Origin of the sequence: Streptomyces stoeckheimensis, from assembly GCF_045822005.1 — a bacterium.
Classification (GTDB): domain Bacteria; phylum Actinomycetota; class Actinomycetes; order Streptomycetales; family Streptomycetaceae; genus Streptomyces; species Streptomyces stoeckheimensis.
On sequence record NZ_CP169550.1, the window covers coordinates 1,415,116 to 1,471,179 of the forward strand.

At 70.3% G+C, this 56,064-nt stretch carries 62 protein-coding genes and 1 pseudogene (1 of these 63 only partly in view); 36 read left to right on the forward strand and 27 right to left on the reverse strand.

Going from position 1 to position 56,064, the window contains the following annotated elements; translation table 11 throughout:
* Positions 1-7 precede the first annotated feature (7 nt).
* The 8 genes from ACE1OC_RS06630 to ACE1OC_RS06665 all read left to right on the forward strand — a co-directional run bounded on the left by ACE1OC_RS06630 (position 8) and on the right by ACE1OC_RS06665 (position 8,327).
* On the forward strand, positions 8-1,465 hold the full coding sequence (locus ACE1OC_RS06630; protein WP_327416358.1) for an SCO6880 family protein: 1,458 nt from the start codon (positions 8-10) through the stop codon (positions 1,463-1,465).
* Positions 1,466-1,511: 46 nt separating this feature from the next.
* Positions 1,512-1,934 carry a DUF6238 family protein gene (locus tag ACE1OC_RS06635; protein ID WP_407836186.1) on the forward strand — a complete coding sequence of 141 codons (423 nt, stop codon included), beginning with the start codon at positions 1,512-1,514 and terminating at the stop codon, positions 1,932-1,934.
* Between the two features lie 25 nt (positions 1,935-1,959).
* Entirely contained in the window at positions 1,960-3,453 is a 1,494-nt protein-coding gene (locus ACE1OC_RS06640) for an ATP-binding protein (RefSeq protein WP_407836187.1), read from the forward strand.
* 602 nt (positions 3,454-4,055) lie between these two features.
* The gene (locus tag ACE1OC_RS06645; protein WP_407836188.1) at positions 4,056-4,268 is read left to right on the forward strand and encodes a hypothetical protein; all 213 of its coding nucleotides are present in this window, start codon (positions 4,056-4,058) and stop codon (positions 4,266-4,268) included.
* A 211-nt stretch (positions 4,269-4,479) separates the two neighbouring features.
* On the forward strand, positions 4,480-4,869 hold the full coding sequence (locus tag ACE1OC_RS06650; RefSeq protein WP_407836189.1) for a hypothetical protein: 390 nt from the start codon (positions 4,480-4,482) through the stop codon (positions 4,867-4,869).
* Between the two features lie 11 nt (positions 4,870-4,880).
* A complete protein-coding gene (locus ACE1OC_RS06655) occupies positions 4,881-5,645 on the forward strand; it encodes a glycosyltransferase family 2 protein (RefSeq protein ID WP_407836190.1) in 765 nt (254 codons plus the stop codon).
* A gap of 2 nt (positions 5,646-5,647) precedes the next feature.
* Positions 5,648-6,784, forward strand: a complete 1,137-nt coding sequence (locus ACE1OC_RS06660) for a hypothetical protein (RefSeq protein WP_407836191.1) — start codon at positions 5,648-5,650, stop codon at positions 6,782-6,784.
* A 391-nt stretch (positions 6,785-7,175) separates the two neighbouring features.
* The gene (locus ACE1OC_RS06665) at positions 7,176-8,327 is read left to right on the forward strand and encodes a hypothetical protein (protein WP_407836192.1); all 1,152 of its coding nucleotides are present in this window, start codon (positions 7,176-7,178) and stop codon (positions 8,325-8,327) included.
* A gap of 637 nt (positions 8,328-8,964) precedes the next feature.
* Here ACE1OC_RS06665 and ACE1OC_RS06670 read toward each other — a convergent pair.
* Both ACE1OC_RS06670 and ACE1OC_RS06675 read right to left on the reverse strand, forming a co-directional pair.
* Positions 8,965-9,186 (reverse strand): hypothetical protein, encoded by a 222-nt coding sequence (locus ACE1OC_RS06670; RefSeq protein ID WP_327280632.1) that lies wholly within the window; start codon positions 9,184-9,186, stop codon positions 8,965-8,967.
* A gap of 411 nt (positions 9,187-9,597) precedes the next feature.
* Positions 9,598-9,879, reverse strand: a complete 282-nt coding sequence (locus ACE1OC_RS06675) for a hypothetical protein (RefSeq protein ID WP_407836193.1) — start codon at positions 9,877-9,879, stop codon at positions 9,598-9,600.
* A 302-nt stretch (positions 9,880-10,181) separates the two neighbouring features.
* On the opposite strand from ACE1OC_RS06675, the gene ACE1OC_RS06680 reads away from it, so the two are divergent.
* From ACE1OC_RS06680 to ACE1OC_RS06765, 18 genes are all read left to right on the forward strand, one after another.
* Complete coding sequence (locus ACE1OC_RS06680) at positions 10,182-10,679, forward strand: hypothetical protein (RefSeq protein WP_407836194.1); 498 nt, start codon at positions 10,182-10,184, stop codon at positions 10,677-10,679.
* A gap of 106 nt (positions 10,680-10,785) precedes the next feature.
* Entirely contained in the window at positions 10,786-11,202 is a 417-nt protein-coding gene (locus tag ACE1OC_RS06685; RefSeq protein ID WP_266578716.1) for a hypothetical protein, read from the forward strand.
* A 74-nt stretch (positions 11,203-11,276) separates the two neighbouring features.
* Entirely contained in the window at positions 11,277-12,170 is an 894-nt protein-coding gene (locus ACE1OC_RS06690; protein WP_407836195.1) for a hypothetical protein, read from the forward strand.
* Entirely contained in the window at positions 12,167-12,820 is a 654-nt protein-coding gene (locus ACE1OC_RS06695) for a hypothetical protein (protein ID WP_407836196.1), read from the forward strand. The genes ACE1OC_RS06690 and ACE1OC_RS06695 overlap by 4 nt, the downstream gene beginning before the upstream one ends.
* 25 nt (positions 12,821-12,845) lie before the next feature.
* Entirely contained in the window at positions 12,846-13,613 is a 768-nt protein-coding gene (locus ACE1OC_RS06700; RefSeq protein WP_407836197.1) for a hypothetical protein, read from the forward strand.
* Between the two features lie 2 nt (positions 13,614-13,615).
* The gene (locus ACE1OC_RS06705; protein WP_407836198.1) at positions 13,616-13,852 is read left to right on the forward strand and encodes a hypothetical protein; all 237 of its coding nucleotides are present in this window, start codon (positions 13,616-13,618) and stop codon (positions 13,850-13,852) included.
* Positions 13,853-13,890: 38 nt separating this feature from the next.
* Positions 13,891-14,280: a hypothetical protein gene (locus tag ACE1OC_RS06710; RefSeq protein ID WP_407836199.1), complete on the forward strand. Its 390-nt coding sequence runs from the start codon at positions 13,891-13,893 to the stop codon at positions 14,278-14,280.
* Complete coding sequence (locus ACE1OC_RS06715; protein ID WP_328967573.1) at positions 14,277-15,062, forward strand: DUF317 domain-containing protein; 786 nt, start codon at positions 14,277-14,279, stop codon at positions 15,060-15,062. The genes ACE1OC_RS06710 and ACE1OC_RS06715 overlap by 4 nt, the downstream gene beginning before the upstream one ends.
* Before the next feature lie 272 nt (positions 15,063-15,334).
* On the forward strand, positions 15,335-15,583 hold the full coding sequence (locus tag ACE1OC_RS06720; protein ID WP_407836200.1) for a hypothetical protein: 249 nt from the start codon (positions 15,335-15,337) through the stop codon (positions 15,581-15,583).
* Positions 15,574-16,401: a hypothetical protein gene (locus tag ACE1OC_RS06725; RefSeq protein ID WP_407836201.1), complete on the forward strand. Its 828-nt coding sequence runs from the start codon at positions 15,574-15,576 to the stop codon at positions 16,399-16,401. Before ACE1OC_RS06720 ends, ACE1OC_RS06725 begins: the two co-directional genes overlap by 10 nt.
* Positions 16,402-16,471: 70 nt before the next feature.
* On the forward strand, positions 16,472-17,014 hold the full coding sequence (locus ACE1OC_RS06730) for a hypothetical protein (RefSeq protein ID WP_407836202.1): 543 nt from the start codon (positions 16,472-16,474) through the stop codon (positions 17,012-17,014).
* A 34-nt stretch (positions 17,015-17,048) separates the two neighbouring features.
* Positions 17,049-18,290: an ATP-grasp domain-containing protein gene (locus tag ACE1OC_RS06735; protein WP_407836203.1), complete on the forward strand. Its 1,242-nt coding sequence runs from the start codon at positions 17,049-17,051 to the stop codon at positions 18,288-18,290.
* Positions 18,287-19,063: a DUF317 domain-containing protein gene (locus tag ACE1OC_RS06740; RefSeq protein ID WP_407836204.1), complete on the forward strand. Its 777-nt coding sequence runs from the start codon at positions 18,287-18,289 to the stop codon at positions 19,061-19,063. Before ACE1OC_RS06735 ends, ACE1OC_RS06740 begins: the two co-directional genes overlap by 4 nt.
* Before the next feature lie 39 nt (positions 19,064-19,102).
* Entirely contained in the window at positions 19,103-20,884 is a 1,782-nt protein-coding gene (locus ACE1OC_RS06745; protein ID WP_407836205.1) for a type IV secretory system conjugative DNA transfer family protein, read from the forward strand.
* A 203-nt stretch (positions 20,885-21,087) separates the two neighbouring features.
* A complete protein-coding gene (locus tag ACE1OC_RS06750; protein ID WP_407836206.1) occupies positions 21,088-21,318 on the forward strand; it encodes a hypothetical protein in 231 nt (76 codons plus the stop codon).
* Between the two features lie 482 nt (positions 21,319-21,800).
* Entirely contained in the window at positions 21,801-22,670 is an 870-nt protein-coding gene (locus tag ACE1OC_RS06755; protein ID WP_407841492.1) for a hypothetical protein, read from the forward strand.
* Positions 22,667-23,905, forward strand: a complete 1,239-nt coding sequence (locus ACE1OC_RS06760; RefSeq protein WP_407836207.1) for a DNA cytosine methyltransferase — start codon at positions 22,667-22,669, stop codon at positions 23,903-23,905. Before ACE1OC_RS06755 ends, ACE1OC_RS06760 begins: the two co-directional genes overlap by 4 nt.
* Positions 23,905-25,020 carry a DnaB-like helicase N-terminal domain-containing protein gene (locus ACE1OC_RS06765; protein WP_407836208.1) on the forward strand — a complete coding sequence of 372 codons (1,116 nt, stop codon included), beginning with the start codon at positions 23,905-23,907 and terminating at the stop codon, positions 25,018-25,020. Before ACE1OC_RS06760 ends, ACE1OC_RS06765 begins: the two co-directional genes overlap by 1 nt.
* 226 nt (positions 25,021-25,246) lie before the next feature.
* Here the strand turns inward: ACE1OC_RS06765 and ACE1OC_RS06770 are convergent, their stop codons facing one another.
* A complete protein-coding gene (locus ACE1OC_RS06770; protein ID WP_407836209.1) occupies positions 25,247-25,741 on the reverse strand; it encodes a hypothetical protein in 495 nt (164 codons plus the stop codon).
* Positions 25,742-25,821: 80 nt separating this feature from the next.
* On the opposite strand from ACE1OC_RS06770, the pseudogene ACE1OC_RS06775 reads away from it, so the two are divergent.
* A pseudogene (locus ACE1OC_RS06775) lies at positions 25,822-25,980 on the forward strand (DUF317 domain-containing protein); the annotation flags it as partial.
* A gap of 736 nt (positions 25,981-26,716) precedes the next feature.
* Here the strand turns inward: ACE1OC_RS06775 and ACE1OC_RS06780 are convergent.
* Positions 26,717-27,604 (reverse strand): transporter, encoded by an 888-nt coding sequence (locus ACE1OC_RS06780; protein ID WP_407836210.1) that lies wholly within the window; start codon positions 27,602-27,604, stop codon positions 26,717-26,719.
* 1,105 nt (positions 27,605-28,709) lie between these two features.
* Here ACE1OC_RS06780 and ACE1OC_RS06785 point away from each other — a divergent pair.
* Together ACE1OC_RS06785 and ACE1OC_RS06790 are read left to right on the forward strand one after the other, a co-directional pair.
* Positions 28,710-29,435: a DUF1775 domain-containing protein gene (locus ACE1OC_RS06785; protein WP_407836211.1), complete on the forward strand. Its 726-nt coding sequence runs from the start codon at positions 28,710-28,712 to the stop codon at positions 29,433-29,435.
* 288 nt (positions 29,436-29,723) lie between these two features.
* On the forward strand, positions 29,724-30,725 hold the full coding sequence (locus ACE1OC_RS06790) for a cation diffusion facilitator family transporter (protein WP_407836212.1): 1,002 nt from the start codon (positions 29,724-29,726) through the stop codon (positions 30,723-30,725).
* A gap of 39 nt (positions 30,726-30,764) precedes the next feature.
* Here the strand turns inward: ACE1OC_RS06790 and ACE1OC_RS06795 are convergent, their stop codons facing one another.
* The 4 genes from ACE1OC_RS06795 to ACE1OC_RS06810 all read right to left on the reverse strand — a co-directional run bounded on the left by ACE1OC_RS06795 (position 30,765) and on the right by ACE1OC_RS06810 (position 35,294).
* Complete coding sequence (locus tag ACE1OC_RS06795; protein ID WP_407836213.1) at positions 30,765-32,225, reverse strand: PepSY-associated TM helix domain-containing protein; 1,461 nt, start codon at positions 32,223-32,225, stop codon at positions 30,765-30,767.
* 154 nt (positions 32,226-32,379) lie between these two features.
* Positions 32,380-33,657: an MDR family MFS transporter gene (locus ACE1OC_RS06800; protein WP_407836214.1), complete on the reverse strand. Its 1,278-nt coding sequence runs from the start codon at positions 33,655-33,657 to the stop codon at positions 32,380-32,382.
* Positions 33,654-34,748 (reverse strand): PLP-dependent cysteine synthase family protein, encoded by a 1,095-nt coding sequence (locus tag ACE1OC_RS06805; RefSeq protein ID WP_407836215.1) that lies wholly within the window; start codon positions 34,746-34,748, stop codon positions 33,654-33,656. Before ACE1OC_RS06805 ends, ACE1OC_RS06800 begins: the two co-directional genes overlap by 4 nt.
* A 150-nt stretch (positions 34,749-34,898) precedes the next feature.
* Positions 34,899-35,294, reverse strand: coding sequence for a hypothetical protein (locus tag ACE1OC_RS06810; protein WP_407836216.1), 396 nt, complete (start codon positions 35,292-35,294; stop codon positions 34,899-34,901).
* 1,127 nt (positions 35,295-36,421) lie between these two features.
* Here ACE1OC_RS06810 and ACE1OC_RS06815 point away from each other — a divergent pair.
* The 6 genes from ACE1OC_RS06815 (at position 36,422) to ACE1OC_RS06840 (ending at position 40,895) form a co-directional block, all read left to right on the forward strand.
* Complete coding sequence (locus ACE1OC_RS06815; protein WP_407836217.1) at positions 36,422-36,808, forward strand: hypothetical protein; 387 nt, start codon at positions 36,422-36,424, stop codon at positions 36,806-36,808.
* A 132-nt stretch (positions 36,809-36,940) separates the two neighbouring features.
* On the forward strand, positions 36,941-37,549 hold the full coding sequence (locus tag ACE1OC_RS06820; RefSeq protein WP_266440413.1) for a carbonic anhydrase: 609 nt from the start codon (positions 36,941-36,943) through the stop codon (positions 37,547-37,549).
* A complete protein-coding gene (locus ACE1OC_RS06825; RefSeq protein ID WP_407836218.1) occupies positions 37,549-39,099 on the forward strand; it encodes a SulP family inorganic anion transporter in 1,551 nt (516 codons plus the stop codon). Before ACE1OC_RS06820 ends, ACE1OC_RS06825 begins: the two co-directional genes overlap by 1 nt.
* 85 nt (positions 39,100-39,184) lie before the next feature.
* Positions 39,185-39,520, forward strand: coding sequence for an ArsR/SmtB family transcription factor (locus ACE1OC_RS06830; protein ID WP_407836219.1), 336 nt, complete (start codon positions 39,185-39,187; stop codon positions 39,518-39,520).
* Entirely contained in the window at positions 39,520-40,269 is a 750-nt protein-coding gene (locus ACE1OC_RS06835; RefSeq protein WP_407836220.1) for a cation transporter, read from the forward strand. Before ACE1OC_RS06830 ends, ACE1OC_RS06835 begins: the two co-directional genes overlap by 1 nt.
* Entirely contained in the window at positions 40,266-40,895 is a 630-nt protein-coding gene (locus ACE1OC_RS06840; protein ID WP_407836221.1) for a methyltransferase family protein, read from the forward strand. The genes ACE1OC_RS06835 and ACE1OC_RS06840 overlap by 4 nt, the downstream gene beginning before the upstream one ends.
* Before the next feature lie 11 nt (positions 40,896-40,906).
* On the opposite strand, the gene ACE1OC_RS06845 is transcribed toward ACE1OC_RS06840, so the two are convergent.
* Positions 40,907-41,725 (reverse strand): alpha/beta fold hydrolase, encoded by an 819-nt coding sequence (locus ACE1OC_RS06845; RefSeq protein ID WP_407836222.1) that lies wholly within the window; start codon positions 41,723-41,725, stop codon positions 40,907-40,909.
* 178 nt (positions 41,726-41,903) lie between these two features.
* On the opposite strand from ACE1OC_RS06845, the gene ACE1OC_RS06850 reads away from it, so the two are divergent.
* A complete protein-coding gene (locus ACE1OC_RS06850; RefSeq protein ID WP_407836223.1) occupies positions 41,904-42,851 on the forward strand; it encodes a cation diffusion facilitator family transporter in 948 nt (315 codons plus the stop codon).
* A gap of 23 nt (positions 42,852-42,874) precedes the next feature.
* On the opposite strand, the gene ACE1OC_RS06855 is transcribed toward ACE1OC_RS06850, so the two are convergent.
* The 18 genes from ACE1OC_RS06855 to ACE1OC_RS06940 all read right to left on the reverse strand — a co-directional run.
* Positions 42,875-43,540 (reverse strand): SCO family protein, encoded by a 666-nt coding sequence (locus tag ACE1OC_RS06855; protein ID WP_407836224.1) that lies wholly within the window; start codon positions 43,538-43,540, stop codon positions 42,875-42,877.
* An 80-nt stretch (positions 43,541-43,620) separates the two neighbouring features.
* Positions 43,621-44,373: a cytochrome c biogenesis CcdA family protein gene (locus ACE1OC_RS06860; protein WP_407836225.1), complete on the reverse strand. Its 753-nt coding sequence runs from the start codon at positions 44,371-44,373 to the stop codon at positions 43,621-43,623.
* Positions 44,374-44,463: 90 nt separating this feature from the next.
* Positions 44,464-45,141 carry a DUF305 domain-containing protein gene (locus ACE1OC_RS06865; RefSeq protein ID WP_407836226.1) on the reverse strand — a complete coding sequence of 226 codons (678 nt, stop codon included), beginning with the start codon at positions 45,139-45,141 and terminating at the stop codon, positions 44,464-44,466.
* On the reverse strand, positions 45,138-45,782 hold the full coding sequence (locus ACE1OC_RS06870; RefSeq protein WP_407836227.1) for a DUF3105 domain-containing protein: 645 nt from the start codon (positions 45,780-45,782) through the stop codon (positions 45,138-45,140). Before ACE1OC_RS06870 ends, ACE1OC_RS06865 begins: the two co-directional genes overlap by 4 nt.
* 85 nt (positions 45,783-45,867) lie before the next feature.
* The gene (locus tag ACE1OC_RS06875; RefSeq protein WP_407836228.1) at positions 45,868-46,281 is read right to left on the reverse strand and encodes a hypothetical protein; all 414 of its coding nucleotides are present in this window, start codon (positions 46,279-46,281) and stop codon (positions 45,868-45,870) included.
* 53 nt (positions 46,282-46,334) lie between these two features.
* On the reverse strand, positions 46,335-46,796 hold the full coding sequence (locus ACE1OC_RS06880) for a DUF3093 domain-containing protein (protein ID WP_407836229.1): 462 nt from the start codon (positions 46,794-46,796) through the stop codon (positions 46,335-46,337).
* 49 nt (positions 46,797-46,845) lie between these two features.
* Complete coding sequence (locus ACE1OC_RS06885; RefSeq protein ID WP_407836230.1) at positions 46,846-47,424, reverse strand: carbonic anhydrase; 579 nt, start codon at positions 47,422-47,424, stop codon at positions 46,846-46,848.
* Positions 47,421-48,089, reverse strand: a complete 669-nt coding sequence (locus tag ACE1OC_RS06890; protein WP_407836231.1) for a DsbA family protein — start codon at positions 48,087-48,089, stop codon at positions 47,421-47,423. Before ACE1OC_RS06890 ends, ACE1OC_RS06885 begins: the two co-directional genes overlap by 4 nt.
* Before the next feature lie 7 nt (positions 48,090-48,096).
* On the reverse strand, positions 48,097-50,151 hold the full coding sequence (locus tag ACE1OC_RS06895) for a cytochrome c oxidase assembly protein (RefSeq protein WP_407836232.1): 2,055 nt from the start codon (positions 50,149-50,151) through the stop codon (positions 48,097-48,099).
* Complete coding sequence (locus ACE1OC_RS06900) at positions 50,141-50,746, reverse strand: copper resistance CopC family protein (RefSeq protein ID WP_407836233.1); 606 nt, start codon at positions 50,744-50,746, stop codon at positions 50,141-50,143. The genes ACE1OC_RS06895 and ACE1OC_RS06900 overlap by 11 nt, the downstream gene beginning before the upstream one ends.
* Before the next feature lie 84 nt (positions 50,747-50,830).
* On the reverse strand, positions 50,831-51,505 hold the full coding sequence (locus ACE1OC_RS06905) for a hypothetical protein (protein ID WP_407836234.1): 675 nt from the start codon (positions 51,503-51,505) through the stop codon (positions 50,831-50,833).
* Positions 51,506-51,708: 203 nt separating this feature from the next.
* The gene (locus ACE1OC_RS06910; protein WP_407836235.1) at positions 51,709-52,536 is read right to left on the reverse strand and encodes a CbtA family protein; all 828 of its coding nucleotides are present in this window, start codon (positions 52,534-52,536) and stop codon (positions 51,709-51,711) included.
* A 20-nt stretch (positions 52,537-52,556) separates the two neighbouring features.
* Positions 52,557-52,781 carry a CbtB domain-containing protein gene (locus ACE1OC_RS06915; protein ID WP_266440462.1) on the reverse strand — a complete coding sequence of 75 codons (225 nt, stop codon included), beginning with the start codon at positions 52,779-52,781 and terminating at the stop codon, positions 52,557-52,559.
* A gap of 338 nt (positions 52,782-53,119) precedes the next feature.
* Positions 53,120-53,335, reverse strand: coding sequence for a heavy-metal-associated domain-containing protein (locus tag ACE1OC_RS06920; RefSeq protein WP_407836236.1), 216 nt, complete (start codon positions 53,333-53,335; stop codon positions 53,120-53,122).
* On the reverse strand, positions 53,332-54,405 hold the full coding sequence (locus tag ACE1OC_RS06925) for a sulfite exporter TauE/SafE family protein (protein ID WP_407836237.1): 1,074 nt from the start codon (positions 54,403-54,405) through the stop codon (positions 53,332-53,334). Before ACE1OC_RS06925 ends, ACE1OC_RS06920 begins: the two co-directional genes overlap by 4 nt.
* Before the next feature lie 94 nt (positions 54,406-54,499).
* Positions 54,500-54,907, reverse strand: coding sequence for a hypothetical protein (locus ACE1OC_RS06930; RefSeq protein ID WP_407836238.1), 408 nt, complete (start codon positions 54,905-54,907; stop codon positions 54,500-54,502).
* Between the two features lie 71 nt (positions 54,908-54,978).
* Positions 54,979-55,440, reverse strand: coding sequence for a hypothetical protein (locus ACE1OC_RS06935; RefSeq protein WP_407836239.1), 462 nt, complete (start codon positions 55,438-55,440; stop codon positions 54,979-54,981).
* Positions 55,441-55,544: 104 nt separating this feature from the next.
* Positions 55,545-56,064, reverse strand: partial view of a copper resistance CopC/CopD family protein gene (locus ACE1OC_RS06940; protein WP_407836240.1) — the final stretch only. 1,361 nt of this gene lie beyond the right edge of the window; 520 of the gene's 1,881 nt are visible here — the last part of the coding sequence; its start codon lies beyond the right edge, outside the window; its stop codon occupies positions 55,545-55,547.

The following is a 56,064-nucleotide window of genomic DNA, read 5'->3' on the forward strand; positions in this document are numbered from 1 at the left end:
ACCGTCCTTGTCCGAAGTCCTCCCCCTCACCGTCAAATTCCCCACCCGGTCACGGCGCGGGATCCTGCTGGGCCTCTCCCTCCCGCAGCTCGTCCTCGTCTCCTCGACCCTGGCATTGCTGCTGGTGGCCGTACTGACCGTCGGCCTGATGGGCGCCGTCGCACTGGCCCCCGTCTGGATCACCACCGCCGTCCTGGTCGGGGTGCGCCGGGAAGGCCGGTCCCTGATCGACTGGGCGCCGCTGGTGGCCCGCTACGCCCACCGCCGCCGTACCGGCCAGACCATGTGGCGGGCCCGGCCCGTCTCCCGCCCCCAGGTCGAGGGACTGCTGCACCTGCCCGGCACCACCGCTTCCCTGCGCGTGGCCACCGCCGCCTCCGGCGCCTCCGCGATCCATGACCCCCACCGCCAGACCCTCACGGCCGTCGCCCGGGTCAGCTCCCGCGCCTTCGCACTTCTCGATCCGGCCACCCAGAACGCCAACGTGAGCGCCTGGGGCAGGGCGCTCGCCGGCATCGCCCGCACCGGGCACGTCGCCACCGTCCAGGTCCTGGAACGCACCGTGCCCGACTCCGGCGACAGCCTGGCCCGGCACTGGACCGAGCACGGCAACCCTCAGGCCCCCGTGGCCGGACACATCTACTCCGCGCTCGTCGACTCCGCCGGCCCCGCCGCCGCACCCCACGAGGCATACCTGGCCATCGCCCTGGACCTCAAGGCCGCCAAGCGCCTGATCGGCCAGGCAGGCGGAGGACTCCACGGCGCGTTCACCGTCATGGGGCAGACCACCGCGTCCGTCGCCCAGGCCGCCCGCGGCGCCGGACTCACCGTCACCGGCTGGCTCGGCTCCCGCGAGATCGCCGCCGTGCTGCGCACCGCGTACGACCCCGCCGCCACAGCCCGGCTGCAGCAGTGGTCCTCCACCGGCCGCGCCGAAGCAGACCCGGCCGCCGCCGGCCCTGTCGCCCAGGTCGAGGAGAACGACCGGGTCATCACCGACAGCGCCCGGCACGCGACGTACTGGATCGAGAACTGGCCGCGAACCGAGACGAGTTCGGGCTTCCTGCACAGCATCATGTTCAGCACCGGCGTCCGCCGCAGCTTCTCCCTGATATACGCGCCGCAGGGCATCGAGTCCGCCCTGCGGGACGTCCAGCGGCGCAAGTCCGCGATCATCTCGGACGCCTCCGAGCGCCGGCGCCGCGGCCAGGTCGAGTCCGAAGCCGACAACGTCGAGTACGCCGACGTCAAGACCCGCGAGAAGCAACTGATCTCCGGACACGCCGACGTCGCCCTGACCGGACTGCTCACCGTCTCCGCGGACACCGACCAGGCCCTGGACGCCGCCTGCGCCCAGCTGGAGACCGCCGCTGCCAGTGCCCAGGTCGACCTGCGGCGCCTGCTCTTCCAGCAGACCGACGCCTTCACCACCTGCGCCCTCCCCCTCGCCCGCAACACCCTCTAGCCCCATCCGCCCGCCGCCCCCGGCGTCCCCCTCCACGAGGAGCCCCTTGTCCCCTGACGAACACCCCGTCGGCGACGCCCACCCGTACCTCCGGGCGGCCACCGCCGGCCTTCGCCACCACACCCGCCTCCTCGCCACCCGTGCCAGTCAGCCAAGCGACCGACACCACCTCGACACCCTCCACGCCCACCTCACCGACCTGCACCGCCTCCTGGACCAGCTCGCCGAGCACACCCGGCCCGAACGACCCGCCTCGGGACGTCACCTGGCCACGGCCCACACCCGCCTGTGGCAGGCAGCCGACGCCGTCCACGCCGCCTTCCACCTGCTCCCCGCCGCGTCTGACGGCACCGGCTGCCACCCAGAGCGGCTCCCGGAAGGCCCGCCCGTGCTGACCATCTGCCAGCGGCACCTCGCCGCCTCCCACGTAGTGCGGCGCAAGACCACCCCCGCCGACCTCGCGTCCTGACCGCCACCACCCCGGAAGCGTCCTCTTGTCCCACCGCCGCGAAGCCAGCGCGACCCACCTGTTCACGCCACAAGGCATCGGCAGGGCCCAGCGCCGCGCCCTGCGCAAGCAGACCGCCCGCGCCGAGGCCCGTGCCCGCGCCGCCGCCGGCCCCAGCTCCGAGCAGCAGCCCGCCGAGGCCGACTACCCCGAGGCGGCCTACCCACCCGCCGGGCGGCCGGGCCCCTTCTCCGCCCGCGGCAGCCGCCTCAAGCTCCCCGCCCACCGCATGACCACCGCCGTCGCGAGCGCCGCCTACCCCTTCCTCGCCGAAGGCGGACTCGGCGCCGACGGCATCTACATCGGCAAAGACCTCCACGCGGAGGGCAGTTTCACGTTCGACCCCTTCGAGCTGTACGGAAAGGTCGAGGGCTTCACCAATCCCAACGTGCTGCTGGCCGGTGTGATCGGGCAGGGGAAGTCCGCGCTCGCCAAGAGCCTGGCCCTGCGCTCCGTCGCCTTCGGGTACCGGGTGTACGTCCCGTGCGACCCGAAGGGGGAATGGACGGCCGTCGCCCACGCCCTGGGCGGTGCGTCCATCGCCCTCGGGCCCGGGCTCCCCGGCAGGCTGAACCCGCTGGACGCGCCGCCCCGGCCCCCCTCGGTACCGGAGGCGGAGTGGCAGGGGGAGGTACGCAAGCGCCGCCTGCTGCTGCTCGGCTCCCTGGCACGTACGGTCCTCGGCCGCGACCTGCTGCCGATGGAGCACACCGTCCTGGACGTCGCGCTCGGCACCGCCGTCGCCCGGGCTGCCGCATCCGGCAGACCCCCTCTGCTCGGCGACGTCGCCCACGCCCTCGCCGACGGGCCGGGTCTCGACCTGGCCGGCGGTCTGCTCGCCGGGCGCCTCGGAGACGCAGCCCGCGACCTCGCCCACGCCATGCGCCGACTGGTCTTCGGTGACCTAGCCGGGATGTTCGACGCTCCCTCCACCACGGCGTTCGACCCGTACCGACCCATGCTGTCCATCGACCTCTCACGCCTGGGCGGCACCGACGACTCCGCCCTCGTGCTCGCCATGACCTGCGCCTCCGCCTGGATGGAGGCAGCCCTCACCGACCCGTACGGCGGCCGGAGATGGGTGGTTTACGACGAGGCGTGGCGATTGATGAGGCATCCGGCACTCCTGATGCGCATGCAGGCCCAGTGGAAGTTGAGCCGCGGCCTGGGCATCGCGAACTTGATGGTGATCCACCGGCTGTCCGACCTGCTCACCGCAGGCGACGCCGGCAGCCAGAGCCGGGCCCTGGCCGAGGGCCTGCTGGCCGACTGCTCCACCCGCGTGATCTACCGCCAGGAGACCGACCAGCTCGCAGCCGCCGCCGGACTCCTCGGTCTGACCAGCGTCGAATCCGGAGCGCTCTCCCACCTCACCCGTGGCCGTGGCCTGTGGAAGGTCGCGGGTCGAAGTTTCGTGGTTCAACACCAGTTGCACCCCGCTGAACTGCAGCTTTTCGACACAGACGCCCGCATGCATTGACCGCAGAAACGTTCAACCAACCCGGGAACCAATGCCCTCAGCACGCGCCGACCTGTCCCTGTTCGCCTCCGCGCTCGCCGCCCGTCTCCCCGGGCAGTGGACGAGCGAGTACCAGCAGCATCCCACCTACCCGGACCAGTTCGGCACCGTCGAACGGCTCTGGGACCGCGGTCACGTCGAGTACATCGTCAGCCAGTACGTCCTGGGCCACGAGGCCGTACTCCACGGTCCGGACGGCCAGCACCTCTACGTCAACGACAGGCCGCTGCGGCCCGGCCAGTTCGTCGTCGCCCCCCCTTTGCCCCGACGTCAAAGAACACCACTTCGTTGGGGTCGAGGAACCCAACGGGATCGCGGTCCCCAACGATCCCGTCCGGGCCGCCGCCCACATCGCCCGACGGCTGCTGCCCCGCTACGAGATCGCTCGTCACGCGGTACGCCGCAGCCTCATCGACCGGCCCGAACCCCCGCACCGCAAGGCCCCGCCGCAGGTCGACCAGACCCTCACCCTGACCTGGTACGAGGACGGGGCGCTCGGGACGCCGTACAAGGACGTCCCGGAGGAAGCCAGGGAAGCGCTGTACGTCCACGGATTCCAGTACGTGCCCCACCAGGCCGCGTTCCTCCTCCCCGCCTCCTACGGCGAGGCCGGCCGCGCCGTACGGATCCAGGCCGTCGCACTCCGGCTCGCCGCGCACGGGATCGGCGTGAACCTGCGCCACGCCACGCCTACCGCCACGCTCCCGCCTCGCCCACCGGCCGTGGCCCTGCCTGTACCCGCTCTGCCCGCAGCCCCGGCCGCCCGCACCCGCTGACCACCTGCACGAAGGAACCGCTATCAGCACCCGCAGCTTCATCGCCCGCCCCACCGGTACCGGCTACGAGGGCATCTACTGCCATTACGACGGCTACCCCGACAACCAGCTACCGCTCCTGCTCGGCGCCGCCCGCTACCGCTTCGGCGGTGACCTCGACGCTCTGCGCCGGCACCTCATCGATGGCCCCAACGACTGGAAGGACCTCGGCATGGACCTCCTGGACAGGGCCCCCGACAACGTCCGGGAGCGCCTCGACCCCCACGGCGACCGCGGCCCGAGCGCACCCTTCGACAACGTGTTCAACGTTGACGGCACCCCCGCGAAGCCGATCCCGGTCACCGACGCCAACGCCGATGCCATGGGCCTGGAATGGGGCTACGTCCTGCACGACCACGGCATCGAGGTCATCGCCCTGACCTGGTACGACAGCGGCCCCATCGTGTCCTGGGACACCGACCCCCTCTCCCGGATCTCCGGCACCCCCTCCCTGTGGGACTCGAACCGGCCCGCGCCCATCCAGGCCCCCGCCACCCCACTGAAGATCACCAAGCCGGTCGCCCCGGCACCCGCACCCGCCCGACCGCGGATCACCCGCTGAACGCCCCGCCCATGGACCGCACCCCGGAGATGTCCCTGTCCGCCCCGCAGGTCACCGTCGTCATCGCCACCCAGCTCCGCCCCGAACGCCTGCCCTACCTGCAGGAGATGCACGCCAGCCTCACCCGGCAGACAGTGCCCTGGGAGGCAGTCCTCGTCCTCGACGGCGCCGACCCCGCCCTCGTGCCTGCCCCGATCACCGCCGACCCCCGGATCCGGACCCTCGCCCTGCCCCGCCCGGTCGGCGCCGCCTGCGCCCGCAACCTCGGCCTGAACGAGGTGCGCACCGAGTTCGTGAACTGGGCCGACGACGATGACGTCTTCCCCGACTGGAGCCTGGGCATACGTCTGGAGACCTTCACCGACGAGCTCGGGTGGGTCGCCGGATACAGCGAGGACTGGCTGCCGGACGGCTCCCAGCGCCTGTGGGAATGCCCGGCCCCGCCCGGCTATCACGCCGCCGGCGACGTGGTGACGTACTGGCCCCGGCCGCAGGACACCATCCCCGTCGGGCCGACGACTATCCTGGCCCGCACCCGCCTCGTGCGCGCGGCGGGCGGCATGGGCGGACTCGTCCAGGGCGAGGACTACATGGCAGCCGTCGGCGTCACCGCGCTGGGCCCCGGCGTGCTGCTCCCGCTGCCCGTCTACCGGTACCGCAAGCACGACGGTCAGATGACCCGCGGTGAGCAGTACGAGGAGCTGGAGCTGGCCGCCCGCCGCCATGCCCACGCGTTCGGGCACGGCCTGCGCAACGCCCTCGCCAGCCGGGCGTGAGCATGGACGACCGCACGACGCCCCGCCCCAGGGGCCTGGCACAGATCATCCTCGCCCTCAGCCCGGCCGACGGCTTGGTCGCCGTCCCCGTGGGCGAGCAGTACCGGTGGGCCAACACCGCTCTTCAGCTCACGCCCGGATTCGAGCGGCGCCCCGACGGCACGTACGCCCTGCGCGACGTGGACAGCGCAAAGCCCAACCTGCTTGCTCTCGCGGAGAACGCGCGCCGACACCGCGTGCTCCTCTTCGGCGGCGCCCGCCCGTACCTGGGCGACTACGCCACCGCGCTGGCCGACGGCCTGCCCGGGACGTGGACGGTGAAGGTCGAGGTCTACGCCCACCCGGTGTGGCAGGAAGACCTCGTCCCGCTCCTGTGGGACGCGGGCGAACTCATCGATTCGGTGGAACACGGCCGCATCCCGTACGCCGCCCAACTTGCAAACGGCGCAGGCATCGAACTCCTCCTGGTCGAACGGCTCGGCAGCGCCCACGAGTACCTGCTCGGCGCCTTCGCGAGCGCCTCCTTCGACGACAACTACGCCGACCCGCACGCCCCCCGCTCAGTCGTGCTGCCCTCCGAAGCGGCCCACGCCGCCGGCCTGGTCACCGGCACATTCCTGCCCGAGTACGAGCAGGCCGTCCACGAACGGCTGCTGGTTGCCGTCGAAGCGGCGCACGGCAGGCTCGAGGAACTCCATGTGGAGTGGACTTCAATCCAGCAGTCCAGCCTCTACAGCGACGGCACCCGCCTGGACCCGGCCGCGCTCGGACACACCGAGCAGCAGTACCTCGAAGAGAGCTCCGTGGAGTGGCGCCGCGTGCGCCCCCACGCCGCTGAACTCCTCTCCCGTGTGCGCCCCGTGTCGGGCTCCGAGGACTCCGCCTCCCTGGACCGCCTCCACCAGCTCCTTCAACCGGACGCGGCGGAACCCTCGTGGCCGGCGGCACCGTCCTCGCCTGCCGCCCTGCCGCCAGGCACAGCCGAGACCCTCCGCCGGTGGCGCACCGACGCGCCGGCCCTGCTGCGGCAGGCCCGCGCCACCCGACCCGGCGGCCCTGCGACCACGGTCCGGCCTGCACTTCCCGCTGCAGCCAAGGCCGCGCCCTCCGTCCCTGGACGAGCGCCCCGCAGCCGATGACCTCCCCCGACCATCAGGACGCCCCCCATGCAACCGCACTTCCATTTCGGGCTGCACGCCGAGCACGGTGTGGTCGCCCGTCCCACCACAGCCATCAATTCCCACCTCGCGGCCTGGTACCTGGAGCGCGAGCAGTTCGAACCAGTACCGGGCCGAGCGGATCTGTTCCGGCTGACCCAGCCCGATCACGACCTGCGGCGCCGCGCCCGGCAGACCGTCCATGACCTCCGCCGACATGGGTTCACCGTGCATGCGGACCTCTCCCTCGATCCAGCCGAAACGGCCCCAGCGAACGCCCCGGTCCGAGCGAACTCCGCGGCCGAACGGCTGGCTCGCATCGCCCGGGCCGCCGCCGCCCGACCTCCGCAGCACCGCGTAAGCACCCCCCAGGTTGCCTCCGTGCCCGTACCCACCCTCGGCGCCCACTCCTCGACTGCCAGACGAACCCGGTGACCACGACGGGCCCCTCCCCGGCCTGACAGCCACACCGCACCGACACAACCCCTACCCCGACCCAAGGACACCTGCCCTGCCGCCGACCGCCACCATCACCCTCCACCGCACCACTGCCGGCACCCTGACCGGCCACGCATCCGGAGCGCGTCACCAGTGGGCCGAGACCTGCCTGACCCTCGCCGGATTCACCGCGGACCAGTACGGAATCCACCAACTGCCCCTGGACGATCACAGCCAGGCCCGCGAGGCACTGCACCAGCTGCGTCAGAGCGCGCAAGACCTCGACGTCGCCGTCATCCTCAGCGAGCGGCCCTTCCTCGGCGATGTCGCTGACCGCATCGCCCACGCCCTGCCCGGGCGGTGGACGGTGATGGTGACCGCGCATCCGGAACGCCACGCACAGCAGGGCCTGCTGGAGTCGGTATGGGCCTCTGGCCCTTCGGGGGGAGCGCTTCACAAGGCCCTGGAGACCAGCCATCCGTCGGTCTCCGCCCATCTGCGGCACGACCGCGACGGCGACTGGCTCGTCCTCGTCCACGACGCGTGGCACGCCCACTACGTGGTCGGCGCCATGCTCCCCGGCCCGGACGAACTCGACACGGTCGCCTCCGAGGGGCCCGCCTGCGTCACCGCGCCCACCATCGAAGCGATTGCCGCTGCCGTACGGGACCGGTTGCTGCCGGACTACTCCGCCGCACTCCTGCGCGGTCAGCTCGCCGAGGCCGAAGAAGACCTGCGCTGGGCCCAGGAATCCTATGAACCCGGCGAGATCCTTGAACCATTCGATCCCGCTCTGGCCGGGGCGCTCGCCAGGTTCCTCAACCAGGTCCCTCGTCTCATCGCTCACGTGCGCCGGCCCCAGGCTCTGCAGCTGTCTCCACACGAGACGGCGTTCCTCGACTCCTTCGAGGCAACTCTGGAGTCTGACGGGCAGGACGGGACGGTCGCGATGTCGCTCTGGCTCACCGAGGGGGACCAGCTAATCGATCTCGCCCGGAACCCCGACCGGCCCCGGCTCGCACCGCCACCGGCCACCCGCCGCGTGCCGGGACCGGCGCCCGTACTGAGCGCAGCACGCTCCCGCTGACCAGGCTGCCCGCCCTCCGGGCGTGAGTCCGACCCGCTGGCCGTCGCGGGCGCCGAGTGCCCCCCGGCTTCCCGGGCGCCTCGCCATACCGCTGTGCGACCGGCTCACGCGACCGGTCCAGCCCTCCACCCCTTCTGTTGCAAGGAGTTCTCCGTGGCCATTGCTGGTAATCCCGGCTATCAGAACTTGCGGAATGCCAGCCCGAGCGACCGCCGAGGGGAGCTCTGCGAGACAGACACAGACGGAAACGTTCAACCGCTCTTCCGCCCGTGCCATCGGCTCAAGACACGCGAGGACTTCGGGGCCGCTGGTCCGCCGTTCTAGCGGCTAGGCAGAGGGGGAATGAGAGTGGATCGCTGCCCCCTCCTCGTCCACGACCGGGGCGCCCCACGCGGCGTGCCCATCGCCAACGAGGAGTTCGGTCGTTCGCTGGTCGAGCCCGGGGGCCCAACGGCTCCCGTCGTCTGCCACCTGGGCAGCGCCAGTCATGGACAGGGCCGCCCCCGCGAGGGTGGCCGCTACAAGTACACGCTTCATGTTGTTCATGGCCTACCAACGATCTTCGGGTGGCCCGGTCACAACGAAGGCCCTCCGCGACCAGGGCGCGAAGGGGCGAGAGCGCGCTCCGCCTGTGGGGCTACCTGGTCAGGCTGATGGGCTTGCAGTCGGGGGTGGCGCACGCAAGGTCGTTCTGGTCGTCGGGGAGCAGGCGGCTGGTGATTCGCTTGACCGCGGGGCGGGCTTCGTACTCGGCGATAGTGTTTCCGTCACCGTCGACGACCGTGATGACGGAGGGGACGACGGTTCCGCCGGTGAGTACGAGGGTGGGTCGTGCCCCCTTGTACCGCACGCTGAACATGCCCCTGTCTTCTGCCTTGACGTCAGCCACCGCGACCTCAGTCAGGCCGCTCTCGCTCTCCGGCCGGATCTCAGTCACCGGGATCGAGCCCAGCTCCGGCAGCGCAGGGCCGTCTCCGCTTCCCTGAATCGCACCCAAGTCAGTTACTTCGGGGGTTGCTTGCTCGTCAGACATGTCTCAGTGCCCTTCCCTGGCCGACCCCTTGCCGCCCTGGTCAGAGCGTCGCAGGACAGAGCGTCACCGATCAACGACTCTCGGCGGAACGGCTGGATCTCGATAAGGCGGCCTGAAGGCGCTGCCCCGTATGGGCCTTGCGAAAGCCCCCACCACGAGGTGAGGGCGCCAGCCGTCGGACGCAGCTTCGCCCCGGCACAGCGTCGGCGCACGTACCGGGGCGGCGGCTGCTAAGTGCTAGCGCTGGGTGATGTCGACCGTTTCGCGCTGCCCAATCTCGTCTTGATCCACCGGACGAAGCCCTCGGGTCTGGACGACCAGGCCCTCTTGCGCCGGGGCAGGACCCGCGGCGGCCGTCGTGCCGCCGGACACCAGCGCAAAGGCACGGGCGAGGGCTTCGAGCCCCTGGGACGCTTGTCCGGCCCGCTGGTCGGCAAGGAACGCAGCTTCCCTACCGATGGCCTCCACGAGCCGTTCACGCGCTACGGCGACGGTGGGTGACTCCTGTGCGTCTGCCATGTCTCTAGTTCCTTCCTGGCCGACACCTTGCCGCCCTGGTCAGAGCGTCGCAGGACGGAACGTCACCGGAAATCGAGTCTCAGCGGAACGACCGGTAATCGACCCGGTGGCGCGAAAGTCACCGTCAGTGCCGATGTAGTAGCCGTTCGCCAACCGATAGTCCGTGAAGCTCGTGGATCCAGACGCTACAGAGCTGACGCGCCGAGCTCCCTTACGTCCATGCAAATCCTTACCCCCCACGAAGCCCCACGGCTTCGCCGTACACCTCATCCCGCAACACCCCTAATAGAAGGAGCACCCCTTTGGGAGTCCCCACGTCCTTTGAGATCGTCCACAGCTGTGGACACACCAACACCCATGACCTGTCGAGCCGTTCGGCGGACCAGCGCGCTGGATACGCCCGCTGGCTCGCCGCCCGGCAGTGCACCGACTGCTGGCGGGCCGATCACCAGGCAGATGCCGCCAGCACGGCCGAGTGGCTGGCCGCCAAGCGCGCCGAAGAACAGACCGCCGCTGCGGACTGGGCAACCCAGTTCGACATGCCGCCCCTGGAGGGACCCGAAAAGATCCTGGGCTGGGGCGAGCGCACCCGCCACCAGCTGGTGACCCGCGCCTACACCGCGCTGGTCACCGAAGGGACCTGGGACGAAGCCGACTGGGCCCAGTTGGAGGAGCAGGTCCGGCTGCTGACGAGAGCCGGGTGGTGGGTCGACCAGCGCGAGGCCGAGGGGACCGATCTGCCTGAGCTGCTGGAGGCCGCCGACGACCGCGACCGGCCCACGGAGAACCCGTTCCGGTAGGCCGGGCGGCGCGCAATATAGCCGCCGATCCCCGGTTTCGGAAACCGGGGATTCTCCGGACCCTTTGTCTTCCACCGCCGCCCAGCGTCTTCGTGGAAGGACCTCCGTGCCCGAGACCCGCCCCGTGTACCTCCCGCCCGACCCGCTCACCCCCGACCGGGACATCACCCACCAGCACTTCCGCCCCGGCGAGCACGTCGTGGTCCTCAAGGGCGCCGCCGGCGGAGAGCTGTGGGGCGACGCGATGAAGGTCGTGGCCCCCTCCTGGCATACCCCGACCGACGAGAACGGATGGCGGCTGCTCGACCCCAATGGCGGCGACCGGTCCTACGTCACCGCCCACCCGCGCTACCTGGTGCACCTGTCCAAGCGATGCCCGGAGTGCCTGATGCACCAGAAGGCGCTGCGGGAGTACCTCGTCAAGCGCCTCGGGAATGCCGAGGAGGCCGTGGACTGCAACTGGTACTCCCTGACCGCCGTCAATCAGCTCGTCCACGTCGCCGACGCCCGCCCCGGCCGGTAAACACCGCCGTCCTGCCACTGCGCGAAGCCGCCGGCCCGCAGCCACCCCTCGAAAGCCCGACCGTGAGCGAGACCATGATCATTGCAGTCCACTCCCGTGACGTAACCGCCGACGAAGCCCTTGCCGAGGCGCTCGGCCGCGAGATCAGCATGGCCGAGGGCCTGACCACCGAGCCCGGCGGCACGGTGGTGGCCCACTGGAACCGGCTGGACCACTACACCGACGACGACCGGATATGGGAGTCGGCGACGTGGGCCGACCATCTCGCCGACCCGTCGCTGGAGCACCCACTCGCCTCCGGGCCCGACGGCGACCGGCGCGCGATGCTCCACATCACCGCACACCTGCATCCGCTGGACCGGGAGTTGAACCACGCCGAGTGGTCCGAGATCGGCTATCGGATCGCTCGTGTCGCCGGAATCGCGCCACCCGGCGACGACGCGGCATGCCGGTGGATCGCCGTCCAGGGCCAGCCCTGCCGCCTGGACGTGATCGCCAACCTGATCCGTGCCGACGGCACTTGGAGTGCCCCTCCCCACCGGCTCCTGCAGGCCCTGGTCGCCGAGGCGCGGAACATCGCGGCCGACCTCCTTCTGCACTCCATCCCCCAGCAGCGTTCCGGCCCCCAGGACCCGTCGGCCGGTCCGGCGGTCACCGTCTCCCCGCGGGTGCCAACCGCGACCGGCCCGCTCGCGGGAATCCTGCGACAGCTCGCCGCCGAGCAGTCCGGCCCGATCGCCGCCGTGCGCCAGCTCGTGGAGGAGGTCGGTCGGCAGGCCGCCGCGCTGCCCGACAACCAAACGGACGCCGCCGCACGGGACTTGTTCTGGGCAGCCCGCCGCCTGTACGGGCTGCAGGAGCAGCTGGGCGAGATCACCTCGCGCCTCCAGCCTCCCGCGCCTCCGGCCCCCGTTGCGCCGACACTGCCCGTGCAGGCAGCCACCTCGGCCCGTGCGATGGCCCGGTGAACGAGCCTGCCGCCCCGCGCAAGGCGCCGCCCATCACAGTCACCAGGGACGCGGACACCGGACGGATCACCGCCCACGGCGGTGACGGGCTGGCCCACGGCATCCTGGAACGCACGTTCTTCCTGCGTGAGGTCCGCAGGGTCACCTGGCACCGGATGTCGCCGACCGTCGAGCCGGCGGATCAGGCGGCCGTGGCCAAGCTCGCCGTCGCCCGGCTCCAGGCCGCCGGATACCGGGTACAGGCCGACCCGCAGTTCGCGACCTCGACGACCGACCCCCGCTACGTGACGACGGGCCGGTCGATCGCGAACCTCGCAGAGTCCATCCGCGAGGCGGCCGGCCCGGCCGAGGTGTCCGACCGGCTGGAGGAGGTGACCGCCGCGCACGACGGCATCCTCGCCTCTCTGGGGCAGCTTCTCCACTCCCTTGCCTCCGTCTACGACGGCCTCGGCGGACCTGCGGACCGGCACGTCGCGGCCCGGATGCGCTACCTGGCCGAGCACCGGCTCGGTCCCATCGCCGCCGACCTGCTGCACACCCGCGCCGAACTCGCCGACCGCACCACGGCCCCGGCCCGGCCTGGCTCAGCCCTCCCCGCTGCCGCCCCGCCAGCCATACCCGCCTCTACCGCCTCCGGACGGACCCGATGACCCCCGCCCCAAGTTCGAGGAGCCCATGCCCGCCCCCCATACCCTGCCTGCCGACGACAGCCGCGACGTCGAATCGTTCGCCACCGTCCTCTCCGAGGAACTCCCCGGCCACTGGACCATCCAGTGCCACCAGCACGCCCGGCACGAGGAGCAGTTCACTCACGCCGAGAACGTATGGGACCTCAACGAGGTAGCAGCCGCGCTCGCCGAGTACGCCCTGGGCGCCGACGCCCACCTCGTCCGCGACGACGGCATGAGCCTGTACATCACCGTCCACCCCCGGCATGAGGAGGAGTTCCTCGTCGCCGCCATCGCTCCGGCCGGCGTCGCCCCCGAGGCGTACGCCGGGGTACGCGAGCCTGACGGGATCGCCGTGCCCGCCGACGCCGAGCGCGCCGCCCGCGCCGTCACGGCAGATCTACTGCCGCGCTACGACATCGCCCTGGCCCAGGTCCGGCACAACGCGATGAACCCCCCGCAGCCCGGGCCCGGTGCACAGCAGGAGCAGGTGGTGATGACCTGGCTTGAGGACGGTTCGCTCGCCGCAGTCACCACCACCCGTCCCTCAGCCGAGGTCCTTCTCGCTGAAGGGTTCGTCTGGGAGAGCGCAGCGAAGGCGTACGTGCTCGGCGGGGACGACACCCGGGCCCAGGCCCACGCCGTCCGGGCCGCCGGCGCCCGCCTCGCCCGCCTCGGCATCGCCACCGTGCTGCGCGCCGCCGCCCGCCGGGCCGCAGAGACCACGCTGCCCACGCCCCAGCCCGGTGCCCGGGCCACCGCCCGAACCCGGTGACCGTGCCCGACCCGCGCCAGACCAACCGCCCCCAGCCATCGGCTGACACTCCTGACGGTCGGCCCCGTGTCCCGCTGCTCACCGCGGCCCGCCGACCGGCGCTCGCCCGCTTCCTGCTGCGCCGCTACCTGCGCGCCGCCGTCGTCAAAGCCGCAGGCACCGACCGGCCCCGGCCCCCGATGTCACCGCCGCGCCACGTTGGCGCGGCGGCCGCCTCCATCCACCGCCACACCCGCTGACCGCCGTCGTGGGTAACGCACAGCACCCTGGACCACCCATGACCCCACCCGCCACCGCCGATGCCCTCACCGCCGGCATCACCCTGCAGCTCGACCAGCTATCCGAGCGGCTGTCCCAGGCCGGGCCGCAGCAGGCCGCCCAGATCCTCCGGCAGGTCCTGGATGCCGACAGCGGCGTCCTCGGCAGGCTGTCGGCCCTGGTCGCCACCGGTACCTACGTGACCAAGCACCATGCCCAGAGCGGCGTCTTCCCGGCGGAGATGTGGCTGGCTCTCGGGCGCACCGCCAACACGTTGTACGACCTCGCCCTCGACCTGGACGAACACCAGGAAGTCTTCGAGGAGATCGCCACGCGCCACCCCCTGACCACGTCGCCTCCGACAGCCACGCAGGCCACCGCCCTGGTGGCGCGCGGGAGGCACCGGTGAGCCGACAGCAGCAGTGGACCGGCTGGGGTCAGGCCCAACAAGCTGAGCAGCACTACCTGATCGAACCGCGCTACCTGGCCGGCGGCGGCGACCTGCGGCATGTCAGCGAGTTCCTGCGCGCTTCGGGCTGGAAGGACATCACCCGCAAGTCCGGCACGACACTCGCCTTCGACTCGCCCGACCAGATGGTGCGCGTCGCCTACCAGCCGCCTGGCGGCTGGCAGATCCACGGCGCCGCCCAGGGACATCAGCCGGCCTGGCAGGTCACCCTCACCCCGCAGACCCCGGTGGAGATCGTCGCGGGCCTGACCGACGCACTCACCAAGCCGCGCTCGGCACACGCCCCGAACGTGTGGGCGCCGCTCACCGAGAAGTCGTGGAGCATGCAACAGGACGACTACTTCGTAGCCCAGAGCCCCGACCGACACGCCGTCGTGCAGTACGTCAAAGCCGGCGGTGACGGCAGCCAGGACCACTGGTGGGTCGGCGCCCGCAACGAGCACGGGCCCGTGTGGAACGTGCAGGCCACCGCGAGCACCCCGCTGAACCTGATGCAGTCCCTGACCACGGCCCTGGCCGACCCGGAGCCGGTGATGCGCCCGCGCGGACACGTCCCGCTCAGCAACCGGATCCGCGTGACCTCCGTGTCCGTGCGCCCCGACCAGCTCGGCGCCTGGCAGCAGGCCCGCCTCTCCGCCGCCCGCGCCGCCACCTGGGGCCGCAACTGGGTCTCATCCCGTGCCCGGACCAGCAAGGCACCCGGCTATGCAAGAACCCGATGACAGGCCCGGTCCATCGTCGCCCCTCCTCGGCCGCGCCCTTGGGCAACATCTCACCCCGACCACCAGGCCCGGCCCGGCACCCGGCGCCTCCACCGCCCAGTCACGGCCTGACACCCCCGCGCTCCTGAACCGCCTTTCCCCTCCCCGGAGCTTTCGATGACCGACGAACCCACCACCCAGCTGACCGCGGAAGAGATCCGCGCGTCCGCCCAGACCCTGCACCGCCTCGCCGCCCACCTGCGGACCGGTCCCAGCTGGCCGATGTCCTTCCCTTGATCGCCGCGCTCGTCGACGCCGATACAGGTACCGCAGCCCGCCTCGGCGAAGCCCTGCGCGGCATCGCCCGCTACCTCGCCCAGGAAACCACCGTTCCCCGCACCGAAACCGTCGAGACGACCCTGGGCGAATACATCGAGGCCGCATCCGTCCTGCAGGACCTGCGGCTGCTCGACCTCACCCTGGAACCCCTGCGGACTGCCTCCGTCCGCAGGGCACCCGCCCAGGCGGTCCCGTGGCGGTAAGCCCCGCCCAGCGGGCCTCGTACGCCGAGGACCACGCCACGAAGATCCCCTTCGAGACCACGCCCCGCCCCCTCGCCGGGCCCGGCGACCCACGCCACGTCACCCACGCCCTGCTCGCCGCCGGCTGGACCCTCACCTCCGCCCCCGGCGACCTCCGGATCGCCCTGGCTGGCCCCGACGAGGCCCGGCACCAGCTGGTGATCGATCCGTTCGCCTCCGGCTCGCCGTGGCGGATCCAGTCCGTCGACTGGACGTGGAACGCCTCCTTCGACCGGATGGTGCCGGCGGAGATCATCGCCGGATTCACCGACGGCCTTCTCCACGGACCGCGCCGGGGCGACAGCAGTCCGTGGGAGCACATGCAGAAGGCCGGCTGGGCCGTGGAACGCCAGCCGGACGGCACCGGCCAGGCCGGCTCGCCTGCACCGGAGCTGCCGATCCGCGCCGAACTGCGTCCGATCTTCAACGACTCCTCCGACCACCTGGCTTGGCGCATCGTCCAGCCCGACCACATCGGTGCGCCGATCTGGAAGATGTGGATCAGCGGCCCGGTCCCGGAGCACCTCATGGCCGGCCTGGCCGAACAGCTCATCTCGGCCGCCCCCGTCCTGCGCGGCATGTACGACCTCGATCACTACAGCGCCCGGCAGAACCCCAGCCCGCTCACTCCCCAGCAGGCAGTCGAAGCCCACTTCACCCGCATCGACGCCGCCCGGGCACAGGCCCGCTCCCAGCGCCGCACCCACCTCACCACCCGCCTACCGGCCCCGGCCGCCGCCCCGGCAAGTCCGGCGCACTCCCGTACATCCCGCCCCTGAAACCCGAGAAGGCCCGCCCTTGCCCCAATCCGCCCCCTCCGGCAGCACTGCCGTCCCCGGCCTTCAAGCGATGGTCAGCCGTCTTGCGACCTTCCTGCGCGCGGCGGATGCGGCGGTCGACGCCTGGGACCTGTACGCCGACGAGCACACCGATCTCGATGGCTGGCCGTACGACCCGGAGAGCTACGACGACCGCAAGGCCGACCGGGACCACGTGGTGTGGAAGGCGTTCGAACCGGTCAGCGAGGAGGCCGGCGTCCTGCTCGACGCCGCCGAGGCCGACCTCGAACGGGTCCCCGCCTCTTCCGTCCAGAACCGTTGGGCCTGGCAACTGACTCAACTGCGCGATGCGCTCGACCAGATAGCGGCCACCAGGACGGAGTGCCGAACCCTCCTCGCTGCCCATCCTCATGCGAGCGCGGAGGCCCGCCACGCTGCAGTCGACGCCCGTAACTCGGAGGCGTGGAACGCCCTGTACGGCTGGTTCGTCCACGGCCGCGCCGTCCTGGAGATCCACACCACCGCCGTACGCACCGCCGCCGGCCCTCGGATCGCCGCCACCCCGCCGCCTCCTGCTCCGCCAGCCACCACCGGTCACACGACCCGCCGCTGAACCAACCTCTCTTCCCTTCTGCCTTGGAGTCCGCTTGTCCCTGCGTCCGTTCGTCCTCGTCGTCGCCCCGGGTGACGACATCTATCGCGGCTACTGCCTGCGCCAGGTTGCCGATGCCTACGACGTCGCCGTCATCACGACCGGTCCGATCACCTGGGAAGGACCCCACGTGGTCGACCACGAGATCGTCAGCGACATCGAGGATGAGGCCGGCCTCTTCGCTGCTGGTGAGGCGCTTACCGAGCGCCTCCCGATTGCGGGCGTGGTGACCTGGGCCGAAGGACACCTGACTGCGGTGGCCCGGCTGGCCGAGCACCTCGGTCTCGCCACTACCAGCGTGGAGTCGGTCCGCACCTGCCGGGACAAGGCCGCCAGCCGCGCCGCGTTCGCTGCCCACGGTGCTCCATCGGCCCGCTCCACCGCGGTGAACTCCCTGGACGAGGCCCTCTCGGCAGCATCTGCCATCGGCTATCCGGTCGTCGTCAAGCCCGCCTCGGTCGGCGGCAGCATCGGCGTGATCAAGGCCGAGACGCAGGAGGACCTGGCCGACGCGTATGCCTTCGCGACCCGCGGGGTCCAGCTCCACGGTGGAGACAACACCGTCGTCCTGGTCGAGGAGTACCTGTCCGGCGAGGAAGTCAGCGTCGAGTGCGTGACGTACCAGGGTGTGACCACCGCGGTCGCGGTGACCCGCAAGGAACTCGGGGCCGAGCCGCTGTTCGAGGAAATCGGCCACACCCTCACCGCCGACGACCCGCTGCTGGACACCGTCGCGCCCATCGCCTCGGCCGCGGTGAAGGCCACCGGCACCATGAACGGCATCCAGCACGTGGAACTGCGGCTCACCCCCTCCGGACCGCGCGTGATCGAGGTCAACGCGAGGATCGGCGGGGACTGGATCGGCTGGGCGGTCTGGCGGGCAACGGGACTGTCCCTGCCGCGGATCGCCGCCGACCTGGCCGTCGGCTGGGCCCCCGACCTCACCCAGACCCGGCAGCAGGCCGTCGCCATCAAGGTCCTCTACGCCCCCGCCTCCGGCACCCTCGCCGAGCGGGCCATCGCCGGCGGGTTCACCGAGGCCGCCGGGTGGGTGCACGGCCCGGCCTGGCTGCTGGAGGAAGGCGACGAGGTCCTGCTGCCGCCCGCAGGCGACCTCGACTCCGCCCGCATCGGCCTGTTCGCCACCCACGCCGACACCCTGGACCTCGCCGTCGCGCGCCGTACGGTCACCGCCAACCACATCGCGGTCACCGTCAAGGACAGCGGGCCCCAGTGAACGAGCCCGAGAAGCCGCCGGTACTCGCCCAGGTCACCCCCCGGTACCTGGCCGGCGGCGGTGACCCGCGCTGGGTGACAGCCCCGCTGCAGAAGGCATTCCGCTGGCAGCCCGCCCACATCCCCCTCAGCCCGGTCGTACGGCTCACCCGCCGCGACCGCCAAGCAGAACTGCTGCTGTCACCGGACCCGGACGAACACTGGTGGACCCTGCACCACACCGGAACCACAGCCGGCGAGAAGGCGTGGACCATGCGCTTCGGCGCCCGGACCCCGGCCGAGATCATCGCCGCCGCCACCGACGCCCTCACCACCGGCCCGGCCGACCGCGCGGCCGATCCGATGCAGGTCCTGGAGCAGGCCGGTTGGAAGCGCTCTGTCCTGGAGCACCAGATCTCCTCGCCCGACGGATTCGTCACCGTCTCCCGGCACCCTCTCGGCGCGCTGCACATCGAGGTCACCGCCCACGACGGCCCCTGGACCTCCGAGCCCACTGCCCGTACGGCCTGGCGGGCGCACATCTCCGACCACACCCCGCCCCAGCTGGCCGCCGCGGTCCTCGCCAGCATGGTCTCTACGGAGCCGCTGCTGCGTGACGAGAAGGAGATGGCCCCCTTCCTGCGCTACAGCGTCCGCATCGCCCGAGACCGCGTTCCCGCCCATCAGGCCGAGTACGCCCTGTGGGACCGGGTCGACCGCCTCGCCGCCCACCGCACCGGCACACCGTTGCCGCCGCAGCCACCCGGCCGATCTCTGCCGCGCCGCACCCGCTGACCCCCTTCGTCCCCGACCCCTCCATGGAATCGCGCGCCCTTGTCCCAGCCCAGCTCCTCCTCCGACGGCTACGACATAGCCTTCAAGGTCCTCCTCGGGGCCTTCGCCGTCGCCATCCCCCTCGCCCACCTCGCCTGGCTCGGCGGAAACCTCACTGCTCTGGCCACTGGCAACACCTGGGCCGCCTACCGGCCCGCCGACGCCCTCATACGCCCCGACCAGCTCTGGCCCGGCCTGGGAGAAACGTCCCTGCTGATCGGTGCGCGGATCCTGCCCGTCCTGGCCCTGCTCGCCGCCAGCGGCCTGTGGTGGAGCCGCCACAAGGGCACGCTCGGCGGCAACAGGAAGCGCCGCATCGAGGGCACCGCGAAGGCCAAGGACATCGCACCGGTCCTGGCCGCCGCCATCACCGACAAAGCCCGCAGCCTGCGCCCGAGTCTGAAGGACGCCCAACGCATCGCCCCGTCCGACACCGGGATCCTCCTCGGCAACCTCCAGGGCAGCAAGACCGAAGTCCGGATGGGGTGGGAGGACGTAGCGGTCGCGATCATGGCCCCCCGCTCCGGCAAGACCACCTCGCTGGCGATTCCCTCCATCCTGGCCGCGCCCGGCGCCGTACTCCTCACCAGCAACAAAGCGGCCGGTGACGCCTATACGACCTGCTTCGACGCCCGCAGCAAGGTAGGGCGGGTGTGGTCGATGGACCCCCAGCAGATCGCCCACGCACCGCGCACCATGTGGTGGAACCCGTTGGCGGACGCGAAGTCCTTGGAGGGCGCGGGGCGGTTGGCGGGACACTTCCTCGCCGCGTCCGTGGAAGCGAGCCAGCAGGGGGACTTCTGGTCCAAGGCTGGCAGCAACGTCCTGAGCCAGCTGTTCCTGGCCGCGGCCCTCGACAACCGTCCGATCACAGACGTGATGCAGTGGCTGGCCTTCCCCGCCGACCGGCGCCCCCTCGACATCCTGCGCGACCACGGATTCACCGCTGTCGCGGCCCAGTTGAAGGGAACGGTCGAGGGCCCGCCGGAAACCAGAGACGGTGTGTATGAGACCGCGAGACAGTACGCGTCCGCCCTGCTCAGCGCCGACATCGCCACCTGGGTGACCCCGCAGAAGGACGTCCCGGAGTTCCGCCCGGCCGATTTCGTGGCCTCCACCGACACACTGTTCCTGCTCTCCAAGGACGGTGGCGGCGGAGCCTCCGCGCTGATCGCGGCGTGCGCGGACTCGGTGATGCGGGCGGCGACTTCCCGCGCCGAACGCAGCGGCGGACGCCTCGACCCGCCCATGCTCGCGATCCTCGACGAGGCCGCAAACGTATGCAAAATCTCCGACTTGCCGGATCTGTACTCGCACCTTGGTTCCCGCGGCATCATCCCGATCACGATCCTGCAGAGCTACCGGCAGGGTCAGAAGGTGTGGTCGGACGCAGGCATGGACGCCATGTGGTCGGCGGCAACAATCAAGGTCATCGGCGCCGGCATCGACGATCCCGATTTCGCGGACAAGCTCAGCCGGCTGATCGGCGACCACGACGTCGAGACGAAGTCCACCTCCATCTCCGACTCGGGCAAGTCCACCTCGATCAGCATGCGGCAGGAGCGGATCCTGCCCGCGGACCGGATCCGCGCGCTACCCAAGGGCACCGCCCTGCTCTTCGCCACCGGGCTCCGCCCGGCCGCGCTCGACCTGCGCCCCTGGTACCTCGAACCGGGCGCGGGCGACCTGACCGCCGCATCAAAGGCCGCCTCGGACGCGATCACCGCGCGGGCCGTCGCCAAAGCCGCCCCTGCGCAGGCCAACTTCAAGAAGGCCGCGTGATACCGCACCCCACACCCGTGCGGTTCCGCCACACAATTGCCTTCACCCACGCCTGACGCCGCCGCCCGTCGTCGGCCTGGATCGCCTTTGGCGTCAGCGCCGCCGACGAGACCGGGCTGCTGCGGCCGATCGCCACGATACGGGTCAAGCAGATCGCCTACCTCAGCAGCGAAGCGGCCCGCCACCTGGCCGAAGCTCAGGCCTTGGTCAGCGCCGCATCCCTAGCGGACCCCGAACGCACCGGCCTGCCCGACGGCGTCGACCGCCAGGTGCAGCTGGCGCAGGAGCTGACCGCACTCGCTCCGGAGGCAGCCGTCGAGTCCGCCACCGACATCGCCCGTGAAACGCAGCGGCGCCGGCCTTCCGCCGCAGTGGCATCCGACGGCCTGGCCGCAGCCGAACTCGCCGCGCAGCCGCCCGCGGTCACGTCGTGATGCCCCAGAGCCTGGGGCGGCAGTACGTCCACAGCCGCGATGGCCGCGTCCGGATCAGCACCCTGCGCTCCCTGGAATGCAAGGGCTTGATCACGCGAGAGCCTGCCACCGCGCCACCGGGGTACGACAACGGCCCGGCCCAGGACCGCATTCGCCTCACCGCCGGCGGAGCGACCGCCGTCGCCGTCCTCCTCGCGGTTCCCTCCAGCATCCCAGCGCCCGCCACGTCTGCCGCACCCCCAGCGCCCGCAACGACGGCGCCGACACGAGGCCGCTGACGGAACCGTCTCCCCTCTGTCCGACCCGCCCATGAACGACGACGGCGCCCACGCCGCGATCGTCACCACCCGCAAGGAACCGCCATCCCCACGACCACCAAGACCTCCACCGCACCGCACCAGCCGGCCACCAACACCGCGGCCACCACCCAACGCCCGGCCTTGCGCGCCCTTTCGCTAGGTGCCGGGGTACAGAGCTCGGTCCTGTTGTGCCTGTCCGCGGACGGCACCCTCCCCAAGATCGACGTCGCGATCTTCGCGGACACCGGCTGGGAGCCGAAGAAGGTGTACGAGCACCTCGACCGCCTTGAGCGCGAGATCGCCGCCCCGGCCGGAATCCCGATCCTTCGTGTGTCTTCGGGAAACATCCGCAATGACGCCCTCAACCCGAGCCGCAGATTCGCTTCCATGCCCCTCTACATTCTGAACAAGGATGGAAAGCAAGGAATGACCCGGCGCCAATGCACCGGGGAATACAAAATAAAACCCATAAAAAAGAAGGTCCGAGAAATCCTTGGATATCCCTATCCCGCCAGGGTGCCCAAGGGAGTGTTTGTCGAGCAGTGGGTCGGCATCAGTACGGATGAGTTCCACCGGGCAAAGGACTCCGGCGTCCAGTACATGCACAACGCACACCCGCTCCTGGACATCGAATGGTCAAGGGCTGACTGTCTCCGCTACTTGGAGCGGCTCGGACTGGCCGACACACCCAAATCAAGCTGTCTCGGTTGCCCATTTCACGGAAATGCTCAATGGCGCAGCATCAGGGACTCCTCTCCCAGTGAATGGACTGACGTTGTCGAATTCGACGCGGCCATCCGTCAGGGCAATGCCCGCGCGAACGCGAGCGGCAACCCGCTCCTCGGCCAGGCATTTCTACACCGGTCCCGGGTACCCCTTTCCGAGGCGCCGATCGACCATGTCACCGCAGCAGAATGGGCCGCCCTCCAGCAGGAGTTCGACGCTCCGGACGCGGAGGCTCTCGAAGCCGGTGTCGTGGACGGCTGCTCACCGTGGGCCTGCCGGGGTGAGCAGCCCGAACCGGTCCGGGACCACTTCGGACTGGCCGCATGAAAGACCTCATCGTGGACCTCTTCGCCGGTCCGGGCGGCTGGGGGCACGCCCTGAACGTGCTGGGTGTGCGCGACGTCGGCCTGGAGTGGGACGAATGGGCCTGCAAGACACGCGCCGCAGCCGGGCAGACCACGATCCGCGCCGACGTCGCGCTCTACCCGGTCCGGCCCTTCGTGGGGCGGACCCGCGGGCTGATAGCGAGCCCGCCCTGCCAGGCATGGAGCATGGCAGGCAAACGTCTCGGGCTTGTCGACCAACCTCTCGTCCACCAGGCGGTCGCCGACCTCGCGGTCGGCCGCGACACCCGGCCCCAGCTGCTTGCCGCCTGCCAGGACCCGCGGTCGCTACTGGCCGCCGAGCCAATGCGATACCTCCATGCCCTCCACACCGTGGGCGAGCCGGAGTGGGTGCTGATGGAGGAGGTGCCCGACGTCGCACCGCTGTGGAAGCAGTACGCCGCCGTGCTACGCACCTGGGGGTTCTCCACCTGGAGCGGCATCCTGAACGCGGCCGACTACGGCGTACCGCAGACCAGGAGGCGGGCGATCCTGATCGCCTCCCGCACCCGTCGGGCCGCCCCGCCCGAACCCACGCACGCCAAGCTCGGCGAGCAGGAATCCCTCTTCGGGCCCGGCCGCCAGCGATGGGTGTCCATGGCCGAAGCCCTAGGCTGGGGACGCACGGACGGGCCCGTGCCCACTGTGTGCGCCGGCGGCGGACCCGGGGGCGGACCCGAACCCTTCCCGTCCGGCTCCCGAAAGACGCTGTCCGACGCCCGCGACCGCGGCGCCTGGCAAAGCCCCCCGCCCCGCACGGCCCCTTCCCGGAGCTCCAAGACAGGCTCGCCGTGCAGGTGCCGGGAAGAGGCCCGGCCGTCGCCGCGCTGCACAGCCGGACCGGACTGGGTGCTGCGCAGCAACAGCCAAGCGAACGCGGCCGTCCGCCCCGTGACCGAGCCGGCCGCCACCTTGTTCTTCGGCAACCGCGCCAACGAATACATCTGGACCACCCGCTCCACCACGGCCCTGTGCTCCGCAGCGGCGCCGGCCATCCGGATCACCGCCGAGGAAGCAGGGATTTTGCAAACCTTCCCGGCGTCCTACCCCTGGCAGGGCACCAAGGGCCAGCGCTTCTCCCAGATCGGCAACGCCGTCCCCCCACTGCTCGCAGGGCACTTGATCGCGCCACACGTGGAACGCACGCTCAACCGCGACGACTTCGTCCTGGCGGCGTGATGACCAACCACGCCCGCGCCGCATCCGAGGAGGATCTCCTCGGCGATCCCGCACCGCTGCCGGTGGTCCACTACGCCGAGCAGGCCCTGCTCGGCGCCCTACTCCTGGTACCCGACCGCCTGAAGACCATCGGCCCGCTCGAGCCCCAGCACTTCGCCAGCGCCGCCCACAGCAGCCTGTTCGCGGCGATGCGCACGGTCTCCCCACCCACGCCCGAGGTCCACCGCACCAGCCCGGTATGGCCCAACCAGCTCCTCGCCGCCGCCCAGACCCGCGCCCTGACAGCCGCCTACCTGCACATCCTCATCAGCAACTGCCCCACAGACGCCCATGCCCCAGCCTATGCCCAGATGGTCCGCTCCGGACATGCCCGCCGTCTCCTGCGCCGGCACGCCGGGCTCCTCTCCCAGGCCGCCCGCACCCCGGGGCCCGACCCGGCCGGAACGGTACTGGCCCGCGCCGACCAGCTCGCCGTCTACCTCGACGAACTGGCCACTGCCTTCCCCTCTCACCCCGGGTCGATGCCCCGTACCCCGGCGGCACCCGACCCGGCAGCCAAGGTGCCGGCGGAGGCGGAAGACGAGGAACGGATGCTGCTGGCCGCAGCGACCGCCCGCCCCGACGACCTGCCGCGGATGCGCTGGCTACACGAAAGCGACTTCACCGTCCCCGTGCACGCCGCCCTCTTCGCCTGCCTGACGGCCCTCGCCCGCAGAGGGGCGCCCGTGGACCCCATCACCCTGCTGTGGGAAGCCCAGCAACGCGGCCTGCTTCACGCGGGGTTCGGCCCTGACGAGGTCCTCGACCTGGTCTCCCATCCCGCCGGGGCACCTGAGCACTGGGGCCAGAAGATCCTCCAGCGCGCCCTCCTCAGTCAGGCCGTCACGGTCGCCGCCCGAATCGCAACCCTGACGTCGGACGAGGCAACCTCCGTCCACCAACTGGCCACCGGCAGCCGCCGGGCACTCTCCGCACTGTCCTCCGTCCGGACCCGCTGGCACCACGCCACCAACGAGCCAGGCGCGAAGCCCTCCTCCCGCCCGTCAGCCAGCCTTCGAACTCCGGCCGTACGAGCCGGCCCCGCCGCACGAACCCCAGCCCGGCCAAGCCGATGACCAATCCCGCCCCGACCGAAAGCCCCTCATGCCTCACGCCTCCGCCGACGCTCACATCCGCTTCGCCCTCCACCCAGACCACCACCCGGCCGTCGTCGCCACGACCTCCGGCTCCACGAGCGACGCCGCCCTCTCTCACCTGTACGACCGCGGCTTCCGCAGCATCGGACCGGACACCATGGTCCTCGCCCGCATCGACCACGAGGAGCCGTACTACGCGAACATCTCAGCCAAGCAGCTGAGTCGATACGGCTTCACCGTCGAGATCGAGACGGCCCTCCAGGAAGAGATCGACATGGAATGGACCTGGGGCAACTATCCCTTCCCCTGGTGCACCCACGACCAAGTACGTGAGGTCAGCGCCGAAGCCCAGCGCATCCACGACGACATCGCCGAAGGCCGTCTCGTCATCCATCTTCACGCCGACGACGGGCACACCACCGTCGCCGTGGGTACGTACGCCAGCGGCGTCCGCCGTCACGTGCACCTCCACGGGGAGAACCACGTCCGCCAAGTCGCCATGGGCTACGAGGACGAGGCTGAAGCCGTGGCGGAGTTTCACAGGCTCTACACCGTCGCCGTCCGCCCGGGCCCCGCCCCGCTCACAGACCTCGAACAAAGCATCCGCCGAGCCCTCTGCGGCGAGACCGCACCGCCGACCACGCTCCGGCCCACCGAAGCGCAGCCAGCCCCGGCTACGGTTGCCGGTCCCGGCCAACACGAGCAGTTCCTCAACGCCCTTTCGAATCGAGGCAGCAGTGGACCAAGCACCGCACCTGGAGTGACGAGACGACCATCGCCGTGCACGAGAGCCTCACCGTCCGGGCCGAGTTCGATCACGAGGCCCGCCATCGCACCGACATCGCCTGGACGATCGTCGAGTACAACGGGCCGGTGGGCGAGAGACTCTGGCGGGCGACCATCACCGCCGGCACCCCCGTCCCCCTCGTCCACGCGATCATCGACCACCTCGACGTCCCGCTCCCGTTGGACGCCGGAGAGCCCCACGCTCCTCTGAAGGAGGCCGGCTGGTCCGTTGCCAGCCACCCAGCCCGCACGACGTGGCAAGCCCCAAACCGCAGTGCCACCTTCGAGTACCTGCCGCACGCGACCGACGACCGGTGGACCGTCTTTCGGCGGAGACGACGCGAACCGGCCCGCCTGGTCCATCCGCCTCTGCGCCAACGTGCCCCACGACCTCCTTATCCAGCTCAGCGCCGCAGTGGCCGAGGTCGCTTCGCCTTCCGTTTCACGGCGGTCACCTCCCGTGTCCCAGCTCCCCACGCCCCCCGCTCAACTGCGCGCCCGCCACCGCTGAGCTCGCCAACCACGAGACGGGTCAGTTGGTGCCCACCGAGCCAGGATTGGCATGACAACGTCCGCGCCTCGAGCGAACAAGCCCGCCACCGCGAAAGCGAACGCGCCCCGCAGCCACTTCCCCTCCCGGTCGACAATGGCCTGGGTCCCGACGAAGGATCGAAGCTGAGCTCAGGCGATCTGCTTCAGCGCCTGGTCCTCAGAGGCATTCCAGCGCTCGTCAGCTACGAGCGGCGCCAGAAAGGTGAACTTCCGGTTGACCAGAAACTCGAGCACCGTCGCCAGGCCGCCGCCGATCGCCAGAGCTACGGTGAGAAGGGCTGCAACGCGGCTCTCAAGCCTGCCCTCCCGGGTCCGAGCCTCTCCGGGCCAGTCAGCCCTACGCCACGGCGTAGGAGAGCCGGAACAGGTCGATCGCTCGCTCGACGTCCCGTTCCGACCGAAGCTGCACTTCCAGATCACCCGTGCCGTGATGCCCGAGCCCCGTCACGTCCCTGGTGAAGCCCGGCACGAGCTCTACCGCCGCTGGCGGGGCCTTGAGGTAGGCAAGCAGCCTGTCCTGGCGCCGGGTGACGCAGGCGAAGTTCCGCAGCCGTTGGTACGCGTCGTACTGCTTGCGCTCGACCTTCGACACGTCTTCGCCCAGCCCCAGCAACACCTCGTCCACCACCGCCGTCAGCTGTGCCATCGCCCCGGCCGCCCTCCGGGCGGGCTCCGCCGCGCCATGACGGATCCGACAGGAACGCGGGGTTGCTTTGGCCTGCCCTGCGACCGAAGCGACAGTCTCGAGTGCGATGTGGTCGTCGCCGTACAGCCTGTACCGCACCAGGTCGATCGAGCGGCGGTGCTCACGCACTGCATGTAGGTCGTAGCGGGTGAAGTCGCCGGCGACGCAGATGAGCCGCGGTGCGTTCCACAGAACCTGCGACGCCTCCGCCATGCCAAGGCGCTCGCGGACCAGCGCCTGGAACTCGGTGCGGTGGTCCATCAGCCAAGCCATGTAGAAGAGCCCTTGCGACAGCACGCCAGGGTCGGTGGATCGCTTGTACTCGACGATCACCGGAGCACCGTTCTCATCGAGGCCCATCGAGTCGATGCGCCCGCCGTGAACGGGGCCGGTGCTGTACTCGGAGGCAAGGAATCGGACCCCGAGCATCGCCTCCATCGCCCTCTCGACCAAGACCTGCAGATCAGCCTCAGACTCAGCCAATCGTGGCCTGACCTCGGTCACGCCGTTTTTCGTGTAGAACAGCTTCAGGCTCGACACCCCCTTCTCGCACGTGTCGAGGAGTAACGCCTGCAGGTCCAGGACTATTTCCGTGGGCGTCCCAGATCATGCCCAAAGAGTCCGGTCATCCAGTTCTCCCGGATCAGCCGCGGGCCAGATTCCTAGTCAATGTCCCGAACCAGTAACTCGGGCCAGATCGCGGGCGCAGGGGCCTCGGCACTCCGCTGCCAACCAGCGCAGCTGGCTCCGACCCGATCATGGCGACGTGGCCGTGGACCTACAGGACGCCAGACGTGACCGGCCTACCTTGAGCGCGTCCGAGCACTCCCGCCCCTGCGCCACTCGCAACTGCGGGGTCTACCGAAAATCTACTCCCTAATTGACAGTTGTTGCCTGGCGGCAGCTGGGCGCGAGTGATGATGGGCGCGCCATGGCCGAAGCCTTTGCAGCTACGCGCTCATGTCCGCAGCCATCGAGGCGGAGCGGACGGTGGCTGCGGGCTGCCGTCTTCACGCTGCTCAGCTCCGTGTTGGCGATCGTCGGCCATCACTTGGCCTCGGAAGATCCCGTGTCCTGGCGGCCGGCGGCCATTGGCGCGGTGGTTGTCTTCGCGCTTTCGTGGTTCGCAGCCCGTCCGGGTCGGCCTGGGTGGTACGTGGTCATGGCCACTGGCCTTACCCAGATGCTTCTGCACCGAGCTCTCTCGGTGCAACACGTGACAGGTGCCGGGCACACCGAGGCGCACGGCAACATGCTGGAGCTCAGCACCACCACACACCACAGCGCCTGGACGATGACCGCTGCTCATTGCGTGGCCGCGTGCGCGATGGCTCTGCTCATGCACCGTGCGGACCACGCGCTGAGCCACCTCCCGGAAACGGTGGGCCGGTGGGTCGAAGCAGCGGTTGCTGCCGCCGTTGCGGCTCTCGGTGGCTGCTACGAGCCGGGAAATCGGCCCGGCTTGCGTTCCGTGCTCGTCGAACCCGACGGTCTGCCTGCGCGGCCGATGGCGACGACGATGCTCTGTCACGCAGTAGTGCGTCGGGGACCTCCTGGTCGGTGTGCAGGAGACGTTCCCCTGATGCTGACGGGCTCTTCGGCTCCAGGCTGATGCCCGTCCCTCGTACCGAGAGGTTCCTCCAACATGAACAGATCACACACTGGGCTGCACCTGCGCAAGCTGGGCATCACAGCTGTCGGCGCCCTGGTGGTTGTGGGCGTGACCGCCGGCCCGGCCGCCGCGCACGCCGAGGTGACAGCCTCCGATCCTCGTGCACTCGCTGAGAACGTCACCCTGTCCTTTGCCTCTGAGGCCGAATCGGAGAGCGCGGGCATCTCGGAGTTGCGGGTGGTACTTCCGAAGGGCATCGCTCCGGACGCCGTGGTGTTGAAGGAAGCGCCCAAGGAGTGGAAGCTGACGGCCACCCCGGACGGGTACGCGGTCGGCGGCCCGGCGCTGGCGGCCGGAACGGACGCTGAGTACAGCGTCATCGTGCGCCAGCTGCCGGATGAGAAGTCCTTGGCCTTCAAGACCTTGGAGACCTATAGCGACGGAAAGATCTCACGCTGGATCGAGGTGCCTACCGACGGACAGAAGGTCGACAACCCCGCCCCCGTACTCGAGCTGAAGGCCGCCGCTCCCGGCGCCAAGCTGATTGCCCCCAGCCCGTCTCCGACGCCGAGCTCCTCTGCACCCTCTGTCCAGGCCCCGGCGGCTCCCTCGTCTCCCGTCGCGTCCGCGAGCGCGGAGGCGACGAGCGACAAGGATGCCGACAGCACCGGGGTCGTCGTCGGCGTGATCGCTGCCGCCCTCCTTCTTGGTGCCGCCGGCACCATGTGGTGGGTGCGCCGAAACCGCAGCCAGACCTGACCTGCCCGGGCGGGGTCGGTGCACGGCGGAAGCCGTGCACCGACCCCGCCCGGCCCTGTAGAGGGTTCGTATGGCGCAGTCCGAGCAACAGGCCATGGTCCATTGCTCGCCCGGACCCGTCCGACACCGAGGACCGCCCGCCCCTCGGACTTTCATGTTGCTGCACATAACCGCAGGTCAGAGCCGACTTAACGAAGATGACAACGGTCACCGATGCAGCCTTTGGCGATGTGGGGTGGTGTGCGCTTCACTTCGTGCCGACGCCCACGGCAGAAGGGGGGCCCGCCGATGAGCGAGCACCAGCACGGACATGATCACGATCACGACGAAGGTCACGGTGGACACGGTCATTCCCATGGCGTGTCCGCTGATGCCGATCGCCGGTGGCTAACTGCCGCCTTGGTCTTGATCGGCGCCTTCATGGTGGTCGAGGTGAGCATAGGCATCGCCGCCCAGTCGCTGGCACTGATCTCGGACGCGGCCCACATGCTGACCGACGCGATCTCGATCGTCCTGGCCTTGGTGGCCATGCGACTCGCCGCCCGGCCGGCAAAGGGCGCGTTCACGTACGGCCTCAAGCGGGCGGAGATCCTCTCCGCCCAGGTCAACGGGCTCACGCTGATGCTCTTGGGGGCGTGGCTGGCGTACGAGGCCGTACATCGGCTGATCTCACCGCCCGAGGTCGACGGCGGTCTCGTACTGATCACGGCGCTGGCCGGCATCGTTGTGAACGTCGCGGCCGCATGGTGTATCTCGAAGGCCAACCGCGCTTCGCTCAATGTCGAGGGCGCCTACCAGCACATCCTCAACGACCTGTTCGCCTTCATCGGCACCGCAGTCGCCGGTCTGGTCGTGCTGACCACCGGCTTCGTCCAGGCCGATGCCATCGCGACATTGGCCGTCGTCGCCCTGATGTTCAAAGCGGGCTACGGCCTTCTCCGCGAGTCGGGCAAGATCTTCCTCGAAGCCGCGCCTACCCACATCGACCCCGACGCCCTCGGCGACAAGCTCGTCGCCCAGCCTGCCGTAGTCGAGGTCCACGACCTGCACATCTGGCAGATCACCTCCGGCCAGAACGCCGTCTCCGCCCACGTCCTCGTCGATGACGATGCCGACTGTCACACGATTCGCCGCAACCTTGAGAACCTCCTGAGCAGCGAGTACGGCCTGAACCACAGCACTCTCCAGGTCGATCACGCCGCCGAGGACGCGACCAAGTCCGCAGCCGGAGGCGAACACTGCCAGGATCCGCACGGGCCCATACACCGGCTCACGCCGCACGTTCACTGACTTGCTGCCGGACCGGGCCCCGACTCGCGGCCCGGTTTCCTATGTGGTGGGTGCCGTCTTGGCGCCGCGGCGGCCTGCGGCAACCCCCAACAGGACGTCGACCGCGAGGAACGCGGCCAGGCTGATACCGAGCAGCGGGACGAACCAGCCTACGACCGCGGTCACCGCCAGCAGCGGCAGCAGCAAGCTCGCCGGCACCCTCCGCCAGACACCGCGCGGGAGGGCGCGGCCGACGGAGAGCGTGCGGTCATTCGTCGGCCGACGCAGCCACCACATCCGGTAGCCCCAGAACACCAGCGACATCACGGCAATCGCGAGCGCGGCCAGCGCGATCTGGTTGGCGAGCCCGAAGGTCCGGCCCATGTGCAGGTCGGTGCCGTAGCGGGTCATCTTGGCGAGGAGCGGGTAGTCGGCGAAGCGCAGCTCGTCGACCACCCGGCCGTCGGCGGGGTCGATGGCGACGGCGTTCAAGTGCACGGGCACCTGCTTGTCCTGCTCCTGGACGACGTATCCCTTGCCCTGGGCAGGGAGCATCACCTGGAGGTACTCGGTGACGCCGGCGGCCCGGGCGGCCTCGACGGCGCGGTCGATGCCGATGTCCGCGGTGGGCGGCATCTGCGTCTTCATCTGCGTGCCGTCGGGCATGACGTGGGCGGCGTGATCGCCGCCGCCCGCGTCGGAACCGGTGCCGGGTGTCAGCTTGGCGGAGACGGTGGGGGTGGTACCGCCGAGGCGGTCCTGGAGCTGCCCGATGTTCTCGCCCGCGTGCTTCGACCAGGTCAGGCCGGTGACGGAGAGGACGACGAGGCCAGCGACGGACCAGAGGCCGACGGTGCCGTGCCAGGACAGGGTGCGGCGCCGGCCGGTGGCCGAGCGGTCGGGGAGGACCAGGTCCGACGCCCGCTTGCGGCGGCGGCCGATCCACAGGGCGAGGCCGCCGAGGGCCACCACCCACAGCCAACTCGCGCCGAGTTCGCTGTAGTTCCGGCCGAACTCACCGAGCTGGAGGCTGGAGTGGAATTCGGTGAGCCAGGCCCTTAGCGGCAGGGCGTCGCCGGCTGTGGTCAGCTGGCCGCGCACATCGGCGGTGTACGGGTCGACGAACACGGTGAGGGTCTCACGCTGGGCGAGCCCAGAGCTCTGCATGATCACCCGGGTGGTGGCATCGGCCTCGGGGGCGGGCCAGATGGCCGTGATCTTGCCCCGCGGCGCGACGGCCTTGGCGGCAGCTACCTGAACGCTGAGCGGAAGGGCACTCGTGCCGACGTGGTCGACGGTCAACTGATCGGCGTAGACGATCTTCTCGGCCTGCCAGGAGCCGGCGTAGAGCAGGCCGGTGGTGGCGGCGAGGAACAGCAGCGGGGCGACGAGCAGGCCCGCGTAGAAGTGCAGGCGCAGAAGCAGCGGGCGCAGGGCCGTCCAGCCGCTCTCGCCTGGAGATCTGGGCAGGTCGGTGGCGGGGTCCGGGGTGCGGACGTCCTGAACCTCGTTGAGAGACATAGGGGTCCTTGGTGTTGGCGAGACGTGAAGAGCCGAGCCTGGTGGCCTTCTCCTCGGGGAGGGACATCAGGCAAGTCACGGGCAGGGCAGCCAACAAGAGGCTGGGGCCGTGGCGCCGGGGCAGGCACTCGCATGTACCTGCCCCGGCGCACGGTTAGACCGGTGCGGGTACGGGCTCGGGTGCGGTCAGCCGGCCGGTGCGGCTGAGCACGGCGAGTGCTGCGGCGCAACCGCCGCCGACCAAGGTGAGGATCAGCCAGGGCAGGGCGGGGAAGCCCGCGTCTCGTGCGGTGTCGAGGAGGGCGCCGGTGGCGAGGTTCCCGACCGTGATGCCGATCCCACAGACGGTGTTGTAGAGGCCGTAATGGGTGGCCACCCAGCGGCCGCCGGCGAGGGAGACGATGGTGTCCATCTCGAACGGGTAGAGAACGGCGGTTGCCACAGCCAGGAGCCCCGCACAGAGCAAGAGCGGAGCGACGGCGAGGGCCGTGGACCAGCCGCGTCCAGCCTGAGGGGATCCGGCCGTGAGCAGGGGCGGGAGGAAAGCGGCTCCCATGATGGCCATGCCGGCGGTCAGACACCGCGCCGGTGTCCACATGCGTTTGCACCAGGCGGTGATGCGGAGCTGGCCGATGAGAGCGACGAGTCCGGAAACGACGAAGAGGGCGCTCGTGGCTGCGGTGGCCAGGGCTCCGTCGCCGGTGAGGCGTTCGGTCTCCAGGGGCAGGGCCAGGTACACCTGGAAGGACAGGACGTAGGAGCCGGTCATGGCGAGGGAGAAGAGCCAGAACGGCTTGTTGCGGAGCACGCTGCCGGCCTGCTCCCGCAGGGCGGGCCGGTCCTCGCGCGGCGTCGCCGTGTTCTCCGGAAGGCGGCGCAGTTGCAGCAGGGTGAGGGCTGCAAAGAGTGCCGAGGCGACCGCGCAGGTGGTGGGGAAGGAGACGGAGGTCAGGGCCAGGCCCACGAGGGGGCCGAGCAGGATGCCGGTCTGGTAGAAGACGTTGAAGAGGGCGAAGGCGTCGACCCGGCGCTCCTGTCCGGCTTCGGCGGCCAGGTAGGCCCGTACCGCGGGATTGAACAGTGCCCCGGCCAGGCCCGTGGCCGCCGATGCGGCGATCAGGGCGGGGAGGGATTCGGCGAAGGCGAGGGCGGCGAAGCCGACGGTGCGCAAGGTGCAGCCGGCGACGATGAGGGGTTTGTAGCCGAGGCGGTCGGCGAGCATGCCGCCGATGAGGAACATGCCCTGCTGGGAGAGGTTGCGTACGCCGAGGACGAGGCCGACCGCCCAAGTGGCGAGCGCGAGACTGCTGGAGAGGTGGGCGGCCAGGTAGGGCATGAGCATGTAGAAGCCGAGGTTGATGGTGAGCTGGTTGATCAGCAGCAGCTGCACCGTGGTGTCGAAGGAGCGGTACTGGCTCCAGGTGCGCTTCACCGGGCGGCTCCGACGGCGGGGACGCCGGTGGCCGGCATGGGGTCGGTGATGGTGGTGCACCGAGTCCAGCGGGTCACTTCGCAGCCGGAGGGGGAGACGACGGTGTCAGGTTCCGCGGGCGGGGTGGTACCGAGGAGCTGGTTGGCCCGGCAGTAGTCGTCGTTGAAGACGGTGTCGAAGTACCGGTGCGGGCCGTCGGGGAAGATTGCCGCGATCCGCGTGCCCTCGGGGTGGGTGCGGGCGAGCCAGCCGGCGACGAGGGCTACCGCCCCCACGCTCCAGCCGCCGGTGGCGAACTGGCGTTCCGCCAGTCGGCGTGCGGACCAGACCGCTTCGGCGGGAGCCACCCAGTGGACTTCGGTGAAGGCGCCGTAGTCGACGTTTCGGGGGTAGATCGAGGAGCCGAGGCCGCGCATCAGCCGGGGACGGGCCGGTTGGCCGAAGATCGTGGATCCGATGGTGTCCACGCCAACGAGGCGTAGCCCGGGGGTGCGCTCGCGCAGTCCTCGGGCGATGCCGGCGGAGTGGCCGCCGGTTCCAACCGCGCACACGAGGATGTCGATGTCCCCGAGCTGGTCGACCAGTTCGTTGGCGAGGGGGCGGTAGGCGGCGACGTTGTCGGGGTTGTGGTACTGGTCAGGGCACCACGAGCCGGGGTGCCGATCGAGAAGTTCCGCGACTTTCCGCCGGCGAGCCTCCTGCCAGCCACCTTCGGGATGCGGCTCGTCGACGATGTGGAGTTCCGCGCCGTGGGCGGCCAGCATCCGTTCCATGATCGGTTCCATGCCGGGGTCGGTGACCAGGTGGACCGGGTGCCCGTGGAGGACGCCGGCGAGGGCGAGGCCCAGGCCGAGTGTTCCGGAGGTGGACTCGATGATCGGGGCGCCGGGGAGGAGGTCGCCTCGTTCGCGGGCCCGGTCGACCATGTAGAGGGCGGCCCGGTCCTTGATCCCGCCGGGGTTGAAGCCTTCGAGTTTGGCCCAGAAGCCGCGCGGGGCGGTGGTGAAGGGTGCGTCGATGAACAGGACGGGGGTGTTACCGACCGCCTTGAGCACGGTGTGCGGGGCGGCGGGCAGGGACAGTTCGGTCATGGTGCGGGTGTCCTTCGTGCGGCACGGCGTGCCGGGGCATCGCCAGGGGGCGGCATGGGACAGCGTCAGGCCGTGCGGGAGTGGAAGTGAGCACGGAGGCGTCCCGGGCCACGGCGGTATGTGCCGCTTGGGCGGGGAGGCCGGGGCCGGTCAGGTCCGGGTGACGCACACCTTGCAGAGCAGGGCTCTGCCGGAGTCGACTGCGGGTGGGGCGGCGGACGTGTCCGCGGCCGCTGTGCCGATACCGGCTGCGGGCGGAACCACCAGTACGCCGGAGCCGACTTCGGCAGGGGCGCCCGGGGCGCGGAGTTCCGGCACGGGGGCGGCGACATGCTCGTCGTGGGCGTGGGCACACGGCAGGTCCCGGTCAGGACAGCCGCCGGTCATCACAGTGCTCGCGCTGCTCACGCGGTCAGGGACGGCCACGCGGTGGTGCCCGCCGCTGTCGCACACGCTGAACAGCAACACGACCAGGGCCGACGCCACCAGGGCGACGACCCAGGCACCGCCATGGCGACGGTCACGGGACCACGCGAGATTCCACACAGTGACGTTGACGTTACCTTGCGTGTCCGATCGGTGCGTGGCAGGTGGGCCGATCGGGAGGGGTGGGATCCGGCCAGGTGGTGCCTGTCGGAGGCCGGAGAGCCGCTACAGATCGACGGCCTGTGGCCGGGATGCATCGTCATCGGCACCCGGCTGGATCGCCAGAAGGAGTGAATGTAGGGCTCAGGGCTGCCGTTCGGCGTGCCGCCAGCCGGTGGAGGGGGTTTCCTCGTTTCCAGAAAGCGTTCAGGAGGCGATATGCCCGGCAGTCGGCAGAAGGAACTCGCGGTGACGCGGGCCGCCCTGCTGGCCTTGGTTGCCGCGGTCGCTCTGCTTCACGCGCTGTTCGTAGCAGGGCCCGGGCACATCACCGCCCTTGATTCGGACGGATGCGGCTCTCGCGCTTCTGCGACCGTGGAGGCTGCTCGCGATATCTGCTGCGGCTCTGCCGCGGCCTCGGTGGCTGTTCCGATGGGCTGGGGGCACCAGCCGGGCTCCGGCGCAACCAGCTGCGAGGCCTCAATCGGCCTCCAGGGCAAGTCGGCGGCGCCCACTTCCCGTCAGGCTGTTCTGGCCGGGACCGCGACGGCGGCATACGCCCTCCACCCCATTGAGCCGCCTCCGGCACTCACGGCGGCCGGCTCTACCGCGTCCTCTCCGAGCTCGGTTCTGCGCTGCTGATCGAGCCGGCCGCAGCCCTGCGCCACCCGCGCGGGATGCGGCGGCTGACGTCCGCTCCGCAGTCATCACCGTACGAAGAGAGCACTGCCATGCCTGTCGACCCCCAGACCCTGATCGCGTCGCTCGCCGGCGCCGAGTTCGCCCGCAGTAGCCACGCAGCCGTGACCACGGCACGGCCGGCTCCCGCCGCTCCCACGGCAGCCACCGCCGCGTGGTCCGACCCGAGGTCACCGAAGGCATGCTTCGCCTCCGGCGCGCCCTGCGCCAAGCACTCGGCCTGTTCGACTGATCGGCCGACCGTGCACCCGCAGCAGAACTCCCCGATGAACTCCGGGCACATCCCGGCCGCTCGCGCCGGGGGTGGCAGAGGGCGCAACACCGGGTCTCGGAGAGGCTTGGTAACGTCTTGGCAACGGCACGTACGGGAACCGGGAGGGGGCAAGGTGATGCGTCGCGCAGCAACCTTCCTCCTGCTGCTCGTCGGCGCCGTGCTCTTCCATGCCGCCACACCGCATCATGTGGCACCGGGTGTGGTTGTGACGGCGAAGTCAGCCGTGATCGCGGAGGACAGGCGGACTTCGAACGGCATGCCCGCCGTCCACTCCAACGAACCTGCCTCGCATCACGAGAGCGCCGCCGACCCTCTGGCCGCCCCCACGCGCAGTCAGGGTGGCACGATCGACGACGCCGGCCTCGAGCAGGGCGACGACGAGGCCGCCACCGCACTCCGGCACGAAGCCCTCCTCCCGCTCACCCGTACGGCGAGAGACCGTTGGAGCCCTGCCTCCGCCTCCGCGCCGACCATCACATCTCTGCAGATCTTCCGCTGCTGACCGGCCCCACGCACGCAGACCGCTAACCGACGCCCGGTCGGGCACACCGTTGTGTGCCGGTTGGGAGCCGCCGGACACGGTTGTGCGCGTGCTCGCTCTGACCTGCCGCAACGAGCATCCGAGGCCGACCTCATGCAATCTCTGATCGACCACGCCCGTTCCTTCCCGGCGAAGATCGCCGACCACCAGCAGGACTTCGCGAATCTCGCCCGAGGACAGCGCCCGATGGCCGTCTTCGTCTCCTGCTCCGACTCCCGCGTCATCCCCTCGCTGATCACCGGAGCCCGCCCGGGAGAGATCTTCGAGCTTCGCACCGCAGGCAACATCGTCCCCCGATACCGGGCATCGGCGTCCTGCGGTGTGGCCGCCAGCCTAGAGTTCGCCGTCAAGGCGCTCCAGGTCCCGGACATCATCGTGTGCGGGCACTCGCACTGTGGCGCCGTGCAGGGGCTGATGCACCGGCAGAGCCTGGAGAGCCTCCCACTGATGCAGCGGTGGCTGGCCGGCGCCGGTCACATCAGGGAGCGCCTGGTCGCCGCACGCGCCAAGTCCCTGGGGGACGACCCGGTGGAGGTGACGCAGCGCCATCTACTCACCCAGCTCGACCACCTCCGCAGTTACCCGTGGATCGCGCAGCGGCTCAGCGCCGGCCGACTGCGGCTGCACGGCTGGTACTACACCGTCGACACGGGCGAAGTCCTGGCATGCCAGCCCGGCTCGCGCGAGTTCCGGAGGCTGTGATGGGCGCTCGCACACGCGTCTCCCCGACCGATGGACGGAGCGGCGGTCGAGGTGCACGCCGCCGTGGCCCGGCCAGCCGACGCAGCAAGCGGCCTTCCGCGTTCGGGTTCCTCGCGGCGGACTTGCCTGCCTCCCTCGTCGTCTTCCTCGTGGCGCTGCCCCTGTGCGTGGGAGTGGCGGTCGCCTCGGGCGTACCGGCCGAACTCGGCCTGATCACCGGCATCGTCGGCGGGCTGGTCACGGGCCTGCTTCCGGGCAGCAGTCTGCAGGTCAGCGGCCCGGCCGCCGGACTGACCGTCCTGGTCGCCGAAGCAGTACGCGCCTATGGCCTGCCCGCCCTGGGGCTCATCGTCGTGGGCACCGGCTTGCTCCAGCTGCTGCTGGGCGTCCTGCGCCTGGGAGGCTGGTTCCGGGCCATCTCCCTGTCCGTCGTGGAAGGCATGCTGGCCGGCATCGGGCTGGTCATCGTCGCGGGCCAGCTCTACGCCATGGCTGACACCCGCGCCCCGTCGTCCGGCCTGGCCAAGCTCGGCGGCCTGCCAGGGCTGGCCGCCAGTCTGCTCTCCTCCCCGTCCGCACGCTCGGCGTTCGCTGTCGGGGCGGGGGTGATCGTAGTCATCATGGCGTGGCAGTTCCTGCCCAAGGCGGTGCGTCTGCTGCCCGGTGCCCTCGTCGCCGTCGGTCTCGCGGTCGCCGCGAAGGCGGTGCTCGGACTGCCGATCGCCACGGTCCAGGTCAACGGGTTGCTGGATGTCGTCAGCTTGCCCGATTTCGCAGGGGTGGGCACTCTGCCCCTGGTCTCCCTCGCGGGCACGGTACTCGCCTTCACCCTCATCGCCTCGGCCGAGAGCCTGTTCAGCGCGGCGGCCGTGGATCGCCTCCACACCGGCCCTCGCACGGACTTCGACAAGGAACTCATCGCCCAGGGCGCGGGCAACACCCTCTCCGGACTGCTGGGCGCGCTCCCGCTGACCGCGGTCATCGTGCGCTCCGCCGCGAACGTCCAAGCCGGAGCCCGCACCAAGGCCTCACGCGTGCTTCACGGGGTCTGGCTGCTGCTGTTCGCCCTGCTCCTGCCGGGCGTGCTCGCAAGGATTCCCGTGGCGGCACTGGCCGGAGTCCTCGTCCACGCCGGCTTCAAGCTGCTGCCTCTCAAGCAGGTGAAGCCGCTGTGGTCCAAGCACCGGGGTGAGGCCTTCGTGCTCGCCGCGACGGCCCTCTCGATTCTCGGGATCGGCATGTTCGAGGGAGTGCTGGTCGGGCTCGGGCTGTCCGTGATCAAGACGGCCTGGGACACCTCCAACGTTCGGGTCGAGACGGTCGCCAGCAGCCCTGAAGAGCTGACGGTGAAGATCACCGGCAGCGCGACCTTCCTGCGGCTTCCCAAACTCCTGGACAGCTTGGAGGCCCTGCCGGACAACCGGCCGATCCGTCTGGACATGACGGGACTGCGCCATCGCGATCACGCCTGCACCATGGCCCTGCTCTCCTGGGCCGAACGCCGGCGCAGCCACGGCGTGACCCTCGTTCAGCTCACACCGTCCATGTGAGCCCACCGGGTGGGGCGGACCGCTCGCCCGCCCCACCCAATAGTTCAGGATTTCATGAATCCACGAAACGATGTACCGTCGAGGTGTGCTGAACATCGCCGAAGACATTGAGGTCCTGGCGCGCTTCGGGCGCGCGCTGGCCGATCCCATCCGCTGCCGTCTGCTCCTCGAGATCCGCGAGGCCCCGGCGCACCCTTCCGACCTCGCCGACAAGCTGGGCATCTCCCGTACCCGGCTGTCCAACCACCTCGCCTGCCTGCGCGACTGCGGCCTCGTCGTCGCCGTCCCCGAAGGCCGACGCACCCGCTACGAGCTGGCCGACTCCCGCCTCGGTCACGCCCTCGACGACCTGCGCTCCGCGGTGGTCACGGTGGCCGCCGACCGGACCTGCGTGGATGCCGACGACAAGGGGTGCTGCTGATGACCACTCTGTCGCTCAGCCCGTCACCCGCCCGGCGCGATGTGCTGGCCCGCCGAATACGTCTGCTCGTGGCGGCCACCATCACGTACAACGTCATCGAGGCGGTCGTCGCCCTCACCGCGGGCACCATGGCCTCCTCCACCGCGTTGATCGGCTTCGGTCTCGACTCGATCATCGAGGTCTCCTCCGCCGCAGCGGTCGCCTGGCAGTTCTCCGCCAAGGACCACGCGGTCCGGGAGGCACGTGAGCACCGGGCGCTGAGGATCATCGCCGTTTCCTTCTTCGCGCTCGCCGCCTACGTCGCAGTCGACGCCGTGCGGGCGCTGACCGGCGCGGGCGAGGCGTCCTCCTCCGTGCCGGGCATCGTCCTGGCCGCCCTGTCGCTCGCGGTGATGCCGTTCCTCTCCGCCGCCCAGCGCAAGGCGGGGCGAGAGCTGGGCTCCGCGTCGGCCGTGGCCGACTCCAAGCAGACCCTGCTCTGCACCTACCTGTCCGCCGTCGTCCTCGCGGGCCTCGTCCTCAACGCCACCCTCGGCTGGACCTGGGCGGACCCGATCGCCGCCCTCGTCATCGCCGTCATCGCCGCCAAGGAAGGCCGCGACGCGTGGCAGGGCAAGGGCTGCTGCGCACCCACCCCGCCGGGAGCACTGTCCATGCCCTCCGCCGCGGAGGGCGGAGGCTGCGCTGCCGGGCCGGCCAGCACGTGCTGCATCACCGATGCCAAGTTGAAGATGGAGGAGAAGCAGTGAACAACTGGGCATGGACCGCACTGGCGTTGTTCGCCGCTTGGGCGGTAACCGCGTTCGGCGTTCGCGCCGTCGTGCAGTGGCGCCGTACCGGTGACGCCGGATTCCGGGGGATCTCGGGCCGGCCCGGGTCCGCCGCGTGGTGGGCCGGCGTCCTGTTCGTCCTCGCACTCCTCGGCGGCACTGCAGCTCCCGCCGCCGCACTGGCCGGCATGCCCGCGCTGCCGGGCGCGGGCGGCAGTACGGCTCTTCGTTTCACCGGGCTCGCCGTGGCCCTGGCGGGAATGGCCGCCACGCTGGTCGCACAGAGCGGGATGGGTACCTCCTGGCGCGTCGGCGTGGACGCCACCGAGCGCACAGAACTCGTCACCTCCGGTCTCTTCACGTACGTGCGCAATCCGGTCTTCACCGCCATGACCGTGACCGCCGCCGGGCTCGCGCTGATGGTGCCGAACGTCCTCGCCGTCCTCGCGTGGCTCGTGCTCCTCCTCGCCATCGAACTCCAGGTCCGCGTGGTCGAGGAGCCGTACCTGGCCGGGATCCACGGCCGCGCCTACGTCAACTACACCGCGCAGGCAGGCCGGTTCCTGCCCGGCCTCGGCCGGCACGTCAGCGCAGCCGGAGCCTGATCGGGGCCGGCTCAGGAAGGCGTGAGGAAACCGAGGATGGCGGCCGTGGTCTCAGCGGGGTGGGTGAGCAGCCCGCCGTGCGCTCCGGGCAGCGTCACGAAGGTGCCCTGCGGCAGTGCCTCGGCAGCAACCTTGGCAGCGCGTGGGGGAAAGTACAGGTCGGCCTCGAAGGCCAGCACCAGTACGGGCACGAGCACGTCGGCCAGGGCAGCGATCCGGCCCGGATCGCGCAACCAGCCGTCCGCCGCGGTCGACTGCCCGACCGCGCCGTCCGGCGATGCCCATATGTCGTCCTGGGCGCCCAGCAGTTCCAGCCATGCGCGTACCTGCTTCTCGTCTTCCAGCAGCACCTGCCCGGGCAGCGTGGTGAGGAGTGTCTGCAGCCGCAGGAACGCCGCGGGGAGCCGTCCGGTCGCCCCGATCAGCTCGGCTTCGGCGTCCAACACCGCCTCCAGCACACCCGTCACGGGCCCCGCACCGGCCATCAACACCATCGAACGCACGAGGTCGGGGCGCTTACGGACCAGCAGTTCGGCCGTGAAGCTCCCCAGCGAATACCCGATCACCACAGCACTCCGGATGCCGAGCACGTCCAGCAGACCGGCGAGATCACCGGCCATGTCGGCCATCGAATAAGGAGCGGACGGGGCATCGGAGGGGGCCACACCGCGCGCCGCGTACGTCACCACTTCGCAGCCCGCGTCCACCAGCGCATCCCGGAGCCCGCACAGTTCCCAGGCGACCGGCGGCATACCGGTCCCGCCCACCAGGACCACCGGCTGCCCGGCCCCCCGGCGCTCGTAGGCGATCCGGACCCCACTGTCCAGCACGACCGACTCCATACCCACGCCCTCCCGATGCGGTGACCGACCTTCCCATCATCGGCACGAACACCGAAGTCGGAAGGCCTTCGCCGGAACATGCCCGTGGCGTCCGCGCCTTCGGGTCCCACCACTGCCAGGCTGACCAAGGGCTCAGCCGACGCGACAGACCAGGAGGACCAGCACCATGGGACACGGCCACAGCCACGGCTCCCCACCCAAGGGCGACGGCGGTGACGGGCACGCCCACGGCCCGCGGATCGGCAGCGCCGGCGAGCGCCACCAAAAGCCGCTGGCCATCGCCTTCTCCATCACCGCGGCGTATGCCCTGGTGGAGGTCGTGGCCGGCGTCATCACCGGCTCCCTGGCTCTGATCAGCGACGCCGCCCACATGGGCACCGACGTCCTGGGCCTCGGTCTGGCCCTCGCCGCGATCCGCCTCGCGAAGCGGCCGGCTTCGGGGCAGCGCACGTACGGCACCTACCGGCTCGAAGTCCTGGCCGCGATCATCAACGGCCTCCTGCTGTTCGGTGTCGCCTTCTACGTCCTCTACGAAGCCGTGCAACGCTTCCGCGACCCGTCCGAAGTCCCCGGCCTCCCGGTGCTGGTCGTCGCCGTCATCGGTCTCGTCATCAACCTCATCTCCTTCCGCCTGCTCACCGCCGGCGCCAAGGAGAGCCTCAACGTCAAGGGCGCCTACTTCGAAGTCCTCGCCGACATGCTCGGCTCCGTCGGCGTGATCATCGGAGCCATCGTCATCTGGACCACCGGCTTCGAGTACGCCGACCCGATCATCGGCGCTGCCATCGGCCTGTTCATCCTGCCGCGCACCTGGAAACTGATGCGCCAGGCCCTGCGGATCATCATGGAAGTGGCGCCACCCGAGGTCGACGTAGAGGCGGCGGAACGGGACCTCGCCGCCATCCCGGGCGTCCAGCAGGTGCACGACCTGCACATCTGGACCATCACCAGCGGCATGGAAGCGGCATCTGCCCATGTGGTGATCAAGGACGGCGCCGACTGGCACGCCGTCCTGGACCAGAGCCGCCTGATCCTTGCCGAGCGGTACGGCGTCACGCACCCGACGATCCAGGTAGAGCCGGCTGACCACACGGAGGAGCCTGTCGGGTTCTGACCGGGCCGTCGGGCGCTCGGCGGTCAGGAGGCGGTGCTGACGCCCTTGGCCAGCAGGGGCAGATCCTTCACGAACGAGTCGATCGGCGTTCCGCTGGTGTAGAGGACGTGTGCCTTATCGTCGGTCGGCAGGAAGGCAAGGACCTGCGTGCCGTGGGACGAGGTGACCGTGCCGTCGTGGTGGACGTTGGGATCCTCCACGCTGACGCCGAGGGATTTCGCTGCCTGCTTGACCTGGGCGAGGTCGCCGCTCATGCCGGTGAAGCGATCGCCGAAGGCCTTCAGCCACTTGTTCAGTTGTTCGGGGGTGTCTCGGGCGGGGTCGGTGGTGACGAACACGACGTCGATCTTGTCTCGGACCTCCTGGGGCTGCTTCTGAAGCGCGACGGAAACGTCTCCGAGCGTGGTGGGGCAGACGTCGGGGCAGTTCGTGTACCCGAAGAACAGGAGCGTGGCGCGGCCGGCAGTCCGCTGCCTCAGGTCGTAGGGCTGCCCGTCCGTGCCGGTCAGTCGCAGATCCGGCTTCTCGAAGGGCCGGTCCAGTTCGGTGCCCTGGTAAGCGGACTTGGGTTTCTGCTGCGTGATCGCATCGGTGGCCGGGGCTGACGTCGTACCGCAGCCTGCGAGGAGAAGCGCGGTGGCGAGGGCCGCGACGCCGGTGAGGCGAAGGCGAGTGTTGCGGGAGTGCACTGGGGACGGGTCCGATCGTTGGCGGGCCGCCGAGGCCGGCGGCACTTGAAGGCTGGATTGTTGTGGGGTGGTGGGCAGGGCTAGATGCCGACGGTGAACCCCGCGCTCCAGGACTGCATCTGCCGGATCAGGTCGCTCCATACGCCGGTGACCATCAGCAGTCCGGTGGCGATCATCATGCCGCCGCCGATCCGCATGACCCACTTGTAGCGGGCTTTGACCCAGTCGAAGAGGCCCAGCGCCTTGCGGAACGCCAGGGCCGCCGCGAGGAAGGGCAGGCCGAGGCCGGCGCAGTAGGCGACGGTCAGCATGGCGCCGCGGCCGGCGCTCGCTTCGCTGAAGGCGAGTGCCTGGACGGCGCCCAGGGTCGGGCCGATGCAGGGTGTCCAGCCGAGGCCGAAGAGGACGCCGAGCATGGGAGCTCCGGCCAGGCCGGCTGCGGGGCGCCGGTGGAAGCGCCATTCGCGGCTCATGCCGGGTAGGGCACCCATGAATGACAGACCCATCAGGATGGTCAGCCCTCCCATGACGCGGATCAACGTGTCCTGGTACTCGAGCAGTACGTTGCCCGCGTATCCGAAGGCCGCGCCGAAGGAGACGAAGACCGCGGTGAAGCCCGCGAGGAAGAGCAGCGTCCCGGCCAGGATCCGGCCGCGGCGGACTTCGGCCAGGTCGGCGCCGCTCATGCCCGTCACGTACGAGAGGTAGCCGGGCACCAGCGGAAGGACGCAGGGGGAGAAGAAGGACACGGCTCCGGCGACCGCGGCGAGCGGCAGGGCCAGCAGCAGCGAGCCGCTGAGCACGGTGGTGTCGATTCCGGCGGAGAGAAGCACAGGTCAGCCCTTTTGAGCAGGGATGGGAGTGGAACGGCGTTGTGCGTCACCTGCGCGGGCGGGCCACCTGGGGCGGCCCGCCCGCGCAGGTCAGTGATGCGCAGACGGAGCAGGAGCCGACGGTGCCGGCGAGGTGGGCGCAGGCATCGCGCCGCGCCGGGTGAGCATCTGGGTCATCAGCTCGACCTCCGACTGCTGTGCCCTGACGATGCCTTCGGCCAGCGCCTTCACCTGGGGATCCTTAGCCTGCTTGACCGCGGCCTGCGCCATGGCGACGCCACCCTGGTGGTGGGGGATCATCAGCTGGAGATAGAGGACTTCGCCGTCGCGCCCCTTGGCGCTTCTCAACTGGTCGACCTGTTCGCGGGTCGCCATGCCGGGCATCTCCGTGGCGGCCATGCCGCTGCCGTGGCCCTCCATCCACGCCATCGCCCCGTCGGCGGAGACCTTGGGGGCCTGCCACATGTCCAGCCAGCCCAGCATCATGCCGCGCTGGTTGGCCTGGGTGTTGATGACGTCGAAGGCCAGGGTGCGGACTTCCTCGTTGTCGGTGTTGTCGCGGACGAGGAAGGACATCTCCACCGCCTGCTGGTGGTGGACAGCCATGTCGCGGGAGAATCCGGTGTCCGCCGCCGTGGCGGCAGCCGGTGTCGCACTCGCTTGTCGGTTGGTGGGGTAGGCGAGCACCAGGGCCACGGCCGTCGTACACAGCAGCAGCCACCCGGCGCCCCAGGCCAGCCAGCGGGACCGGTGCTTGGAACCGCTCACGCCGACAGGCCGTTCGTGCACGCCGCACCGGGCTCGGGTGTCTGCGGGCCCTGGACGTACTTGGTGAGGAATGCATTCACCCGCGGGTCGGACGCACTGTCCACGGTGAGCTGCTTGCCCCAGGCCGAGAGGGTGATCGGCGAGTCCTGCTTCGCGTGCGGGCTCATCAGCGTGTAGGGGGTCTTCTTCACCTGCTCGCCCAGCGACTTGACGTCGTCCGGGGTCGCCTTGTCGGTGTACGTGATCCAGACGGCGCCGTGTTCGAGGGCGTGGACGGCGTTCTCCTGCCGGACCTCCTTCTCGTACACGTCGCCGTTGCAGTTCATCCATGCCTGGGCGTGGTCACCGCCAACGGCCGGCGTCATGGGGTAGTTCACCGGCTGGGCGACGTGGTTCTGGGTGAGCTTGTCCCACGACTTCTCGCCGGAGATGGGCGCCTTCTTGGCTGCCTCCTGCTTCTTCTCCTCACCCTTGACCGTGAAGAGGAAGAACGTGGTGGCGCCCGCCAGTACGACGAAGATGAGGGCGCAGACGACGATGGTAATGATCTTGTTACGGCGTTCGCGTGCGACCTCCGCGCGGCGCATCTCGTCGAGCTTTGCGCGTCGGGCGGCGGCAGCGGAGTTCTTGGGCAGGGCCATGTCGGTTCCTTCACTCCCCGGACGGGGCGGTGGTTGCAGGGCAGGTCAGCAGCCGCACGGCATGGTGCAGTGCGGCAGGAGCTGTCTAGATCCGCAGGACCTGAAGGGCGTGAAGGTCAATACCGCCGGGGCCGGCCGAGGAAACAATCCCCGGCCCCGCGCGTGGCTGAGCCGGTGTCACCAGGTGTCCACCGGCAGGCACCACGGCTTCATCAGGAAGCTGGACGATGGTCTGCGGCAGGTGCTGCAGACCGGTGAGACAGGGATCGCCTGGCTGGTGGTGCACGCACCACCCCTCGTCTCCCATCGCACCACCGTCTTCGGCACCGACAGCGGTGGTCGCCGTCGAAACTGATGACGCTACGGCGGCCGCGGCGGGAGCGGGCCGGTGGCACACCGTGACGGCGAGCAGGAGTGCGGCAACGCAGCACAACCAGCTCAGCAGCGCACGCCACCGCGACGCCCGGATGGGCAGCGGGAGCATCGGCGTGATCGTCATGGTGGGCAGATCCTAGTGAGAGTGGAAGCAACAGCGGCGCGGCTAGCAGGAATTCACAGGGTCCTGGCCGTTTCCAGGGCATCGGCCAGTGCCTGCGGGGTGCGGGTGGACAGGTAGACGTACGGTGTCGGGTCGGCGGGGTCGGTGTTCTCGATGCGGACCGCGCTGGTGATGTAGCTGCGCATCATCATGTGGGCCCGCATGTCCGCCTTGTACGTCCGCCAGGCCCGCGCCTCTTCGGCTTCCAAGATGTGGACATCGCCCAGCGCGCTGAGCGGGATCCGTGCGTCGTCGGCGACCAGCAGCCCGTTCGTGACACGAATGCGGGAAGAGCCCTGTGCGCTGACCCACATGCAGGCGATGAGGGTGCCGACGGCGAATCCGCCCAGGGCGGCGAGGCCTCCGTACGGCATGACGATGAGCGCCATGGCGAAGCCGACGGCGACGGCGATCAGCCACCAGGTTCGCGGTGCGGTGAGCCGTTCGTCGTAGGTGAGTGGTGCGGGTGAGGTCATGGGGGCAGGTCCTCGCTCGTGCGGGGTGGTGTCGGTGGCGGGGCAGTGGTCACAGGGGCAGGAAGGCGCTGACGTCGGGCCGGAAGCGGAGCGTGGCGCCGGTCGCCAGCTCGTGGTACCAGGCGTGCAGGCGCAGGGAGCCGTCCGCCACGCGGGGCGCGATGCAGGCGTAGTCGCTCAGCACGTCCAGTTGCCGCAGTACATGGCTGTGGCCGGCGCCGGTGAAGTCGCCCGTGGTCCAGATGTCTTGCCCGGTGTCAGCGTCGAGGGTGTCGGCGACGTCGATATCGACGACCTCGCAGTGGGAGTGCCCCAAGACCACGATGTCGGTGATCGGCAGGCTGGCGACTGCGTATTCGATCGTCAGGGCCTCGCCCGTGGGCAGTTCGGGGTCGAAGCGCGGGACGAGACCGCCCTGCGTACGCAACTCCAGTATCTCGCCCGGTCGGCTTCCTGTGATCAGCCCGGGCACCAGCCGGGCGTCGGAGCATGCAGCCACCATCACCCGGGGGTGCTGGCCGTCCGGTAGATCGGCGAGCTCGATCCCCAGTGCGGCCGCGCGGTCCGAGTAGCCTCGGGCCTCGCCTGCCATGCGGGCCAGTTCCGGCCCCTCTTTGGCCCCTGTCATTTGGCGAGCCGTTCGTCGATCAGCGCCTTGAACGCCTCGTAGGTGCGGGGCGTCTGGATGCGCTGGCCGTCGAGGAAGAAAGTGGGGGTGCCCTGCACGTTCAGGCCCATGCCGTCCCGCTGATCGGCCTTGACACGTTCCTCGGTCGCCGGGTCCTTCACCGCCGTGTCGTACTTGGTCATGTCGAGGGCGAGTTGCTCGGCGTAGGTACGGAAGAGGTCCGCCTGGGAGTTCTGCAGCTCGCCCCATTCCTTCTGGGTCGCGAACATCTTCTTGTACATGTCCTCGAACTTGCCCTGTTGGGCTGCGGCCTCGACGGCGACGGCCGCGGTCCGGCTATTGCGGTGGCCGGGCATCGGGAAGTAGCGGGCCACGAAGGTGACCCGGTCTCGGTACTCCTCGCGGAGCCGCTCGACCGTCGGGTGAACGGCTCCGCAGGCCTCGCACTCGAAGTCGAGGAACTCGACGAGGGTCATCTCGCTACGCTGTGGCTCGGTCAGCCGGTGGCTGTCCTCCCGTACAGCCCGCGCCTCGCCTGCGGCGGGCAGGGGCGGAGTCGTTGTAGTCGAATCGTCTGGCTTGACCAGAAGGAACGTACCGAATGCGGCTGCAAGGACGGCCACAACGGCAGCGAGGGCCAGCAGGTTCTTCTTGAGTTTCGTCATGATTCCTCTACGTGGTCCGGTCTTGGGCCAGGGCAGCGGGCTGGTCTGCCTGCCGCTGCGGGCGGCGGTCGCGGGCGTGGAGACTCGCCAGGTACGCGTTGTAGGCAGCCAGCGGGTCACCGGCATCCCCGCGGTCGATCTGCCGGTCGACCCGACGGGCCTCACGGCGGTCGGAGCGGACCCACTGCACGGCCAGGATGATCGTGGTGATCAGGACGGGAATGTCGCCGGTCGCCCACGCGATCGCACCGCCGTTGTACTGATCCTGGGCCAGGTCCGGCCCCCAGGAGCGGCCCACCGCCTCCCACCAGCCAGCACCGATGATGCCGGTGGAACTCATCACGGAGATGCTGAACCACGAGTGGAACGGCATCGTCAGCATGAGGACGAACAGCCGGCCCAGGTGGGGTGGTCGCCGCGGACCGGGGTCGATGCCGATGATCACCCAGAAGAACAGCAGGCCAACCGCCATGAAGTGGATCAGCATCGCCATGTGGCCCAGATGGCTGCCCATCAGCCTCTCGAACCACGAGGTGTAGTACACGGCGAAGGCACTGCCGATGAAGAGGATGCCGGCCACGGCGGGATGCGAGATGACCTTCACGTAGCGGCTGTGCAGCAGCCGCATCAGCGCCTCGCGCGGACCGGCCGTCGTGCCCTTCCCGGCGGTGGGCAGGGTGCGCAGGGCCAGGGTGGCCGGGGCCCCAAGGACCAAGAGAATCGGCACGGTCATCGCAAGGATCATGTGCTGGCCCATGTGAACGCTGAACATGACCTTCCCGTACACGGCGAGGCCGCTCATCGTCGCGAGGACGGTGACGGCCAGGCCGAGCATCCAGGCGACGGTACGGCCGACGGGCCACCGGTCACCGCGTGAGCGAAGCCGGAGTACGCCCACGAGGTAGAACGCGGCCGCCGCGCCCGTGCCGAAGGCGAAGACGGGGTCGAAGTGCCACTGGGTGAACAGCGGTGTCCAGGGGAAGTCGCCCAGCGGGGGCGGCATCGGGAATCCGAGGAGCTCCTCCGCCGGGGTGGGCGAGCCCCTGCCGGTGCTCGGCGGAGGCGTCCGGGACAACGCGACGGCCAGGCCCATCGCCGCAGCCATCAGCAGCAGCTCGCCCACAGCCAGCCTGGCGAAGGGCCGACGGGCGCCGTCGGTGAGCGCCGTAAGGGTCCGGCGCCGGTGCCACCAGCCGATCGCCCCGAGAAGCAGGAGCGCCACAGCCTTCAGCAGCACCATCCGCCCGTACGCGGTGGTGAACCAGGCGCCCGACAGCGGCATCCGCACCAGGGCGTTGACCAGGCCGCTCGCGGCGACGGCCAGGAACGCCCCGCCGGCCAGCGGACTGAACCGGTGCGCCGCCTCAGCCGCTCCGTCGGTCCGTCGCAGGGCGGCGATCAGGATGAACAGCAGCCCACCGACCCATACGGCGACCCCCGCCACGTGCAGGGCGAGGCTGGTGACGGCCGCGTCGTGGTTGGCGGAGGCGGCCGAGTGGCCCGTGAACGCGGGCGGCAGCACCGCCGCGACGGCAAGGGCTAGCGCGGCCCGCGCCCATCGGACGGTGGTCACGCCCACGCAGAGCGTCGCCAGAACGAGCCCGGCCGCGGCCATCGCCGCGTAGGCGCGGCCCTGCGCGGAGGTAAGGGCGAAGTCGGCGACCATCGCCGGGTCCAGCACCTCGGCGACCGGCCGGGCGAACAGGTCGGACAGTGTGAAGACCATCAGGGCTGCGGACGACAGCGCCCACAGCCCGGCGGCAACAGCCGCCCACATCAGGTAAGGCATCCGCGACCGGCCGAGGTCGCGACCGCCGGGCAGCAGGACACCCGCCAGCAGCAGGGCACCCACTGTCGCCACCGACGCAATGTCCACGACGATGCGCGATAGGGGCAGACCCCAGGAGGTCAGTGGGCCGGCGTCCTCGATGCCCGGCACCTGCTGCGCCGTGGACCCGGCCGCCCACATCCCGACGACCGTGATGCCGACGGCCGAAACGGCCGAGGTGATGAGGATCAGCGGCAGGCGGCTCGCTCTGTGCAGAGCAAGGTCAGCCGACACGGTGTGCCTTCCGGCGGCGTGCCACGAGCACCGCGGCACCGGCACAGGTACCTGCCGCGAGCAGTACGCCGATGACCAGGCCGCTGCTGACGCCGTCCGACGAGGACCGGGCCCTCGGCGTCGGCGCCGGACTCGCCGCCGCGGCATCGGCCTCGGCCGACGGCGTCGGCGAAGACGGAGTGGGACTCGGCGAGGCCGGGGCCGCCGCCCGGACGGCGAAGCTGTAGGACCCGGACACGGGATGGCCGTCGGCCGAGACCACCCGGTAGCCGACGGTGTATCTACCCGAAGGCAGGCCCGGCTTCACGGCGAGGGACGCGCTCTTGCCGTCGACCTGCGGCTCCCCGGTGCCCGCCGGGGTTCCATCCGGTGCGGTCAGGGCGACCTTGGCGTACTCCTGCGACATGTCGTCGCTGAAGGTCAGCCGAATGCTCGGTGGCAGGGCGTCTAGGGTCGCACCGTCGGCCGGCGTGCTGGCAGTCAGGTCGGTATGTGCGGACGCAGCCGGAGCCCCGGCCCACAGGAGTGCTGCGCTCAGAGGTACGACGAGGGTGCGGGCCGCCGCACGGGCGGCACGCCGGGAAAAGGAATGCATGAAAAGGGAGAGGTCTCTCTGTGCTCTCCGGACCAGCCGGAGCAGGACACGCCGCCGCCCGCGGACGGCCTCTCCACTCGGCCGCTAGGCCAGGCAGAAACCTCCGCCGGACGACAGCCCGGTCGTCGGGAGAGGGGCACGCCACAGCACGGCGTGCCCGGACCACGGCGGTGCGCGTCCGGCGTGCAGCCGGACCACGATCGCGGACGGCGGCGTCGCGCCCGGCTCCAGATCCCTCAAGGCCGCCTTCGGCCCGTTGCCCGCGGGCAGGAGCGGCCAGACGAACATCAGCAGAGCGCGCAGCGCCTCAAGGACGGGCTTGCCGCGCCACAGCAGCCGTTCGGTGAGCCCGAACAGGCGCGCCGCAAGCACCAGCATGACAAGGTGCCCGGCGAAGAAGACCTCCGGCGGGACACCGACGGACGAGGCATGTTCGACCAAAGTCATGGGTTCCCGCGAACCGGCCACGGCCGCGCAGGCTCCCGGCAGCGAGTACGCCGCGTGGTATGCCAGCTGGGCACCGGCCAGCGCCGCCATGAGCTGGGTGTCGGAGAGCTTGTGCCGGGTAAGGAGCACCGCGCTGGGTACGGCGATCGCGGCCATGCCCAGCAGCAGCGCCCACCGCGGCATGTGCCCCTGCGCGAGGAGGTGGCCCGCCAGCGGCAGCAACACGCACAAGGCCGCCAGGGCGCCGGCCCGCAGACCGCGCACCACTCCGCGGGCCGGCGAAGGCGGCCGCGATACGAGGGTGACGGACATGGGCTGCTGCACTTTCGGGGAGACCTTCCAGGGCGGACCTGTGACTCGCGGGGAGCCTTAGGACCACCCGCAGGGTATCCCGGTGCCCCCGCCGTCCTCGCACCCGGATCAGGCTCCACCCCGCAAGCCCGGCGCGCGAAGGTCCCGGGCACGAAGGAGGGGGTCCACCGGCTTCAGCCGGTGGACCCCCTCCCCTGCTTCGCTCAGGCCGCGGATGCGGCCACGGCTTCCGCCGCCGGGCTGACGTCAGCCTCAGCGGCTCGGGCCTCCAGGATCCGCGCCGCCAGCGCTCCGAAAATGAGGCCGAAGGCGACCCACAACACTGCCTGGACGGTCAGGGAGGCCATCCGGAACTCCCACAGCAGTGCGGCCGGGAAGCTCTCGCGGACCGCGTCGCCGTTCGGCGGGAGGAACACGAACGCGAGCGTGACGGCTGCGGCGAAGCCGAGGCCCGCCGCGACCGTGGCGTTCCAGTTGCCGAGGCGCGGCGCCAGGCGCCGGCCCGCGATCACGGCTCCGAGTCCGAGCAGGACGCTCAGGAGGATCATCAGGAAGAACAGGGTGGTGCGCTTGCCGATGGTGTCGGGATTGCCGACGGCCGGCGGTGTCGCCGGGTACTTGAGGAACGGCACCAGGTAGACGGTGGTGAAGACCCCAGCCGCGGTGAGCGCTGCCGTCGCCCGAGGGCTGAACCTGCCGATCCTGTTGAGGGCGAAGCTGAACGCCAGCGAGGCGATGCCGCCGAGCGCGACGCCGTAGACGAGAGTCCCGGTGGCCAGGCCGAACGTCGACTGAACCGGTCGGCTGACGAGCTCTTCTTCCTCTTCCGCCGGGGCAGGGGCCGCGGCGGCGTCGCCACCACCGTGTTGACCGTGCCCGGCGGCCGGCGCGGCCTCGGCCTCCTCCAATGCGATGGACGAGCGGACGGACGGCTCACCGATGACATAGGCGACTGCGAATGCCATCAGGCCGGCCAGCAGGCCCGCGATCATTCCGCGGACCAGGAGCTTTCTTACGGTTGCTGCATGCATGAGATCGGTTCCCTACGAGGTCAGTGGCAGGGGAAACCGAGCAGGTGACGACCATCGTGCACCCATTCGTGCACGCCCTCGCCGGCGAAGACGGCGGTGGCACCCTGCTCGGCGCCGACGAAGTAGAGGGCGACGACCATCAGCAGACCGACGAAGACCGCCCAGGGCAGCACGGCGCGAACCGGCAGCGGGGCGTCGGAACCCAGGGCAGGGGCAACAGGAGCGGAAACGGTGGACTGAGCCATGGCGGCAAGACCTCCCTGGGAACAGCGCGTCCCAATACGGTGGAGCTCGGACGACGGCCCTCGGGTCTGACTGACCGGCACCGATCGCTCCAGAGGGCGTCGGGTTCGGCTATACAGTGGCGCGACCGTGCCGGATTCTCACCGGACTTCCGTCATGCCGTCGTTGTTGTCGCAGCGAAACGTACCGTGCACATGCCACCCCGCCAAGTGCTCTCACCTGCTGAGATAACCGTCACAGCCGCCCCCTGCGCCACTTCGGCGCGTGGCGCGAAGTACCTGGCCTCATGATCATGAGCAGTTCGTGAGGCCAGACGCTCCATGGGAACTGGCGCAGGCATTCAGGGGACGAGAACTGCCCCGTACCCGGCCTCCGCAATCGCCGCGACGATCGCGTCGGGGTCGATGGAGGCGGTCAGATCCACGATCGTGCGTTCCTTGCGGACGTCGGTGGAGCTGGAGGTGACGCCGGGCAGCTCTTCGACCTCGTCATCGATGAGCAGGCCGCAGCTGTTGCAGTGCATGCCGGTGACGGCGAACTCCATACGTGTGGTCACGAGGCGGTCTCCTGGTTCGGGCTGGTGCGGGGGCTCGGCGCGGCGGGTTCCTGGAAGGTGATCCGGCCCCCGTACATGCCCATGCCGCAGGTGTACTCGAGGGCCCCGGGCTTCCGGGTGCCCAGGTCGACGGTGGTCTTGCCGGTCACGGGAAGGATCTTCTGGACTCCGAGGTCGGGAACCACGAAGGAACGGACGCAGCCGTTCGTGCCGTTCGTGGCGACAACCAGAGTTGTCGGCACTCCGGCCTTCGCGGTGATCACCGCCGGGGAGTACGAGTTGGTGCGGGCATGGACGGTGATGGTCTGGCCGCCGTCGGGGTTGGTCACCACGGTCTCGGAGGGTACGGCTGCCGCTGCGGCGGCGGGCGGCGCGGCCGTGGGCCACCAGCCGCCGAGCCGCAGGCCGGAGCCGAGGGTCCAGACGGCGACCACCAGGACGACGACCGCGGTGACGAGGGTGAGGCGTCCCTGCCACAACCGGGCCGCAGAGCGCAGGAAGAACCCGAGTACGGCGAAGAGCGGGCCGGTGCCGAGGACGAAGCCGGCCATGACCGCAGCACCGGCGAGGGCGGAACCGGACGTCACGGCGATCAGTTCGACGCTGAGCGTGACCCCGCAAGGGATGAGGACGGTGAGGAACCCGAGGACAGCGGGGGTCGAGACGGCGGTGGACTTCGCCGAACGTCGTACTCGCCGCCCCCAGGCGGCGGGCGGGCGCGGCACGAAGCGTCGTACGGCCCTCACCTCGAACATGTCGAGGGCGAAGAGGACCATCAGGACACCGGCCGCGATCAGCAGTCCAGCCTGGGTGCGGGGACCAGGCTGAACGGCAGCGCCGACCAGCCCGAGTGCCGCGCCGAGCAGCGTGTGGGAGACCAGTTTGGCGCCGAGGAACGCGCCGACGGGTACGAAGAGCCCGCTGCGCTCCCATGCCTCCGCGGACCATTCAGTGGCCCGGCGGCCGACCGCGCCGGCCAGGAGACCGCCTTGGACGGCGGCGCAGGAGGCGCCGCCTGCGAACAGGCCGGTGGTGACACCGGTGACGAGCAGGGTGGTGGATGAAGCCATGGGGGAAGCTCTCTCATCTGCGTCGCGAGCAGGAACGTGAACATGCCTGAGCCACCCGGCGCTGAATAGGCCAGGGCGGGGTGGCGAGGGATGTCTAGGTCCGGCTGACGCAGAGGAGGGAGACGGGATCAGGCGCCCTCGGCTGTGCGCACTCCACACCAGCCGCCCAGGAAGCGGGCACCGGGCCGGTGAGCTCTGCCGGAAGGGGCGCGGGCACGGGAGCGGCGAGCGCCGGAGGCGCCGAGAACTGAGCAGACGCGAGTGGGCAGTCCATGGGCGCCATGGACGGGCATCCGCTGCCCATGCCGCCGGTGGCCGTCTCCTCGCCCTGGACGTGCTCCGTACCAGAGGCCGCCGTCATGGTGGAGGCCGCTGAAGTCGGGGCCATGCCCATCATGTCGGCGTGCTCTGGTCCCCACATCAGGAATCCGCACGCCAGCAGCAGGCCGGCCACCAGGGTGGCGACGGTCAGCGAGGGCTGGTGGGCGGAGCGCGAGGGCATGGGAGCGATGCTACCCAAGAGCCCGACCCGGGCTTTCCCCGCGTCTCCGTTCGTGCCGTTGCACCGGGCCGTCACGGTGCTGCGGTCTCTGCCTGCGCGCTGGTCGGGCTCGGGGAAGAGCTGAAGGCGCCGCGCTCCTCGACAGTCCCGCCCAGCGTGGCCCGCAGGGACTCCATGTACTCCTTGGACTTCGCAGAGAGCGCCCAGCGGTCGCCGACAAGGTAGATCCCGCCGTACATCTCTGCGTAGTCCAGCCAGGCCCGCTGTCCTTCGACCGTGTCGAAGTCGACGAGGACATAGTCCGCCTGCTCGCTTTTGCAAGTGGCCTGACGGTAGTCGGCGGCTTTCGTTGTGATCTCCGCTGTGCAGCCAACGGCGGAGGCCAGTTGCTGCACGGTCATGGACGGGGCGGTCGCAGCGCTCGGGCTCGGGCCAATCGCCGCGTTCTCGGCGGCTGCCTCGGTGTCGGGCTCGGCGCTCCCGGCGCAGCCGGCTATCAGCAGCGCGCAGGCGCCGGCCAACGCCAGCCGCATCGATGCACGACGGCACCACGTACCTGCGCTGCGGGTGGGTGCTGGATGGGACGGTCTGGCAGCAGTCAACGTTTCCTCCCTTGAATGTTTCCGGCAGAGGGGCACTACCTCGATGCCGGCGTGATGCGGACGGTCTCGCGCACGGTCACCTGGTCGATGTCGGTGGTACGCACCGTGATGTTCAGGGTCCACTCACCGGGCATGGGCAGCCGGAGGTCATAGGTGGCCCAGTACCCCTTCTGGTTCTTGAGCTTGGCGTCGAGCGGGCCGATCCTGAGGTCCTCCTGGGTGAGGGTGAGGCGGAGTTCCGGGACTGCGGCGAGGCCGCCGTCCGCGGTGAAGACGACGGCTTCGACCGTGTTCTCGCCGACCTGCCCCGGCGCCAACGTGATCTGCACTGTGCCGCGGTGATTGGTCTTGCCCATGTCGAAGGGGACCGTGACCACCTTCACCCGAGGTTCCTCGACGGACGCCTTCGAGACCCTCTCGTCGGCGGCGCGGCTGGGCTGCGTACCAGTGAGCAGGGTGGTGATCGCCAGGACCAGGACACCGAGTACGGCTTCGGCGGCGACCATGCGACGCAGGCTCCGCCGGTACCTGTCGGCCTCAAGAACTGATGGCTCG

What these genes read in the sequence shown, in the direction of transcription:
- ACE1OC_RS06650 (WP_407836189.1), top strand. Translation starts at nt 4,480, where the DNA reads ATGGACCTCCTGGACAGGGCCCCCGACAACGTCCGGGAGCGCCTCGAC.
- ACE1OC_RS06655 (WP_407836190.1), top strand. Translation starts at nt 4,881, where the DNA reads ATGGACCGCACCCCGGAGATGTCCCTGTCCGCCCCGCAGGTCACCGTC.
- ACE1OC_RS06660 (WP_407836191.1), top strand. Translation starts at nt 5,648, where the DNA reads ATGGACGACCGCACGACGCCCCGCCCCAGGGGCCTGGCACAGATCATC.
- ACE1OC_RS06670 (WP_327280632.1), bottom strand. Translation starts at nt 9,186, where the DNA reads ATGTTCAGCGTGCGGTACAAGGGGGCACGACCCACCCTCGTACTCACC.
- ACE1OC_RS06675 (WP_407836193.1), bottom strand. Translation starts at nt 9,879, where the DNA reads ATGGCAGACGCACAGGAGTCACCCACCGTCGCCGTAGCGCGTGAACGG.
- ACE1OC_RS06690 (WP_407836195.1), top strand. Translation starts at nt 11,277, where the DNA reads ATGATCATTGCAGTCCACTCCCGTGACGTAACCGCCGACGAAGCCCTT.
- ACE1OC_RS06700 (WP_407836197.1), top strand. Translation starts at nt 12,846, where the DNA reads ATGCCCGCCCCCCATACCCTGCCTGCCGACGACAGCCGCGACGTCGAA.
- ACE1OC_RS06710 (WP_407836199.1), top strand. Translation starts at nt 13,891, where the DNA reads ATGACCCCACCCGCCACCGCCGATGCCCTCACCGCCGGCATCACCCTG.
- ACE1OC_RS06730 (WP_407836202.1), top strand. Translation starts at nt 16,472, where the DNA reads ATGGTCAGCCGTCTTGCGACCTTCCTGCGCGCGGCGGATGCGGCGGTC.
- ACE1OC_RS06760 (WP_407836207.1), top strand. Translation starts at nt 22,667, where the DNA reads ATGAAAGACCTCATCGTGGACCTCTTCGCCGGTCCGGGCGGCTGGGGG.
- ACE1OC_RS06765 (WP_407836208.1), top strand. Translation starts at nt 23,905, where the DNA reads ATGACCAACCACGCCCGCGCCGCATCCGAGGAGGATCTCCTCGGCGAT.
- ACE1OC_RS06785 (WP_407836211.1), top strand. Translation starts at nt 28,710, where the DNA reads ATGAACAGATCACACACTGGGCTGCACCTGCGCAAGCTGGGCATCACA.
- ACE1OC_RS06790 (WP_407836212.1), top strand. Translation starts at nt 29,724, where the DNA reads ATGAGCGAGCACCAGCACGGACATGATCACGATCACGACGAAGGTCAC.
- ACE1OC_RS06795 (WP_407836213.1), bottom strand. Translation starts at nt 32,225, where the DNA reads ATGTCTCTCAACGAGGTTCAGGACGTCCGCACCCCGGACCCCGCCACC.
- ACE1OC_RS06805 (WP_407836215.1), bottom strand. Translation starts at nt 34,748, where the DNA reads ATGACCGAACTGTCCCTGCCCGCCGCCCCGCACACCGTGCTCAAGGCG.
- ACE1OC_RS06815 (WP_407836217.1), top strand. Translation starts at nt 36,422, where the DNA reads ATGCGTCGCGCAGCAACCTTCCTCCTGCTGCTCGTCGGCGCCGTGCTC.
- ACE1OC_RS06820 (WP_266440413.1), top strand. Translation starts at nt 36,941, where the DNA reads ATGCAATCTCTGATCGACCACGCCCGTTCCTTCCCGGCGAAGATCGCC.
- ACE1OC_RS06825 (WP_407836218.1), top strand. Translation starts at nt 37,549, where the DNA reads ATGGGCGCTCGCACACGCGTCTCCCCGACCGATGGACGGAGCGGCGGT.
- ACE1OC_RS06835 (WP_407836220.1), top strand. Translation starts at nt 39,520, where the DNA reads ATGACCACTCTGTCGCTCAGCCCGTCACCCGCCCGGCGCGATGTGCTG.
- ACE1OC_RS06850 (WP_407836223.1), top strand. Translation starts at nt 41,904, where the DNA reads ATGGGACACGGCCACAGCCACGGCTCCCCACCCAAGGGCGACGGCGGT.
- ACE1OC_RS06870 (WP_407836227.1), bottom strand. Translation starts at nt 45,782, where the DNA reads ATGGCCCTGCCCAAGAACTCCGCTGCCGCCGCCCGACGCGCAAAGCTC.
- ACE1OC_RS06875 (WP_407836228.1), bottom strand. Translation starts at nt 46,281, where the DNA reads ATGACGATCACGCCGATGCTCCCGCTGCCCATCCGGGCGTCGCGGTGG.
- ACE1OC_RS06880 (WP_407836229.1), bottom strand. Translation starts at nt 46,796, where the DNA reads ATGACCTCACCCGCACCACTCACCTACGACGAACGGCTCACCGCACCG.
- ACE1OC_RS06885 (WP_407836230.1), bottom strand. Translation starts at nt 47,424, where the DNA reads ATGACAGGGGCCAAAGAGGGGCCGGAACTGGCCCGCATGGCAGGCGAG.
- ACE1OC_RS06890 (WP_407836231.1), bottom strand. Translation starts at nt 48,089, where the DNA reads ATGACGAAACTCAAGAAGAACCTGCTGGCCCTCGCTGCCGTTGTGGCC.
- ACE1OC_RS06900 (WP_407836233.1), bottom strand. Translation starts at nt 50,746, where the DNA reads ATGCATTCCTTTTCCCGGCGTGCCGCCCGTGCGGCGGCCCGCACCCTC.
- ACE1OC_RS06905 (WP_407836234.1), bottom strand. Translation starts at nt 51,505, where the DNA reads ATGTCCGTCACCCTCGTATCGCGGCCGCCTTCGCCGGCCCGCGGAGTG.
- ACE1OC_RS06910 (WP_407836235.1), bottom strand. Translation starts at nt 52,536, where the DNA reads ATGCATGCAGCAACCGTAAGAAAGCTCCTGGTCCGCGGAATGATCGCG.
- ACE1OC_RS06915 (WP_266440462.1), bottom strand. Translation starts at nt 52,781, where the DNA reads ATGGCTCAGTCCACCGTTTCCGCTCCTGTTGCCCCTGCCCTGGGTTCC.
- ACE1OC_RS06925 (WP_407836237.1), bottom strand. Translation starts at nt 54,405, where the DNA reads ATGGCTTCATCCACCACCCTGCTCGTCACCGGTGTCACCACCGGCCTG.
- ACE1OC_RS06930 (WP_407836238.1), bottom strand. Translation starts at nt 54,907, where the DNA reads ATGCCCTCGCGCTCCGCCCACCAGCCCTCGCTGACCGTCGCCACCCTG.
- ACE1OC_RS06935 (WP_407836239.1), bottom strand. Translation starts at nt 55,440, where the DNA reads ATGCGGCTGGCGTTGGCCGGCGCCTGCGCGCTGCTGATAGCCGGCTGC.